This is a genomic window from Burkholderia sp. BCC0397 (assembly GCF_902832865.1).
In the GTDB taxonomy this organism is placed as follows: domain Bacteria; phylum Pseudomonadota; class Gammaproteobacteria; order Burkholderiales; family Burkholderiaceae; genus Burkholderia.
On the sequence record NZ_CADFDL010000001.1, the window covers coordinates 113,357 to 168,632 of the forward strand.

Here is a 55,276-nt window from a genome sequence, read left to right on the forward strand (position 1 = left end):
GGAAGCGCGCGACGGTCAGGTCCTGAAGCGCGAGGCCCGTCATGTCGAAGACGGTGATCTCGTGCGCGGCGCGGTCGACCGATGTCGCACCCGTGAGGATGTCACCGATTTCCGTGCGCGGCAAATCCGGCGCCCATTGGCACTCGCCGATGCTGCGCGCCTGGTCGTGATCGTCCACGACGATGCGCGCGCGTTCCAGCACGCCGGCCGGAAGTTCGCGCTTGCCCGCGGTATCGGCGCCCACGCAGGTCAGGTGGGTGCCCGGCTGAACCGCATCCGCGTCGAACAACGGGCCGCCGCCGGGCGTGGCCGTGATCACCACGTCGCTATTGGCCACCGCGTCGTTCCGGTCGCGCGCCACGCCGATCGTGCACCGTTCGACGAAGTGCGATTCGAACGCCGGGTCCGGCTCGCCGCTGACGTTCACGTACTGCACCGTGCAGCGCTGCGGCAGCAGCCTGAGCGCGTAGTCGAGCTGCACGCGCGCCTGCACGCCCGTGCCGAACACGCAGAGCCGCGTGCTGTCGCGGCGCGCGAGCTGTTGCAGCCCGAGGCCGCCGGCGGCGCCGGTTCGCGCGGTGGTGATCGCGTTGCCGTCCATGATGCATAGCGGCCTGCCCGTCGCCGGATCGAACAAGGCGACGGTGGCCTGATGCGGCTCGCCGCCGCGCGCCCGGTTGCCCGGCCAGAACCCGGCCGCCTTGAAGCCGAGCAGATCCTGGCCGGCGACGTCGCCCGACTTGATGCCGAACACGCCGCCGGTATGCAGCTTCTCGCGCACCACCGGGAATACGCGTCCGGCCCTTTGACTGTGCAGCACGAAGGCTTCGCGGACGGCCGCCATCACTTGCTCGGCCTGCAGGGCGGGCGCGATGGCATCGCGGTCGAGGAGAAGGAGGCGGGCGTCGGTCGGCATGGTCGGGGGGTGCCTGGTCGGCACGAGACGAATCGAGAATGTTTAAAGTTTGTCCAGATATGGACAAATAGTCAATGCGTGGATGACACGGCAGGAATGCCGAACGCCGCTCACCACCCGTAGAAGCGCGGCCACGTCTGCGCGGCGCCGTCATCAGTGATGGCCTGGTACTCGGGATGTTGCGCGCCGGTGGCGCATGCATGATTCGGCAGGATGCGCAGCCGCGTGCCGATCGGAAACCGTTGCGCGATGCCGGTATCCGGCGTACCCGCGCGCGACACGATCCCGTGTTCCTGGTTGGCGGCGCTCATCAGGTAGTCGCCGAGCACGTCGCCGGCTTCGGTGCAGACCTGCCCGTAGCCGAAATCGCGCGCCTGGCGCTGCGTGCCGCGGTCGCGGCTCATCGCCATCCAGCCCGCGTCGACGATCGCCCAGCCTTTCTCTTCCTGGTGGCCGATGACGGTGGTCAGCACCGACAGCGCGATGTCGGACGGTTCGCATACGCCGATGTTGTGCATCACGAGGTCGAACATCACGTACACGCCGGCCCGTACTTCGGTCACGCCGTCGAGCCGTTCCGCCGCCAGCGCGGTGGGCGTCGATCCGATACTCACGACCGGGCAGGACAGCCCGGCGACCCTCAGGCGTTCCGCGGCCCGCACGGTGCGGCTGCGCTCCTGTTCGGCGATCGCGACCAGCGCATCGTGCGTGTCGTATTCGTAGCTGGAGCCCGCGTGAGCCAGCACGCCGCCGAGCAGCATGCCGCCGTCGGCCAGCGCGCGGCCGACGTCGATCAGCAGGTCGGATTCGGGCGGGATGCCCGAGCGGTGGCCGTCGACGTCGACCTCGATCCATACGTCGAAACGTTCGCCGTGCTCGCGCCCGAACGCGGCGATCGCATGCGCGGCCGGCAGGCTGTCGGCGACGATCTTCAGGTCGCAGCCTTGCCGGCGCAGCGCAAGCGCCTGGCCGAGCTTGGCGGGCACCATGCCGACCGCATAGACGATGTCGCGGATGCCGTGCGCGAAGAACTGCTCGGCTTCCTTGAGCGTCGACACCGTGATGCCCTGCGCGCCCGCCGCGATCTGCGCGTCGACGACGTGCCGGCATTTGGTGGTCTTGACGTGCGGCCGGAACCGGACGCCGAGTGCGTCCAGATGCGTCTGCATGCGCGCGATGTTGCGCTGCATGCGGCCGACATCGATCAAGGCGGCCGGGGTGTTGAGGGTGCGAAGGTCCACGATGCGTCCGATTGCGGGGTTGCCGATGCGGACACTGTACGGCGCTTGGCCTGCATCATGTTTAATGCGGGACTAATCTGCCATTAAGTTGCATTTAAGGCTCATGCCTTGCCGCGCCACGGCGGCGGATCGAGAAACTGCCGCGTGGCGTCGAGAAAAACCCGCTGCCGCGCGGAGCGGCCGGTACGCGACGGCAACAGCGCCGTCACCGGCGCGGGCGGCAGGCGCCAGCCGGGCAGCAACCGGACGAGCTTGCCGTTCGCGAGCAGCGGCGCGACGTCCCACTCCGAGCGTTCGACGATGCCGAGCCCGGCGAGCGCCCATTCGGTGATGACGGTGCCGTCGTTGGACGACAGCGCGCCGGTCACGCGGATGACGGTAGCCCGCCGCGATTCGCCCTTGACGCCGCTCGCGGGCGAGAAGCGCCAGCGCGGGATGTCTTCGTCGTTCTCGCGCAGGCACAGGCAGTCGTATCGGGTCAGGTCGGACGGATGGTTCAGGTCCTTGATGCGGCGCGCGTAGCCGGGGCTCGCACACAGGAAGCGCTCGTTGGGCGCGAGCGGATAGCCGATCCACGAAGACGACTTGAGGCCGCCGACATGGACGACCACGTCGGCCCCCGACGCGCTGGTCAGCGGGCTTTCCGACAGGTGGAGCGAGATTTCGAGCTTCGGATGCGCGCGCTGCACGTCGCGCACGATCCGCGCGACGTATTTGCGGCCGAAGCCGAGCGGGGCGACGACGCGCAGCGTGCCCTGCACGTCGCCGTGGTCGCCCGCGATGCTGACCGGTAGCGCCTCCACGCGCTCGAGAATGCCGATGGCTTCCTGGTACAGCCGCTGCCCTTCGTCGGTCAGCGCAATCCCTTTCGGCTGCCGCACGGCGAGCCTCGCGTTCAGGCGCGCCTCCATCCGCTGCAGGCGGATCGTGACCGCGGGCGGCGTGAGGTCGAGCAGCCGGGCCGCCGCGGCCAGGGAGCGCGACGTGCCGATCGCGCGGACGAGTCGAAGGTCGTCGAGGTCGAGCATTTCGTGGCTCTTAATGCGGGTGGTGGCGAGCATTAAACCGCACATCGCGACGCGAATCCATCGGCGCGGCGACGTGCCCGTGCCGCTGGCTTAAGGAACGGCCACATCGTGCCGATATAGAGGCGATGTCCGGTTCTTTGCGCGCCCTGTCCAGACCAGCGAGGCGCGCATGACCGAGGGCCGCGATCATGCCAACGAAAACAAAGGAGGGTCTCACCGTATGAAGTCCATCTTGTCCCGTCCCCTTGCAGGTCGTATCGCGATTGTCGTCGCGGCCGCTTCGCTCGCTGCATGCGGCACGTCGAATCCGCTGCAACAGGCTGGCCAGGGGATCATGGGCGCACTGACGTCCGACGCCGGTCGGACCGACGTGTCGAGCCTGAAGCCGATCGTCCTGAAGATTCCGAACGATACCGGCATCCAGCCGCGCAAGGTCGCGCCCTATTCGACGGTCATCGTCCGCGACGTCGGCTACGACAGCCGCAGCGTGCAGGTCATCGCGAACGCGAAGTACTACCGGCTCCGGTTCGAGAACCTGACGCCCGGCTCGTTCGTCGTGCATGCCCGCACGGACAATGGCGTTGCCGGTTCCGGCGTGAAGTACGACGTCAACTTCAATGTGCAGGAATCGCCGAAGGGCTATCAGGTCACCTTTCAGCCGACGACGCGCAATGCCTATCAGCAGGGGCTGATCGGCAAGTTTCCGGTGCCGAACTTCAACGATGCAGACCTGCGTACGCAACTGACGTCGCTGCAGATCGTCTATCGCTTCGAGGTCGATTCGCCGTACAACTCCGAATCGGTGACCGCGAACTTCATGCGTCTCGCGCGACCGATGACCGCGCAGCAGGGCTGGGCCGATCCCGTGACGGGCAAGATCTACAGCAGCTACTTCGTGTCGACGCTGCACGGCCGCGACATGACGTACGTCACGCAGGTGTACCCGTATCACAACGGGTCGAAGGCCGTGATTACCGCGGTGATCACCGGTGTCGAAACCGCGCCGGATATGGTCGATTTCAGCGTGCTGATCAACGACGCACGCCGCATGCTCGAAGGCATCGCAAAGTCCTGATCGCGTGACGGGACGCTGCACGCGTTGTTACGCGTGCAGCCCCCAGATCAGCGACCGGTGCGCGGCGACCCCGGCCATCACGCCGGACGCCGATGCGAGCGTTGCGTTGCTCATCGGCGTCGACGCGTCCCCTGCTGCGAATACGCCGGCGATGCTCGCCTGCTTCAACGCATCGACGCGAACGACAGGGCCGAGCGGCCCTTCGTCGAACGCGCAGCCGAGCTGCTGCGCGAGGTCGCTCGCCATGCCGGTGCGCGCGCCGATGAACAACGCGTCGATCGGCACGACCTGACCGTCGGCGAGCCGCAGCGCGTCGATACGCGGCGCATCGCCGACGATCTCGACGACCGGCGAGCGCTCGATACGCACGCCGCGCGCCGCGAGCAACGCGGCTTCTTCCTCGTTCGCGTCGACCACGCCCTGCGTGAACCACGTCGTCGGGCCCCAGTCCGGAATCAGGATCGCCTGATGGACCGACAACGGATGCGTGGCGAGCACGCCGAGCCGCTGGCCGCTGACCTCGTACCCGTGGCAGTACGGACAATGCAGCACGCTGATGCCCCAGCGTTCGGCGAGCCCCGGCAGCGCGGGCAGTTCGTCGCGGATGCCGGTCGCGAGAATCAGCCGGTCGGCGCTTGCGCGGCTGCCGTCGGCCAGCGTCACGTGAAAGTGCCCGTCCGCGTCGCGTTCGGCGGTGTGCGCCTCGCCTTCGATGCGCTGTACCGTGGGATACACGGCAAGCTGTGCGCTCGCTTCGGCGACGATCTGCGCGGGCGGTTTGCCGTCCTGCCCGAAGAAGCCATGCGCGTGTTCGGCAAAGCGGTTGCGCGGTCGGCCGGCATCGATCACGAGCACGCGGCGGCGTGCCCGCGCCAGCTGCATCGCGGCCGACAGCCCCGCGAAGCTGCCGCCGATCACGATCACTTCATGATGGGAATGCATGCATCAACTCCTTTCTGAACCTGCGTGAATGACCCACGTGCTCCGCTGGCGGCCAACTCATGAAACACGAGAAGTTGCATGATAGGGCGATGGTATCATTCATGCAACTTCAGAAGTTTCGAGAGAGGGGAGCACCGCCTGTGAGAACCGACAGCCGTTTGTCGCGCATGCTGCATGCGCTGATCCACATGGACCAGGCCGACGGCCCGCTGACGTCGGAGACGATCGCGACGATGCTGGCCACGAATCCGGTCGTCGTGCGGCGCCTGCTCGGCGGCTTGCGCGATTGCGGCTACGTGCAGTCGGAGAAGGGGCATGGCGGCGGCTGGGTGCTGAGCGTCGCGCTCGACGACATCACGCTGCTCGACGTCTATCGCGCAGTGGGCGAGCCGCCGCTGTTTTCCGATCTGGTGCCCGAGGACGAGCCCGAATGCCTGGTCGAACAGGCGGTCAACGCGCATCTGTCGGCGACGCTGAAGGAGGCCGAAGCGTCGCTGCTGGCACGCTTCGGCGAAGTCACGCTCGGCATGCTGTCGCGCGATTTCGAAGCGAAGGCTGCGCTGCGGGGTTACACGCGCTGACGCGGCGCAGCATCCCGATCGAGCGCGCCTGACGTGCAATCCGGCACGATCCGGCGCGGCCGAAACCGTCGCGCCGCCATGTTCTGTCCCCCAACTTCTGCCCGGTTTGCCCGCCACAGGGCAAAATACGGGTTTTCCGCACCCGCGAGGGCGCGTTCGAATCACGCGCCGGGCGGCGCCAGTGCGCATGCCGCACGCTGCCGCCGGGCGCCCAGGCAAGATCGCTCGCCACGCTGCGAGCCCACAGGAGTCCAGACCCCATGCCCGAATCCAACCTGTCCTTCTTCGGCCGGCTGTCGCTGGCCGTCGGCACGTTCTTCTCCGTGCTCGGCAATCGCGAGTTCGCAGCCGGCGTGCTGCGCGTACGCGACGGCGCCCCGGTCCCGGTCGCGCCGACCCCGGCGCCGGCTGCCGCGCCCGTCGCACCCGCGCCGGTGAAGGCGCCGGCGCCCGAACTGCGCGAAGCGAGCCCGCAGGCCGCACTGCAACTGCTCGGCCTGCTGCAACGCGACGCACGCTTCATCGATTTCGTCGAGGAAGACATCGCCGGCTACGCGGACGCCGACATCGGCGCGGCCGCGCGCCTCGTGCACGACGGCTGCCGCGCCGCGCTGCGCGAACACTTCACGATCGTGCCGGTGCGCGACGAAGCCGAAGGCAGCCGCGTGACGCTGCCGGCCGGCTTCGACGCGACGGCCGTGCGCGTGACCGGCAACGTGGTCGGCTCCGCGCCGTTCACGGGCACCGTCAGCCATCGCGGCTGGCGCGTGGCCGACGTGCGCCTGCCGAAGCTGACGGGCAGCCACGACGCATCGGTGGTCGCACCGGCGGAGGTGGAACTGTGAGCGATCCGCGCTATTCGATCGGTATCGACCTCGGGACGACCCATTGCGCGCTGTCGTACGTCGACAGCAGCACGAGCGACGGCGAAAAGATCGTGCAGCAGGTGCTGCCGATCGCGCAGCTCACCGCGCCCGGCGCGCTGGAATCGCGCGACCTGCTGCCGTCGTTCCTCTACCTGCCGCATGAAAGCGAACTGACGCAGGGCGACCTGACGCTGCCGTGGACAGACGCGCGCGGCTTCGCGGTCGGCGAGATGGCGCGCACGCGCGGCGCCGGCACGCCGATCCGCCTCGTGTCGAGCGCGAAGAGCTGGCTGTGCCATCCGGGCGTCGACCGCCGCGCGGCGATCCTGCCGAGCGATGCGCCGCCGGAAGTGGCGCGCGTGTCGCCGCTGGAAAGCTCGATCCGCTACCTGACGCACCTGCGCGAAGCGTGGGACCACGCGCACCCCGACGCGCCGTTCGCCGACCAGGACGTGACGGTCACGATCCCCGCGTCGTTCGATCCGGCCGCGCGCGAATTGACGGCGGAAGCCGCGCGAGCCGCCGGCTACACGCGGATGACGCTGCTGGAAGAGCCGCAGGCCGCGCTGTACAGCTGGATCCAGAAGAGCGAAGGCGGCTGGCGCAAGCAGGTGCAGGTCGGCGACCTGATCCTGTGCGTCGACGTCGGCGGCGGCACGACCGACCTGTCGCTGATCGCGGTGGTCGAGCGCGACGGCAATCTCGAACTGCATCGCGTGGCCGTCGGCGAGCACATCCTGCTCGGCGGCGACAACATGGACCTCGCGCTCGCGCACGTGGTCGCGCGCAAGCTCGCGCAGCAGGGCACGCAGGCCGATCCGTGGCAACTGCGCGCGCTGACCTATGCGTGCCGCTCGGCCAAGGAAACGCTGCTGTCCGACCCGACCACCGACGCGGTGCCGCTCGTCGTGCCGAGCCGCGGCTCGAAGCTGATCGGCGGCTCGATCCGCACCGAGCTGACGCGCGCGGAACTCACGCAGACGATCCTCGAAGGCTTCTTCCCGCAAGTCGATGCCGCCGCGCGCCCGGTGAGCCGCGCACGTGTCGGCCTGACGCAGCTTGGCCTGCCGTATGCACAGGACGCAGGCATCACGCGCCATCTCGCGGCGTTCCTCGGCCGCCAGGTCGCGGCACTCGACACGCTCGAAGGCGTGCAGCGCACGCTGCCGCAGGGCGCGACGTTCCTGCATCCGACCGCCGTGCTGTTCAACGGCGGCGTGTTCAAGTCGACGCTGCTCACGCAGCGCGTGCTCGACACGCTCAACAGCTGGCTCGCCGCCGAAGGCGCGCCGCCCGCCCGACTGCTCGAAGGCGCCGATCTCGATCTCGCGGTCGCGCGCGGCGCGGCGTATTACGGCTACGTGAAGCGCGGCCGTGGCGTGCGCATTCGCGGCGGCACGGCGCGTGCGTACTACGTCGCGATCGAATCGGCGATGCCCGCGGTGCCGGGGCTGGAGCCGCCGGTGCAGGCGCTGTGCGTCGCGCCGTTCGGGATGGAAGAAGGCTCGGACGCGGCGCTGCCGCCGCAGGAGTTCGGCCTCGTCGTCGGCGAACCGGTGCAGTTCCGCTTCTTCGGTTCGTCGGTGCGCCGCCAGGACCAGGTCGGCACGCTGCTCGACTACTGGTCGCCGGAAGAGCTGCAGGAACTGGAAGAAATCCAGGCGACGCTGCCCGCCGAAGGGCGCACGGTCGGCGAAGTCGTGCCGGTGAAGCTGCATGCGCGCGTGACCGAAGCCGGCACGCTCGAGCTCGAGGCGATCCCGAGCGGCACGGACGAGCGCTGGAAGGTCGAGTTCGACGTGCGCGGCGCCGCCTGAGCGCGATGAAGCGTTATACGGTCGGCATCGACCTCGGCACCAGCAACACGGTCGTCGCGTACGTCGAGGTCGGCTCCGACGCGATCCGCGTGTTCGACGTCGAGCAACTGGTCGGCCCCAGCGCGGTGGCCGCGCAGCCGCTGTTGCCGTCGGTGCGCTATCACCCGGCGGCGGGCGAACTGCCGCCGGACGCGCTGCGGCTGCCGTGGGCGACCGATGCGAAAGCGAACGCGGCCGGTGCGCCGCCGGCCGTGATCGGCCGCTACGCGCGCACGCTCGGCGCGCAGGTGCCGGGCCGGCTCGTGTCGAGCGCGAAGAGCTGGCTGTCGCACGCGTCGGTCGACCGGCTCGCGGCGATCCTGCCGTGGGGCGCGGCCGACGGCGTCGACAAGGTGTCGCCGGTCGATGCGAGCGCGAGCTATCTCGCGCATGTGCGCGACGCGTGGGACGCGCGCTTTCCCGATGCGCCGCTCGCGAAACAGGATGTGATCCTGACGGTGCCCGCGTCGTTCGACGACGGCGCACGCGCGTTGACGGTCGAGGCCGCGCGACGCGCGAAGCTGCCGGCGCTGCGATTGCTGGAAGAGCCGCAAGCCGCGTTCTACGACTGGCTGTACGGCCAGCGCGACACGTTGCGCGAGACGTTCGCCGCGGCGCGGCGCGTGCTGATCTGCGACGTCGGCGGCGGCACGACCGACCTCACGCTCGTCGACGTCGCGCCAGGCGACGACGGCGAGCCGACCTTTACGCGCGTCGGCGTCGGCAACCACCTGATGCTCGGCGGCGACAACATGGACCTCGCGCTCGCGCGGCTGGTCGAGTCGCGGCTGACCGAGCCCGGTACGCGGCTGTCGGCCGCGAGCCTGTCGCAACTCGTCGAGCGCTGTCGCGCGGCGAAGGAGCGGCTGCTCGGCGACGACGCGCCGGCGTCCGTCACCGTCACGCTGCTCGGCGCGGGCAGCAAGCTCGTCGGCGGCGCGCGCTCGGCCGAGCTGACACGGCAGGAAGTCGAGCAGATCGTCGTCGACGGGTTCTTTCCGCAGGTCGATGCCGGTGAACTGCCGCGCCGTGCGCGCGCGGCGATCGTCGAATTCGGCTTGCCGTATGCGAACGACGCGGCCGTCACGCGCCACGTCGCCGCGTTCCTGAAGCGTCATGCGGAAGGCCCGCTGCCGGACACGCTGCTGCTCAACGGCGGCGTGTTCCGCGCGGGCGCGCTCGCCGGCCGTCTCGCGCAGACGCTCGGCGCGTGGCGCGGCGCACCGCTCGACGTGCTGCACAACGCGCATCCCGATGTGGCCGTCGCGCGCGGCGCGGTGGCCTACGGGCTCGCTCGCGCCGGGCATGCACCGCGCATCGGCGGCGGCTCCGCGCGCAGTTATTTCCTCGTGCTCGACGATGGCGCCGATGACGCAGCCGCACGCGGCGTCTGCCTGCTGCCGCGCGGCTCGGAAGAGGGCCATGAGATCCGGCTCGACGATCGCACGTTCGCGCTGCAGCTCGGGCAGCCGGTGCGTTTCCACCTCGTATCGACGGTGGCCGACACGACGTACCAGCCCGGCGATCTCGTCGATCTCGACGGCGACGATTTCGTGCGGCTGCCGCCGATCGCGACGGTCGTCGATGCGAAGGCGGGCGGCGACGCACGCGAAACGCCGGTGAAGCTCACCGCGTCGCTGACCGAAGTCGGCACGCTCGAAATGCATTGCATCGCGATCGACGACGCGGCGCGCCGCTGGCGGCTCGAATTCCAGTTGCGCGGCGACGCGCCGGTTCACGGCGACGATGCCGCGCCCACGCGGCATCCGCGGCTCGACCAGGCGATCGAGCTGATCGAGCGTTCGTTCGGCAGCAAGGCCGCGGGCATTACGCCGAAAGACACGCGCCGGTTGCGCGCGCAACTCGAACAGGTGCTCGGCGCGCGCGAAGACTGGGACGTCGCGCTCGCGCGCGAACTGTTCGACGCGTTGCTCGCACGGGCGCGGCGACGCCGTCGCTCGGCCGATCACGAGCGCGCGTGGCTGAATCTCGCCGGGTATTGCCTGCGTCCGGGTTTCGGTCATCCGCTCGACGCGTGGCGCATCGAGCAGCTGTGGCCGCTGTTCGACGACGGCATTCAATACGTGACCGACGCGCAGGTGTGGTCCGAGTGGTGGACGCTGTGGCGGCGCGTGGCCGGCGGCCTCGACGACGCTGCGCAGACGCAGGTGCGCGACGCGATCGCGTTCCTCGAACCGTCCGACGACAAGCGGCGCAAGCTGCCGTTCGATCCGGCCAAGGTCGGGCCGGCCGACATGACGCGGTTGTCCGCATCGCTCGAACGGTTGCCCGTCGAGCGCAAGGTGGAACTGGCCGAGCGTTTGATCGTGCAATTGCAGAAGCCGGCCGAACGCGCGTTGTGTGCGTGGGCGCTCGGGCGGATCGGCGCAAGGCGGCCGTTCTACGGCAGCGCGCACAGCGTCGTGCCGGCGGAAATCGTCAACGGCTGGCTCGATGCGCTGTTCGCGCTCGACTGGAAACAGGTCGAGCCGGCTGCGTTCGCGGCTGCGCAGATTGCGCGGATGACGGGCGACCGCTCACGCGACCTGCCGGACGACACGCGCGAGGCCGTCATCAAGCGCCTGTCGGCCGCGAATGCATCGGCCGCGTGGATCGACATGGTCCGTGAAGCGATTGCGTTCGACGAAGCCGATACGGTGCGCGTGTTCGGCGAAACGCTGCCGGCCGGGTTGAAGCTGCTGGCGGGGTGAGCAGCGCGGTCCGCTCCGGCATCGTTCGGATACCGGAGCATTCCGCGGCGTTGCCGATTCAATACCCTTCGAACACGAGAACGGCTGCCGGTGCATTGCATCGGCAGCCGTTTGCGCTTTGCCAGCCTGCCGGTCAGATCTGCGGCGTCGTTTCGCGTGGCGATGCGGCCGATTCCACGGTGATCGCATCCGGCGCGGTTGCCCGCCGCGCGAGATGAATCCCCGCGAGCATGCAGCGCACCGACCCGCCGGCCAGTTCGATCGTCGGCACGTCGAGCGGCAGCAGCCGCGCGGAGCGCTCGATCACGGTGCGCTGGTCGTGCGTGAGGCAGTCGAACGCGCGCCGCGACAGCGCGAGCACGCGGCCATCCTTCCCCGACAATTCCAGCGTATTCCCCGCGAAATTCGCGATTTGAGACGGATCGAGCGCGATCACCGCGCGCCCGGCTTCGGTCAGCCGTTGCGCAATGTCGCCGCGGCGGCGTCTGTCGGCGATCAAATCGAGGCCGACCATCGCGAACTCGGTCGCGACGCTCATCATCACGTTCGTGTGATAGATCGGCTTGCCGTTCGCGTCGGCCGTGTCGAAGCAGATCGGCTCGAAGTTGAAGTGCGTGCAGAAGCGTTCGAGCGCGACCGGATCGGCACGGCGCGAGCGCGCGGTGTACGCGATCCGCGCGACGTGGTCGAGCACCATCGCGCCGGTGCCCTCCAGGAACACGTCGTCGTATTCGAGGCCCGAGTAGTCGATCACGTCCTGCACGCGATACTCGGCCTTCAGCATCTCGATCACATCCGCACGCCGCTCGCGGCGGCGGTTTGGGCTGTGCATCGGATACAGCGCGATATGGCCGCCCGGATGCGTCGAGAACCAGTTGTTCGGGAACACGGAGTCGGGCGTGTCGCGCTCGCCGTGGTCGTCGAACACGTGCACGTGCACGCCCGCATCGGCGAGCGTTTGCGCGGCGGCCGTGACTTCGTTGCGCGCGGTGGCCGACACCGACCGCGTGTCGTTTGCGCCGCTGCCGGCCGTGCGCTGGAACGCGTTGTCGGCCGCGGTCTGCGGGTTCGGCAGGAAGCGGTGCGGCCGGATCATCACGACGGCGGACGGCGCCTGGATCGATACGAGATTCATGAACGGTGGAGGTAAAGGCGGGAAACCGGGCGGCGCGCATGCCGCCCCGGGGGACGATCAGCGCGCGAACGCGGCGACGGCTTCGGTCACGAACGCCGCGTGGCCGTGCGCGATCGCGGCCGGATCGTCGATCAGCGCGAACAGGTTCTTCGGATCGACGGCCGGCGGAATCAGCGCGATCTCGACGCCCGCGTTGTGCTGCTGCGCGAGTGCGTACAGGTAGCGCAGCGCCGAGTAATCCTCGAGTGCGAAGCCGACCGAGTCGAACACCGTGACTTCGTCCGCGCGTTCGCGGCCGGTCGTCTCGCGCTGCAGCACGCGCCACAGTTCGGTCACGGGGAAGTCGGCCGGCATCTGCTGGATCTCGCCCTCGATGCGCGACTGCGGCTCGAATTCGACGAACACACGGCCCGCGTTCAGCACGCCCGCGTCGAGTTCGGTCTTGCCCGGGCAATCGCCGCCGACGGCGTTCAGATGCATGCCGGGCTCGATCATGTCGGCCGTGACGATCGTCGCGTACGCCTTGTCGGCGGTGACGGTCGTCACGATGTCGGCGCCGCGCACGGCGTCGGCCGTCGACGCGGCGCGCACGACGCGCAAGCCGGGGTACGCGGCGAGGTTCCGCACGAGCTTGTCGGTCGCGCGCGGATCGACGTCGAACACGCGGATTTCGTCGATGCCGAGCAGCGTGTGGAACGCGATCGCCTGGAATTCGCTTTGCGCGCCGTTGCCGATCAGCGCCATCGTGCGCGAATCGGGCCGCGCGAGCGCCTGCGCGGCGAGGACCGACGTCGCGGCCGTGCGCAGCGCGGTGGTGAGCGTGAGTTCGGCGAGCAGCAGCGGGTAGCCGGTATCGACTTCGGCGAGCGCGCCGAACGCCATCACCGTGTGCATGCCGCGCGCCGCATTGACGGGGTGGCCGTTCACGTACTTGAACGCGAACAACGACGCGTTCGCGACGGGCATCAGCTCGATCACGCCGTCGCGCGAGTGGCACGCGACGCGCGGCGACTTGTCGAAATCGGCCCAGTGCAGGTAGTCGGCGCGCAGCGTGTCGACGAGTTCGCGCAGGAACGTCGTGACGCCGGTTTGGGCGATCAGGCGGGCGGTGGCGGGAACGTCGAGGAAGCGAGTCATCGGTCTGTCTCCATATTCAGTGCCGGTACGGGTGTCCGGGTGTTCTGGTCGACCGGGCGGGGCTTCGGCGCGAATCCGGGCTTCCTGAAAAAGCAGCGGCGCGGCGGGTCGGCCGGTCGATGGAGTCATTATTTCCGTGAGTCGAGCCAACAAAAAGACGGCAAAAGTGGCAGATTTATCGATAGACTGAGCAAATTGCCAGCTAATTCCGGCAGTTTGCTCGGTACGCGCTGGCCGGAATGCGCAGCCTCCGGCACGCTGGCGGCCGGTTCACGCTCAACAGGAAGACCCGTTCATGATCACGCTCGACGACGTCGACCGTCAGCTCATCGCGCTGCTGCGCGACAACGCGCGACTGCCGGTCGTCGCCTTGGCGAAGGCATTGCGTGTGGCGCGCGCGACCGTGCAGAACCGGCTGACGCGGCTCGAGAAAAACGGCGTGATCGTCGGCTATACGGTGCGGCTCAAGCCGGCCGCCGAGCGGCACCGGATCCGCGCGCTGATGTCGATCGCGGTGCAGGGCAATCGCGGCGCGGAGGTGGTGAAGGTGTTGCGCGGGCATCCGAACGTCGCGTCGATCCACAGCACGAACGGGCGCTGGGATCTCGTCGCCGAGCTGCATGCCGATTCGCTCGAACACTTCGATCGCGTGCTCGGCGCGATCCGGTTGATCGACGGGATCGCCAATACCGAGACGAGCATCTTGTTGTCGACGCACAAGGCGTGACGCGGGCGCGGCCCGCGCCACGCTTTTCCGTGCGGTCAGGCGCTGGCCGTCGGCGCCGGGAACACCGGCTCACCGAGCGTCAGCATCAACCGGTTCGCCCACGCGAAGATCGCGATGGCGTGCGACAGGTCGAGCATCTCCTCATGCGTGAGTCCTTCGGCTTCGAGCGCGGCGATGTCGTTTTCGTCGATCGAGTCGGGCCGTTCGGTCAACGCGATCGCATAGCGGAGGATCGCGCGTTCGCGCGCCGTGGTGCCGGCCGTCGCCGGATCGTCGAACACCTGTTCGATCGCATCGGTGCGTTTCGCGAGCTGCGCGAAGCGCTGCGCATGCACCGACGCGCAATACACGCAGCCGTTCACGCGCGATACCGCCGTGCTCGCCAGTTCGCGCTCGGCGCGCGACAGCCCGCCGGGGCCGTACATGATTGCGTTGAACACGCCCGAGCGCTGCCGCAGGATCTCGGGAAGATGGACGAGCAGCAGGTAATAGTCGGATGTTTTCGCTTGTGGGTGGCTCGCTTCGAGCACCGCGAGCTGATCGGGCGTCGCCGCGTCGAGCGCTACCGTGTCGAGCCACGCGCGCCAGCCGAGCGTGTCGAATGTGAAGCCGTGAGCGGCAGTCGTCATGCGGCCTCCTTGGCGGCGCGTGCCTGAAGTGCCCGTGCGGCCGCGGCGACGCGCAACTGATACGCGACGAACGCGACGAGCTGCGACAGCGCGACGATCGCGGGCGTCGTGAGCCCGGCCGATTTCAACGCGTCGAGATCGGATGCGCGTGCGTCGACCGGAGCGTGCGTCAGGCGCTTCGCGTGCAGCAGGACCGCGCCGAGGCGTCGGGGCAGCGTGTCGAATGCGTCGGCATCCACGCGTTCGATGTCGTCGGGCGTGCCGCCTGCGTCGAGCAGCCGGGCGCGATAGATGTCGGCCAGCGCGTGCGCATTCGACTGCCGTGCGACATACCGCGCCGCATGCAGCCGCTCGATCAGCGAAAGATCGGGCAACGCGGGATCGAACTGCGCGGCTTCGCTCAGTTGCGTATGCAACAGCACCTTGTCGCGTGCGCGGCGCAGCGCGGCGACGGCGTCGCCTTCCCGCAGGCCGGCTGCCGCGTCGATCGTATCCGGCACGACGGCCGGCGTGATGGAGTCAGTCATCGTTTTGGTTTTCCTTGGTCGTCAAAGTGATCGATGGCGTCGGCGTCGCGCCATTCGTCGCCTTGCAGTTCGGCATTCGCGTACGCGACGAGCGCGTCGTAGTGGCGGTCGCGATCGGCATCGAACAGCCGGCTCGCAATGCCGCGCGCCAGCCGCTTCGCGCCTGCGCTGATGGCCGGGATGTCGCCGGACAGCTTGCCGTGGCTCAGGCTCGCCGCATGGTTGAAGCAATGGATGCGCGTGACGGCCGGGCAGGCGTCGCGCTCGCGTTCCTGGAATGCGAACGCGGGGCCGAGGTCGGGCGACTCGGCAAGCTCGTCGAGCCACAGCGCCGGTTCAGGCCGATACCGATCCTTCCAGCGCCGCACGTGCGCGCCGAACGACGCGAATTCCTCGCGCGTCGTCCAGTCCGAATGAAAGCCCGTCGCGAAGATCAGGAAGTCGACCGTGTAGCGTCCGCGCGGCGTCGTCACGTCGAGGCCATCCGCATGGTCGGCGAGCGTCTCGATCAGGCTGCCCGCATGGAAATGCGCATGGTCGTGGTGCGATACGCGCAGCACGCTGTCGCGCGGCGGCGGCGTCTGCGACGTCAGCGCGTAGTGCATGAAGCGCCACTTCGTCGCGTCGTCGAGATCGGCGTAGCCGTGCACGAGGCCCGGGCTGCCGATGCCGGTCAGCTTGTTGATGCGCGGAATGTCCGCGCGGCGAAAGAACAAATCGACGCGTGCGGCGCCCGCTTCGAGCGCGGTGCCCGCGTTGTCGAACGCGGACGCACCCGCGCCGACCACGCCGACACGCTTGCCCGCGAGCGCGGCGAAATCGATCGGCTCGGACGAATGGGCCCAGCGCGTGCGCGGCGCGCGCTGGGCGACGGGCGGCACGTACGGGCCGCCGAGCCCGTCGCGGCCGGTCGCGAGCACGACGTGCCGCGCGAGCAGCGTCTGCGCTTCGCCGTTGCCGCGCACGTCGAGCGCGAGCAGCCCGTCGTCGCGCGGGCGCAGCGCGACGAGCGTCGTGTCGTTGCGCACCTGCAGGTCGAGCACGCGCCGATACCAGCGCAGGTAGTCCATCCATTGCGGGCGCGGGATCTTGTACAGCGCGTCCCACGCGTCGCGGCCGTATTGCGCCTCGAACCACGCGCGGAACGTCAGCGCGGGCAGGCCGAGCGCGGGGCCGGCAAGCTGCTTCGGCGAACGCAGCGTCTCCATCCGCGCGAACGTGACCCAGGGGCCTTCGTAGCCGGCCGGCGCGCGGTCGATCACGCACTGGTTGTCGATGCCGAGCAGGCGCAGTTCGGCGGACGCCGCGAGCCCGGCCATGCCGCCGCCGACGATCGCGACGTCGAGCACGCGCGCGCCGTCCACTTCGCGCGGCGGCACCCACGACGGCGCGGGCAGGTCGAGCCAGCGCAGATCTTGCGCGAGCCGTGCTTCGAGTGCATCGAGCGGGGTCGTCATGCGGCCTCCGGGCGCGCACGGCGGGCACGGGTCGGGCGAGGCGGGCGCGCCGCGCGGTCGGTGCGCAGCCGGTCGCCGCGCAGCAGCGCGTCGTGCGCGGCGGCGTCGTGAAAGATCACGTCGTCGAGCAGCGTGCGCGTCGTGCGATGCAGCGCGTCGAGCAGCGCATCGACGGCCGCCGTGCGGGCCTTGCCGGCCGGCGTCGCGACGCCGAACGCGAACGGGATGTCGACGTCGAGCGCTCGCGCGACGACGCCGTCCACCGGCAGCGCGACGCCCGTGGCCGGATCGACGATGCCGATCCCGATGCCCGCGCGCGCGGCCATCACCGCATTCAGCGACGCATTGGTTTCGATGAACACGCACGCATCGACCCGCGCGGCCGCGAACGCCGCGTCGATCCGCTGGCGCAGCCGGTGCCGGTTCGCGACCGTCACGATGCGGCGCCGCGCGAGGTCGCGCAGCGCGATGCGCGGCTTTGCCACAAGCGGATCGTCGGCAGGCAGCACGGCAACGCACGGCGTCTGCGCGATCCAGTGCACGTCGAGCCCGGCATGCGCCATCGGCAGCGTGACGACGCCGACATCGGCCGTGCCGGCCAGCACCTCGTGCACGACGTGCTCGGCCGATTCGCTGCGCAACTGGTAGTGCGGCGCATGCGCGTCGTCGGGCAGCGCGGCGAGCGCGGCCGGCACGAGCGTGGCCGCGAGCGACGGCGTGGCCGCGATGCGCACCGGTTCGGCGGTTTCGTCGCCGAGCGCGCGGGCCCGCGCCTCGATCGCGCGCAGGCCGACCAGCGAGCGCTCGACTTCCTCGTACAGCAGGAACGCGCGCCGCGTCGGCGTGACGCGCGGGCCATGCCGGTCGAACAGCGCGTAGCCGAGATCGGCTTCGAGTTCCTGGATCTGCCGCGTGACGGCAGGCTGCGAGCGGCCGAGCAGTTCGCCCGCGCCGGTCACGCTGCCAGCCGACATGACCGCGGAAAAGGCTTCGAGTTGATGCAGCTCCATGACGCGTTCCGATGATGCGATTTGCGCATTGTAGAAGTGCGAGCATGCGCGATTCATATAATGATTTTTGCTATCGACAGCGCGGAAACTGCGAAGCGCGCGATCGTCGCGGCGGCCGATCGTGCGCGCATGCACGCCGATTGCGCACGGTCATAAGAACGAAACGCCAATCGAATCAACGCGATGCGATGCGTGCCGGCACGTCGCTCGATGCAGGGCGTATGGATGACGTTCGCGAACGTCATCCGCTTCGCGCCGCGTGCGATATCGATATGCACAAAACTTCGTTGGATCGTCCGGAACCGGATGGTTACATGCCCTCACTCTTTTCGACTGACTGAAGCTGGGGGACGCATGAACGTTTCGGGGAACGACGCGCGCGGCGCATGGCGGCGCGTGCTGGGCACGGTGGCGGCACTGGCTGCCGCATGGGGCTTGTCGACGGGCGGCGCGCTTGCGGCCGGCGTGTCGGGCGAACCGGTGGTGATCGGCGTGAGCGGGCCGCTCACCGGCCAGGACGCGCAATACGGCGAGCAATGGAAGCGCGGTTTCGATCTCGCGCTCGACGAGATCAACGGCAGCGGCGGCATTCACGGCCGGCCGCTCGCGATCGACTTCCAGGACAGCCGCAGCGACCCGCGCCAGGCCGTGGCGATCGCGCAGAAATTCGTCGCCGATCCGCGCATCGCGATCGAGCTCGGCGATTTCTCGAGCGCGACGTCGATGGCCGCGTCGCCGATCTACCAGCGCGGCCAACTGATCCAGTTCGGCTTCACGAATTCGCATCCGGATTTCACGAAGGGCGGCGACTACCTGTGGAGTACCGCGCTGAGCCAGGCCGAGGAGCAGCCGCTGCTCGCGCGCTATGCGGTGAAGGAACTCGGCTTCAAGCGCATCGCGGTGCTGTACCTGAATACCGACTGGGGCCGCACCAGCAAGGACATCTTCGCGAAGGCGGTGACGGGGCTTGGCGCGCAGGTCGTCGCGGCCGAAGGTTACCAGCCGGCGGAGAAGGATTTCCGCTCGACGCTCGTGCGGATCGGCGCATCGAAGCCCGATTCGATCGTGCTGATCTCGTACTACGCGGACGGCGCGCAGATCGTGCGCCAGGCGCGCACGTCGGGCGTCGCGCTGCCGATCGCGGCGGTGGGCTCCGTGTATTCGCCGAAGTTCCTCGAGCTAGGCGGCACGGCCGTCGAAGGCGTCTATACGGAATCGAACTTCTTCCCGGCCGAACCGCGCCCCGAGGTGCAGGCGTTCGTGCAGCGCTATCGCGCGAAATTCCACGCCGATCCCGATTCGTTCGTCGCGCGCGCGTACGATGCGCTGATCCTGTCGGCGGAAGTGCTGCGCCGCTACGGCACGACGCGCCAGGCCGCGCACGACGGTTTCGCGAAGGTGAGCGACGTGCCGAGCGTGATCTTCGGCAAGGTGCGCTTCGATCCGCAGACGCGCCGCGTTGCGGGCGCACGCACCGTCTATCTGGTCGTGAAGCAGGGGCAGTGGGCGCTGTGGGACGGCGCGAAGCCGCAGCTCGCCGCGCGCTGAATCTGACATGAACCGCATGCAAGTGACGGACGCATCGTGATGGCTTCCTGGCTCGACTACACGCTCAACGGCCTCATCGTCGGCAACATCTACGCGCTGCTCGCGGTCGGGCTCGCGCTGATCTTCGGCGTGTCGCACCTGATCAACTTCGCGCACGGCTCGGTGTACATGGTCGGCGCCTTCATCGGCTGGCTGTGCCTGACGCGCTTCGGGCTGCCGCTGCCGGTCGCGCTCGCGGCGGTCGTCGTCGGCTGCGGCGCGCTCGGCATCGCGATCGAGCGGATCGGGCTGCGGCCGCTGCGCCATGCCGCGCGCATCGCGCCGCTGCTCGCGACGATCGGCATCAGCTTCATCCTCGACCAGCTCGCGCAGCTCGCGTTCGGCGCGGACCCGCGCGCGGTGCCGACGCCGCTGCCCGACTGGCACGTGCGGATCGCCGGCGCGACGCTCGGCTCGCTCGACCTGCTGATCGCGGGCATCGGCATCGCGGCGGCCGCGCTGCTGTACGGCTTCCTGCGCTTCACGCGGCTCGGCTGGGCCGTGCGCGCGACCGCGCAGGATCGCGACGCGGCGCTGCAGATGGGCGTCGACGTCGACCGCGTGAACCAGACCGTGTTCGCGATCGCGTGCGCGCTCGGCGGCGTGAGTGGCCTGCTGGTCGGCATGTACTACAACAGCATCGATCCGGCGATGGGCTTCCAGGCGACGCTGAAGGGCGTCGTCGCGCTGCTGATCGGCGGGCTCGGCAACGTGCCGGGCGCGATCGCGGGCAGCCTGCTGCTCGGTCTCGTCGAAAGCTACGGCGTCGCGCTGTTCGGCACGAGCTATCGCGACCTGTTCGCGTTCGGACTGCTGATCGTGTTCCTCGTGTGGCGGCCGAACGGCTTGTTCAGCGCGAACCGCGCATTGCCGCCCGAGCCGATGACGGGCACCTTCCTCGCGGCTGCGAAAGCCGTGCGCGTACCGCGCCCGGTGCTCGTCGTGCTGATCGCGGCGGCGGCCGTGCTGCCGTGGCTCGGTGCATCGCCCTACGTGTTGCAGACGCTGACCAACGCGTGGCTGTACGGATTGCTCGCGCTGAGCCTCACGCTCGTCGCGGGCACGGTCGGGCAGATCTCGCTCGGCCATGCCGCGCTGCTCGTGATCGGCGCGTATGCGTCGGCGCTGCTGTCGTCGGATCTCGGCTGGTCGCCGGCCGTGACGATTCCGTGCGCGGGCGCGATCACGGCCGTGCTCGGCACGCTGCTCGTCTATCCGGCGTTCCGGCTGCGCGGGCATTACGTGTCGATCGCGACGCTCGGCATCGGTGAAGTGGTGAGCCTCGTGATCCTGAACTGGGACGGCTTGACGCGCGGCCCGCTCGGCATCACCGGCATCGCACCGCTGCCGTGGGCGACGACCGCACGCGCCGCGTACTGGTTCACGTTCGCGGTGCTCGTCGTGTTTGCGCTAGTGCAGGTGCGGCTGCTGCGTTCGCATCTGGGCCGCACGCTGCGCGCGGTGCGCGAGGACGACGTCGCCGCGCGTGCGCATGGCATCGCGCCGAACCGCTACAAGGCGATCGCGTTCGCGGTCGGCGGCGTCGCGGCGGGCGTGAGCGGCGGCATCGCCGCGCATCTGTACAGCTACATCAATCACCAGACCTTCGACTCGCAGGTGTCGATCCTCGCGCTGACGATGGTGATCCTCGGCGGGCTCGGCAACGTGCTCGGCGGCATCGTCGGCGCGATCGCGCTGATCGGGCTGCCGGAGCTGTTCCGCTGGGCGGCCGATTACCGGATGCTGATCTACGGCCTCGTGCTGCTGCTGCTCGTTCGGTTCCGGCCGCAGGGCCTGCTCGGCACGGTGTGAGGAGGAATGCGATGACGACCACTCGACCCCTGCTCGACGTGCAGGGCCTCACGCGCCGCTTCGACGGCGTGACCGCGCTCGACGGCGCGAGCCTGACGCTGGCGGACGGCGAGTTGCTGAGCGTGATCGGCCCGAACGGCGCGGGCAAGTCGACGCTGTTCAACCTGATCGCGGGCGCCGACCGGCCCGATGCCGGCCGCGTGACGTTCGACGGCCGCGACATCACCGGCTCCGCGCCCGAACGGCTCGCGGCGCTCGGCATCGCGCGCACGTTCCAGCACGGCCGCGTGTTCGGCAACCTGAGCGTGCTCGACAACGTGCTGATCGGCGCGCATGCGCGGCTGCGCGCGGCACGGACCGGCTGGCCTGCGCTCGGTGCGGCGGCCGAGGTGTGGCGTGCGCTCGTGCGGCCCGCGTCGGTGCGGCGCGAGGAAGCCGCGTTGCGCGAAGAGGCGCGCACGATCGTCGCCGGGTTCGGCGAACGGCTCACGCCGCGCATCGATCATCCGGCGCACAGCCTGTCGTATGCGAACCGGCGGCGCGTGGAGATCGGCCGCGCGCTCGCGCTGCATCCGCGCCTGCTGCTGCTCGACGAGCCGACGGCCGGGATGAACGAGACCGAGACCGCCGAGATGCTGCAACTGATCCAGTCGCTGAAGGCGCGCGGCCTGACGATCCTGCTGATCGAGCACAAGCTCGAACTCGTGATGCGCGTGTCCGACCGCGTGATGGTGCTCGACAACGGCGTGAAGATCGCCGAAGGCGCGCCGAGCGACGTGCGGCACGATCCGCGCGTGATCGAGGCCTATCTCGGCCGCCGCCACGCGGGCGGCGCCGCGGCGGCGCGCACCGTGCAGGCGGCCGCATGACCGTACGTTCTTCCGGACCCGAGTCAACTATGACCGACGCGCTGCTGAAACTCGAACACCTCGACACGTTCTACGGGCCGGTGCAGGTGCATTTCGACGTGAACTTCGAAGTCGGCCGCGGGCAGATCGTCAGCCTGCTCGGCGGCAACGCGAGCGGCAAGTCGACGACGATGAAGCTGATTCTGGGGCTGATGCGGCCGAAGCGTGGTGTCGTGCGTTTCGATGGCGACGACGTGACGGCGCTCGCGACGCCGCAGCGCGTGCGGCGCGGGATCGCGGCCGTGCCCGAGGCGCGGCGGCTGTTCGGCGACATGAGCGTGCGCGAGAACCTGCTGATGGGCGCGTACACGCGCGGCGATCGTGCGGCGGTGACCGAAGACTACGAACGCGTGCTCGACCTGTTTCCGCGCGTACGCGAGCGGCTCGCGCAGCGCGCGGGCACGCTGTCGGGCGGCGAGCAGCAGATGCTCGCGATGGCGCGTGCGCTGATGGCGCGGCCGAAACTGATCTGCATGGACGAGCCGACGATGGGGCTGTCGCCGCTGTACGTCGACAAGGTGCTGGAGCTGATCGACGCGATCAACAAGCAAGGGGTGACGGTGTTCATGGTCGAGCAGAACGCGAGCCTCGCGCTGGAGATCGCGCACTACGGCTACGTGCTGCAGACGGGGCGTGTCGTGCTGGAAGGGCCGGCGAAAACATTGCTCGACGATGAACGTGTGCGCGATGCGTATCTCGGTGGGGAGGCGGTGGCGGTGTAGCGGGCGTGGCGTGCGTCATCGCCCGGCATTCGCCGAGTTCGCGTCTCCGATCTCGCCTTGAAGCCTGCGCTCGGGCTCCGTCCGATGCAAGTGAACGGCGTAAGTGTCCCAAGGGAGCTCGATATCCTGTGCCGAACGCGCGGCCGCCTGAATCATCAGTCTGCCCGCTTCGCCGCGATGATAGCCGCCGTGCGTGACGACATGGGTCAGCATCTCTTCGCGCGTCATGTATCCGTTGTCGCCATCGGTAAACGCAAAGGGAATCGATTCCGACAGCATGTCGGGTGTCGCGGCCTCCACATAGTCGAGATACCAGCGATCGAGCGTGGCGAATGCCGCGCGCAGGGCTTCCGGCTCCGGCGTGTCAGGCGTGTTGTCGGACACGAAGCCGTGACGCGCGCCGGTCAGATGCGACGCGAATATCCGGTTCACCACGAGGCAATGGTTCATCAGCCGCAGCGCGAGATGACGTGCTTGCGCATGCTGCACCGCGTCGAGTCCCGACATCGCCTTCAGCATTTCGTCATTGGCCCATGCCTGGTAGCGCAGCATGCGGGACAGGAGTGCGTTCGCGCTCATGGTCGTTTCCTTGTCGGGTTCGCCTAATATGTGAGCTTCGCCACCATTATTTTCAGTGGGAGCCCGCATGTCCACTCGCGTTTCCAATGCAGCCGCCACGATGCGCAAAGCCCCGCGGCAGGCCCGTTCACGCGCGACGGTGGACGTGATCGTCACGGCCGGGGCTCGCGTTCTGGACAAGCACGGGTGGGCCGGATTCACGACCAACGAGGTCGCGCAGGTCGCCGGCGTGAGCATCGGCTCCGTGTATCAGTATTTCCCGAACAAGCTCGCGTTGGTCGATGCGATCCGGCGCCGCCATTTCGATGACGTGCTCGCGGTGCTGCAGCGCGCGCACGATCGTCGGGCGAGTACGGGGCGTCTGGTCGAAGGCCTGATCGGCGACCTGATCGCCGCGCATCGCGATTACCCTGCGCTGCACCGGGCGCTGCTCGATCTTCCCGATCCGGGCGGGGCGAAGGATGCGTATGACACGTTTCAGAAGGAATATCTGCGCCGGTATGCGCTGATCGTTGCCGCGTGTCGCGGGCGTGCGCCGGTCAAGGCCGATACGTTGACCGCGCAGGTGCTGTCGTCCGCGCTCGAAGGCGTCGTGCACAACGCGGCCCGGCGCGGGGTGCTGGCGAATCCGAAACTGAAGCGCGAGCTCGTCAGGCTGGCCTGCGGTTACCTCGAAGATCACGGCGCCGCGACGGCGAATGCGTGTTCATGAGCCGCGCGGAATAAATCGTCATGGACACCGAAATTCACGGTAGATTGACGATCTCCTGATCTCGAACACCACGAGGTTGCCGCGCCATGTTGACCTATTCCATCCAGCAAGTCGGCTACGATTTCAATCGGCTCGATCAGCAGGGCGCGACCGACTACGCGTCGTTCGTTCATGCCTTCGATGCGTTCCCTTGGGCGGCCCAGCACGTCGAATGGAACGAGACGCAGGACGGCCCGCTACCGGCGCTCGTGCTGCAGCATGCCGACGATCAGCGCGAGCTGTGGGTGACTGCGTTGACGGATGCGCATTCGGACGGCTTCCAGCTGAACGCGGTGTCCATGCGGATCAAGAAGGGGTGGTTCGGGATCGGGAACGGAAAACTGGAGCAGCAGGTCGATACGATCGATGGCGACAAGCGTGCAGACGTCGATACGCTGTGCCGGCTGTTCTGCGATCGCCAGTACGACGAACTGGACCAGCGGGGTGGCGCGGCAGGCGGAGCGCAACCGGTTCGACAACGACGATTGAGTGGCTGTCGCGCATCATCCGGTGCGAATTCGCCGGATTACGCCTTTTCTGCGTCGATCCCCACCGCTCGCGGAAACGTCAACACCACCGCGAACCCGCCCGCATCGGGAAACGCAAACCCGACGCATCCGCCGTGCGCCTTCATCACTTCCTGCACGATCGCGAGCCCGAGCCCCGACCCCGTGCGCCGCTCGCTGCTGTCCGGCGCGATCCGCACGAACGGCTGCAAGGCCGCGTCCCAATGCTCGCGCGGCATCCCGCACCCGTTGTCGGTGACGGTCAGCGTCACCGCTTGATCCGCGTTGCCGGTGGTCGCGACCGACACGACGATGTCGTCCGCATGGCCGTGCAGCAGCGCGTTGTGCAGTACGTTCGACAACGCTTCCTGAAGACTGATCGCATCGCCGTCGATCCATGCCTGCGGCGCATCGCTCGCGAACGCGACGGCCACGTCGCGCTCGCCGGCGAGCGGAATCGTGCGGCCCAGGACCTCTTTCGCGAGCGCGACGAGTTCGACCGGTTGCAGCGGCACGGCCTCGGTGCGATGAATCACCATCGCATGATTGAGCAGCTGGCCGGTGAGCCGGCCGACGTCCGCGCTGGTCGCGCGCAGCGCATCGAGCCGCGCCGCGTGACGCGCGGGGTCGGATTCGCCGTCGAGCAGCTCGATCTGCGCGTCGAGCCGCGCGAGCGGCGTGCGCATCTGGTGCGCGGCGTCGGCGATGAAGCGCTGCATCGCGTTGATCCGCTCGGCGAGGCGGTGCATCAAGCCATTGATCGACCCGATGATCGCGTCGATCTCGCTCGGCGTATCGACGGCCACCGGCCGCAGGTCGGCCGGGTCGCGCGCGGCGATGATCGTGCCGATCTGCGCGAGCGGGCGCAGGCCGCGCCGGATCGCGAGGCCGCTTGCGCCGATCGCGAGCACGCTCATCAGCAGGATCAGCGTCCACACCTTGATGCTCATGTCGTTCGTCAGCTGCTGGCGCGCATTGGTTGTCTGCGCAACCGTCACGAGCGCCCAGCCCGGCGTGCTTTCCTCGGGCATGTAGCGTGCGATGGTCGCGGTGCGGATCCGGTGCCCCTGGTAGACGGCATTCGCGAACGCGGGGCCCTGCTTCGCGGCGGCGAGCGTCGCGGGGCTCGCGAGATCGTGGTAGCCGGCCACGACCACGCCGCGCGAATCGACCACCTTGTAGTAGACGAGGTCGTAGCGCGACAGCGTCGACAGCGCGGCGACCGGCGGATTCAGCGCGAGCACGCCGCCTTGCACGTACAGGTTTTCCGCGACCTGGATCGAGGCGCCCGCCAGCAACTGGTCGTATGCGCGTTCGGCCGCGACGCCCGCGTAGTAGCGCGCGATCGCCGCGAGCGCGAGCGCGCCGGTCGCGACGACGAGCGCGATGAACAGCAGCGTGCGCCCGAACAGCGTCTTCGGGAACCAGTCAATGCGCGGCAATCTGATACCCCATCCCGCGTGCGGTGCGGATCTCGACCGAGCTGCCCTGCAGCTTCCGGCGCACGCGCGTCACGTATTGCTCGACCGCATTCGCGGTCGGCTCGTTGCCGAAGCTGAACAACTGGTTCAGCAGTTCTTCCTTAGAGAAGATGCGCTGCGGGCGGCTCGCGAGGATTTCGAGCAGCGCGAATTCCTGGCGCGACAGCGACAGCGGCTGGCCGTCGAGTTCCGCGAGGCGGCTGCTGCGGTCGATCACGAGGCCGCCGAGCGTCAGCACGTCGTTCGCGTGGCCGCTGTTGCGGCGCAGGAGCGCCTGCACGCGCGCGTCGAGTTCGCGATAGTCGAACGGCTTCACGAGGTAGTCGTCGGCGCCGAGGCCGAGGCCGCTCACGCGGTCGTCGATCGCCGAGCGCGCGGTGACGAGCAGCACCGGCGTCGTGCTGCCCGACGCGCGCAGGTTGCGCAGTACCGTGAAGCCGTCCATGCCGGGCAGGTTCACATCGAGCACGACGAGATCGAAGCGCTCGACGCGCAGCAGCCCGTTCGCGGTCGCGCCGTCGGTTTCGAGATCGACGGCGTGGCCGAGCCGGGCGAGGCGGCTGCGGATCGCCGCGCCGATTTCGGCATCGTCCTCCACGACGAGAATGCGCATGGTGCCGTTTGCAGGTAGGTGGATTAGGGGTTTTCCCGGGGCCGGGATGTCAGCATTTTCTCAGACTCGGTCGATAACCTGTGTCGAGCCGGAAGCAGTACGCAAGGACGGCATTAATACCAGAAATATTCAAGGAGACGGCAACATGCAGCATGTCATGGGCACGACGAACGCGCGTCGCGGCGCCACGCCGGCCTGCGCGTGGCCGCTGGCCGTCCGCCGCACGGCGGCGCGCGCATGACGACGTCGCCACGCCGCCGCGCGTTGATCGCCGCCGGGCTCGGCGTGCTGGGCGTACTCGCCGCGCCGGCGCTGGTGCGCGCGAAGCCGCGCACGGTGCGGATCTCGAAAGGCTATGGCGTGCTGTACCTGCCGCTGCTCGTGATGGAGAGGCAGCGGCTGTTCGAGCGACATGCGGCGCGCCACGGCGTGCGCGACGTCGCGGTCGAATGGGTGCTGCTCGACGGCGGCAATTCCGTCAACGACGCGATGATGGCCGGCACGCTCGATTTCGCGGGCGCCGGCGCGCCGGGTTTCATCGAACTGTGGGCGCGGGCGCGCGGCATTCCGAATGTCGAGGTGATCGGCATCAGCGGGCTGTCGACCACGTCGCTGTCGCTGAACGCGAACCGTCTTGCCCTCGTGTCGCTGCGCGACTTCACGCCGTCCGACCGGATCGCGGTGCCGGGCATCCGCACGTCGCTGTCGGCGGTCGTGCTGCAGATGGTCGCGAGCCGGCAGCTCGGCGCGAAGCATTTCGCGCAGCTCGATTCGATCACCGTGAACCTGCCGCATCCGCAGGCGATGCAGGCGCTGATCCGCCGCGAGAACGGCGTGACCGCGCACTTCACGTCGCCGCCGTTCTCGACGCTCGAATTGCGGCAGCCGGGCATCCATCGCGTGGTGAGCTCGGTCGACGTGCTCGGCCCGCTGACGCTCGACGTCGTGTTCGCGCCGAAGCGGCTCGTCGATGCGGAGCCCGCGCTGGCCGCCGCGTTTCTCGGCGCGCTCGACGAAGCGAACCGCCTGATCGCGCAGGACCCGCGCGCTGCGGCTGCGCTGTATGCGGCGTCGTCGGGCGTCGGCGTGTCGCACGACGACGTGATACGGATGCTCGCCGCGCCCGACACGCGCTTCTCGGTGCTGCCGAACCAGCTGATGGACTACGTCGAATTCCTGTATCTCGCCGGCACGATCAAGGCGAAGCCGCGCGCGTGGCACGAGATGTTCGCGCCGATGCTCGACGACTACCGCTCGGGTTGAGCCACGCGGGCCGCGATCCGATTCCATTCATCGAACCACCTGACGCCGGCGCGTTCGTCACGCGCGGCGCCGTTTCAACCGATTCACGCAAGGAGCCTGAAGTGAACGCTACCGACACCCTGGACCCCGCGTCCACCGAAGAACAGCGCATCATGTCGAAGATGGCGCGGCGCCTGCTGCCCATCCTCGTCGTGATGTTCCTGATCGCGTTCATCGACCGGCAGAACGTCGGTTTCGCGAAACTGCAGATGGTGCACAGCCTCGGGATGACGGAAGCCGCGTTCGGGCTCGCGTCGTCGCTGTTCTTCATCGGCTACCTGCTGTTCGAGGTGCCGAGCACGCTCGCGCTGCATCGTTACGGCGCCCGCGTATGGCTCGCGCGGATCATGCTGACGTGGGGGCTCATCACGGTGCTGATGGGCTTCACGACGTCGATGCCCGCGTTCTGCTCGTTGCGCTTCCTGCTCGGCATCGCCGAGGCCGGCTTCTATCCGGGCGTGATCTATTACCTGACGCTGTGGTTCCCGCAGAGCTACCGCGCGAAGGTGCTCGGCATCTTCACGCTCGGCAGCGCGCTCGCGAACATGCTCGGCTCGCTGGTCGGTGGTGTATTGCTGAGCCTGAACGGCGTGTGGGGGCTCGCGGGCTGGCAGTGGGTGTTCATCGCAACGGGCATCCCGGCCGTGATCGTCGCGATCGTCGTGTTCCGCGTGCTGCCCGCGTCGTTCCGCGAAGCGCGGTTCCTCGACGAGCGCGAGAAGCAGATCGTCGCGGCCGCGCTGGAGCGCGAGAAACCCGCGCAAGCCGAGCATGGTCAGCCGTGGAAGGCGCTGCTCGATCCGCGCGTGATGCTGTTCGCGGCGACCTACATGCTGATGTCGACGTCGCTGTACGGCGTCACGTACTGGCTGCCGACGCTCGTGAAATCGTTCGGCGTGTCGAGCAGCACGAACGGCTTCCTGAGCATGCTGCCGTGGGCGCTCGCGGTGGTGCTGCTGGTGTGGCTGCCGTCGAAGCTGCGCCGCGCGAAGAGCATCCTGCGCACGATCGCGATCGTCGCGGCGCTCGGCGCGCTCGGCTTCCTGCTGAGCCTCGTGCTGCCGTCGACGCCGCTGCGCTTCATCGCGCTCGTGCTCGGCGGCGCGTGCATCCCGCTGCTGTATCCGTGCTTCTGGTCGATGCCGCCGCGTTACTTTACCGGCGCGCGGGCGGCCGCGAGCGTCGCGGCGATCAACTCGATCGGCAACCTCGGCGGCTTCTTCAGCCAGAACCTGATGCCGTTCGCGGGCAAGGTGACGGGCAGCGCGTTCGGGCCGATGATCGTGCCGATCGTGTGCCTCGCGCTGCTCGGCGTCGGCGCGCTGGTCGCGTGGACGCGGTCGGAGCGGGGGATGGTGGCGGCGCGGGCGTGAGGGGGCGCGGCGCTATCGCCGCGTCGCCCGGTTTCCGATGATCTTGAAACTGCGCGACGCATGCCGGTTCGACGGCAAGTACTCGAGCGCGCTACCATGCGGTGCAAATGCGACGAGTGGAGCGTGCAATGAAGAAACTGACGACGATGAAGATGTCTCGTGATGGCGTTGTTCCCCCCAGTGTGCAGCGCGAGTTTGTCGCACGTGGACTGGCATCGCGCGACGACGCGCGGCGGACCGGCGAATACATCGATGCGGCGAACGTCCACGCGGAACTCGAGCGCATGCTGAAAGCGGTGCGCTCGACGAAGGCGGCCGACTAGACCATCGTTGTTCGGCGTCGTCCGCTTCCCCCGATCTACCCCCGCGCAACCCCGCCCCCGCCATGCGCGACCGCGACGGGCGCCGGCGACAGCGGAATCTCGACCTCGACCGTCGTGCCTTCGCCGAGCGTCGTCGCGATCCGCAGCGTGCCGCCGACCAGATACGCACGCTCGCGCAACCCCACCAGCCCGAACGAACCCGACTTGCGCGGCACCGCGGGATCGAAGCCCGCGCCGTCGTCGCGTATCGTCAGCGCGATCGCTTCGCCGCCGCACACGAGCTCGACGTCCGCATGCGACGCGGCCGCGTGCCGGGCGACATTCGCGAGCGCTTCCTGCGCGATGCGGAACACGGCGGTCGCATACGGCTCGTCGAGTTGCAGCTCGGGCGGCTCGACATGCAGCGCGCACGCAATCCCGTGACGGTGCCGGAAATCCTCCACGAGCCATTGCATCGCCGCCGCGAAGCCTAGATCGTCGAGCATCAGCGGGCGCAGGTCCGACGCGATGCGGCGTGTCGCGGCCACCGCGCCGCGCGCGAGCGCATGCATCGCCGCGATCTTGCGTGCGAGCGCCGCGTCGTCCTGCGGCACGTGGTCGATCAGCCATTCGAGATCGTTCTTCAACGTCGCGAGCGTCTGCGCCAGTTCGTCGTGCAGTTCGCGCGCGATGCGGCGCTGCTCGGCTTCGCGTGCGCTGGCGCTGATCGCGGCAATCTCGCGTAACGCCTCGCGCGACGTCTGCAATGCGCGCTCCGCGCGCACGCGCTCCTCGACTTCGCGCCGCAGGTCGCGGTTCGACGCACTCAGTTGTGCGGTGCGCGCGGCGACGCGCTGTTCGAGCCGTTCGTTCGCATCGTTCAACTGCGCACTTTTCTGCACGACGAGCAGGTGCTGGTAGCGTGCGCCGGCCAGCGCGCGCACCGTCTGCGCATGCAGTCGGCCGTTCTCGAACAGCATCGCGAACAGTACGACGCCCGACGCGACGAGGCCGTACGCGCGCCCCGCATAGAAGCCGAGATCGAAGCGCCCGTGATTCAGCATCGCCGACAGCGCGATGTCGAACAGCCACGCGACGAGTACCGTCATCACCCATAAGTCGAGCACGGAATGGCGCCGCCGCTGCCGCCACATCAGCATCAGTGCGACGAGGTTCAACCCCCAGACGACCGTGATCGCGTTCGTCATCGTCGCGGTCATCCGGTTGCCGCTCATGATGCGCGGCAGCAGGTCGTGGCCGGCGGTCGCGAGCAGCGCGAGCGCGACCGTCGCGCCGACCGCGGCCGCGATGCAGAGGACGACCGGAATCGCCGCACGGCGCTGCGGGGCAGGGGCAGGGCGCCTGCGCGACGTCGCGCGTAGCAGCGCGTACGCGGCGACCGACAGCGGAAAGCCGCCATGCCAGAACAGGTACAGCCATGCGGTGGTCTGTTCGCCGGCGCCGAGCAGGCCGGTCGGCGCGAACAGGCCGGGGAAGGTCAGCATGTGCGTGCCGGCCATGAACGCCGTGAACAGATAGCCGCCGGCCAGCACGAGCAGCGGCTTCTCGCGCAGGATCGCGTACTGGCCGAACAGCAGGCCGGCCGTCACCATGTCGTTGACGACGATCGCCGACTGGTACACGGGAATGAACGCCCAGCCCGGCGCGAGCGGCATGGCCGCGAACGGCGCGAGCGCGGCGAAGATCACGGCCGATACGAGTACCGTCGCGAGCGCGAGCCGCCGCTCGCGCCGGCCCGGCGGCAGCGACGACATGAACAGGCGCGACGTGTCCGGATCGTCGTCATCCGGCGGCGCGGGCGGGAAGCGGAAGGCGGCCATCATGCGTCGTCGGCTCCGAGGTCGAGATCGTGGCGCACCGTGTAGCGGACCAGTGCGGCTTCGTGCGGCAGCTCCATCTTCTCGAGGATCCGCGTCTTGTACGTGCTGACCGTCTTCGCGCTCAGCGCGAGTTCGGACGCGATCTGCGTGACGGTCTGACCCGCGACGATGCGGCGCATCACGTCGAGCTCGCGCGCGGACAGCCGCTCGTGCGGCAGGGCCTGAGCCGGCGCGCGCAGCGTGTGAGCGAGGCTTTCGGCCGCGGACGGGCTCACGTAGACGCCGCCCGCCGCCACCTTGCCGACCGCTTCGACGAGCTCGGCGGTCGCACTGTCCTTCGTCAGGTAGCCGGTCGCGCCGGCCTTGAACGCACGTGCCGCGTACTGCGCTTCCGCGTGCATCGTCAACACCAGCGTGCGCAGCGACGGCGCATGGCGCTTGACCAGCCGGATCAGCTCGATGCCGGTCGGCGCGGGCATCGACAGGTCGAGCAGCAGCACGTCGGCGGCCGCGCGCTCGGCCAGCGCGAGCGTGCCCGAGCCGTCGCTCGCCTCGCCGACGATCTCGAAACCGCCGGCCCTCTCCAGGATGTGACGCAGTCCGTCCCGCATGACTGCGTGATCGTCAGCCAGAATTACCCTGATCATCTTCCAGCGATCCTCTTCGGGATGACGCCGCGAGTTGCTGTCGTTGCTGTCCGGGTTGTCGCCGCGGCCGTTCTTCTGATCAATATATGCCCCCGAACCCGAAAACGGTACGCGTTCGCGAAATTTTCGGGATGGTTGATCGCGGAATGCGCACTGAAACGAAATAATTTCAGGGACAGGGTACGGGGCGGAGCGCATGCGAATCAGGGTATTCCCGGATGGGCGTTGCAGCCGGTGCGGCATCACCGGAACCACCCCGCGAACCGTTCCGATTCGGGACTAAACTGGTGCCTGATGCCATCTACGCGAACCGAGGAGCCCCGCAATGATCGACCTTGCCGATATCCTGCCGTCCGCACTGCCCGCCGCCGTCGCCTGGGCCGAAGCCGAGGCGGCGCGCGGAATCGCGCAGGGCGCGCCGCTGACGCCCGGGCAAGCCGACGACGCGCGCACGGTGGGCGTCGCGCAGCCGGAGCGGATCCGCGTGGTGGCGGTCGACCGCATGCCGTTTCCCGAGACGCCAACGCTTGCCGCGATCGCGCGCGATACGGGGCTGCTGTCGCCCGGGACGATCGGCCTCACGCTTGGTCACGCGGTGTACGTGCTGCGCGGGCAGGACACACGCCGCCTGCTGACCCACGAATTCCGTCATGTGCATCAATACGAGGCCGCCGGCTCGATCGGCGCGTTTCTTGCTCGCTATCTGCACGAGATCGCGACGGTCGGCTACCACGACGCGCCGCTGGAGGCCGACGCGCGGCAACACGAGTTCGATTGACACCAGCCCCCTGACCCAGACGCCGGCGCGAGCGTGCGCATGTCGCGATGAACGTATCCAATGCCCCTGCCGGCCCGGTGTTCGCGCACCGGACCGCACCGTTCGGGAGTGTGCGATGAGCGACACGATCCATGCGTGGATCGGTGCGATCGGCGCGCATCCGCTGCTCGTGCTGGCGATCGTGTTCGTGGCCGCCTGCGCCGAGGCGATCGCGCTGATCGGCACGATCGTGCCGGCCGGCGCCGTGATGTTCGCGGCCGGTGCGCTGATCGGCGCGGGCGCGCTCGACGCGTGGGCGACGATCGGCATCGCGGCCGTCGGCGCGGTGATCGGCGACGGGATCAGCTACGAACTCGGGCGGCATTACCGCGGGATGATCCGCAACGCGTGGACGCGCTTCGGCTATGGGAGCGCCTACGCGCGCGGCGAGGAATTCGTGCTGCGTCATGGCATGAAGAGCATCGTGCTCGCGCGCTTTCTCGCGCCGGTGCGGGCGGTCGTGCCGGTCGTCGTCGGCTGCGCGACGCTGCCGCGCCGGTCGTTCTATCCGGTCAACGTGATCTCGGCGCTCGTGTGGGCGCCTGTCCATATTGCGCCCGGCATCCTGTTCGGCGCGTCGGCCGCGCTGGCCGCGGCGATCAGCGTGCGGGTCGCCGCGATCCTGCTGGTCGTGGCCGCGCTGGTCGCACTCGTGTGGATCGGCGTGCGCGTCGCGCTGCGGCGCGGCTGGCCGTTGTTGTGCCGTGCGCTCGCCGAAGCCGTGCATGCATGCACGCGCCGCTGGCCGCGGTTGGGCGCGCGGCTGCACGACGGGATCGCCTACCTGCGCGGGTTGCCGGGCGCGGTGCCCGTGCTCGCGCTGTTGTTCATCGGCTGCGTGTGGCTGTTCGCGAGGATCGTGCAGGACGTCGTCGCGAACGATCCGCTGATGCATGCGGACATCGCGCTATACGCGTTCCTGCAGAACCTGCGCACGCCGCCCGTCGACGCCGCGATGAGCGCGCTCGCCGTGCTGCACGGACACGACACGGGGCTGATCGTCGCGGCCGCGTTTCTCGTCTGGCTGATGATCCATCGCTGCTGGCTGACGGCTGCATGGTGGCTCGCGACGGTCGGCGTCGCCGTCGCGCTCGTGCTGGTGTTCGGCGCGGGCGTGCCCGGCGCGACGCCCGCGAGCCTGCCGCCCGGCGCGCTGCACGTGCCGCTGCCCGACGCCGATGCCGCCTTCGCGATCCTCGCGAGCAGCGGCCTCGGCTGGGCGCTGACGCGCGACCGGCCCGCGCTGTGGCGCATTCCGGTCGTGACGGCGGTCGTGCTGTGGATCGTGCTCGGCGGCTTTGCGCGGCTGTACGCCGGCGATACCTGGCTGTCGGGTTTGCTGGGCGGATGGAGCCTCGGGCTCGCGTGGTTCGCGTTGCTTGCCGGCGCCTATGCGTACTGGCGCGTGCGTGAGCATGTGCAGCCGCGAGGCGCGCTCGTCGCGGTCGTCGTCGTGCTCGCGACGGCCGGCGTATGGACGGTGCCCGCGCAATGGCAGCTCGATCGCGCGGCGCGTCCGCATGTCGGCGATGTGGTCGCGATGACCGTCGACCAGTGGCTGCGCGGCGGGTGGCAGCGCGTGCCGACGCGGCGCACCGAGATCGGCGGCGACCGCGAGGAATATCTGCCGCTGCAATGGAGCGCGACGTCGGACACGCTCGACCGCCATCTCGCGCAGGCCGGCTGGCAGCGCGCGACGCCGTGGTCGCCGGCCACCGCGCTGCGCTGGCTGTTGCCGCAAGCGCCGGCCGACACGCTGCCGGTGCTGCCGCGCTACACGCATGGCGAAAGCACGCGGCGCGTGTTCGTCCGCGTCGATCCGGCCCGCCCGGAAAGCCGCTTCGTGCTGCGGTTGTGGCGTTATCCGTACGTGCTGCAGGATGCGCTCGGCATGCGGCCGCTGTGGTACGGCGCGCTGTATCGCGAAACACTGCGCCGGCCGGTGCGGCTGATGACGATCGTGCACACGACGACGATCGACGATGCGGCGGCGATTGCGCAGGCGCTCGCGGTCGAGCCGACGATCGCGCATCCGCCGGCGGGGACGACGGCCGCGCCGGACGCGATGCTGCTGGTCTGGATGGTCACGCCGTGAGGGGGCCGGCGCGTGGTGCGCCGCTTACGCGTGCGACGGCTGCGCGGGAACGACGGACAGGCGCAGGCCGACCGTCTTGAGCACCGCGAGCAGGGTTTTCAGCGTCGGGTTGCCGTTCGGGGACAGCGTGCGATACAGCGATTCGCGGCTGATGCCGGCTTCGGCCGCGACCGCGCCGAGCCCGCCGTACGCTTCCGCGACCGTGCGCAGCGCGAGCAGGCCGGCCGCGCGGTTGTCGGGATCGTCGAGCGATTCCATCGCGACGCGCAGATAGGCGACCGCGAGTTCGCGGTCGGCGCCGAGTTCGGCGACTTCCGCATCGTGGTGCGATACCGCGCCTTTGAGCTTGTTCATGTTTGCCTCCGTTTCCAGTTCGACCAGTGTTCCTTGGCGCGCCTGATGTCGTCGGACTGACTGGCCTTGTCGCCGCCGAACAGCAGCAGCACCAAGGCGCCGCCGTGCCGGCCGAAGTACACGCGGTAGCCGGCGCCGACATGGACGCGCAGTTCGATCACACCTTCGCCGACCGGCTCGCAATCGCCGAAGTTGCCGGTCTGCACGCGGCGCAGGCGTTCGCGAATCCGTGCCTGCGCGACCTTGTCGCGCACGGCGTTGAGCCATTCCGTGAAAGGCTCGCGACCGTCGTCGCGCTGATAGCGAAGCAGTTCGAACTTGGAGAGCGTTGTAACTTATAAACTACAAAAAGGGTAACTGGAACGAAACGGTTCGCATCGCAATGGCCGGGTGGCCGACGCGCATGCGGCGTCTTCTTGGTTCGGGATTTGACGGCGGGAGCGCTGGCTTCCCGGACGACGATCATTCTTTCATCCGGGATGGCGCATGACGATTCGGCCAAATGGCCGGTATCGATGGAGTGATGAGGGGAGACGTACGCCGAGACGGGGAGCGCGAGGGAATGAAGGATGGGGCGGAAAATCTGCCGGTACGCCGCGCGTGCTGCGAGCCGGCAGATGGTGTGAATTACTGCTGCGCCGGCGCGGCCGTCGCGACCTTGTCGAGCGCGGCCGGGATGTACGTGTCGAGTTGCGCGGTCACCGATTCGTAGAAGTCGATCGGCTTGCCCCATGCGTCGGGCACGTCGAGGTGTTTCCCGGTCGCATACTCGGCCAGCGTGAACACCTTGCCGGCGGCCGACGGATAGAGCGCGAGCACCTTTTCCCGGTGCTTGTCGGTCATCGTGAGGATGACGTCCGAATGCTTGACGTCGTTCGCGTTCAACTGCACCGAGCGGTGCGCGGACGTGTCGATCCCGCGCTGCTTCATCAGGATCACGCCGTTCTCCTCCGGCTTTTCGTCGTACGGATCCTCATCGACCGCGCGCGAGATCACCGCGACATGCGCGTGGCGCTGCGCGATCAACTGGCCGGCAATCGCTTCGGCCATCACGCTGCGCCCGGTGTTGCCGGTATCGACGAACGCGACCTTCTTCGGTTCGTCGGCGAATGCCGACGCAGCAGAGCAGTGCAAGCGCGTTGAGGGTGTGCCTTCTTTTCATGATGTCTCCGCCAGGGTGGGATGGTTGTCGCCCCGGCGGCGCGCCGGGGTTTGCGGGAGATCATGGCGGCCGCATGCGGCGGAAAAAAATAAACGACCGGTTTTCGCAAGTCGGTGTCGCTTCGTTGCAAGCGGGTACGACGATCGGACATGCGCTGATCGTCGTGCGTCCTCGTTTCATCGTCATGCCGTCGTGGCGACGCGTTCCGACGCAAACTTCGCCAACGTACGCAACGCATTCCGCGCCGAGTGCAAGTAAAACGCCTGCAGATGAAACACATGCCAGCGCGCCGCATGAATCTCCAGCCGGCACGGCACGCCGCACGCGTGTGCATGCTCCGCGAGCCGCTGCGCATCGGACAGCAGCACTTCCTGGTCGCCGGCCTGGATCAGCATCGGCGGCAGGCCGCGCAGGTCGGTGTCGAGCGGCCCGCGCGCCGCGCTGGAGCCCGTGCCGTGATACCAGCGCAGTCCCTGTTCGAGCCAGCCGCGCCGGATCATCGGATCGTCGTGGCGGCGCGAGGCCAGCGTCGCGCCGCTGAGCGCCGGGTCGGTCACGGGCGAGATCAGCAGCAGTGCGGCGGCAGCCGGCTCGCCGCGCTCGCGCAGCGCGATGGCGAGCGCCAGCGCCAGCGCGCCGCCGGCCGAGTCGCCGGCGATCACGATCCGGTGCGGCGCATAACCCTGCGTGCGCATCGCGTCGTATGCGGCCAGCGCGTCGTCGAGCGCGGCTGGGCTCGGATGCTCGGGCGCGAGCCGGTAATCGGGCACCCACACCGGCAGGCCCGCATCGTTCGCGAGGCGCGTCGTCACGCCGCGATGCGTATGCGGCCCGCCGAGACAAAACGCGCCGCCGTGCAGATAGAGGATCGCGCCACCCGTATCGCCGCGTTTCGGCGCGACGACTTCGACCGGCACACGCTGCGCCGACGTGCGGTAGCGCAGCGTGCCGCCCGCGCCGGGCATCAGCGGCGACAGCAGCGCGACGACGCGGCGCTGCATGCGCGCGCCGAACGGCGGCCCGATCAGCGGCCGGAACGCGACGCGCAGGAAACCGCGTAGCGAAGCGGCCGTGACGGCTTCGAGTCCGCCGGCGGGCGGCGCGACCACCGTGCCGTGCATCGGCGCGACCGACCCGGGCAGCGGCTGCGACAAGCGGTACGCGGACATGCCGGTGAAGCGCGTGATCCACCGGTAGGTCAGCGTGAAGCCCGGCCAGTTCGTGCTGTTGTGCCCCGACGCATCGACGTACCAACTCTTGCAACGGCTCCACACCGACCCTTCGAGCCGCTGCTGCACGTGCACGTTGAAACGCCGGTAGCGGTGCGCGTCGACGTCGATCTCGCGCGCGCCGTCGCGACGCATCGCCTGCACGCAGCGCATCACGTGCGCGATCTGGCTTTCGAGCATGTAGACGATCGAGTTGTGACCGAGGTTGGTGTTCGGGCCGTACAGCATGAAGAAGTTCGGAAAGCCGGGTACGGTGAGCCCGAGATACGCCTGCGCGCCGCGTCGCCATGCATCGTTCAGGTCGATGCCGCCGCGGCCCGTGATGCGCATCGGCGACAGGAATTCGGTCGCCGCGAACCCCGTGCCGTAGACGATCGCGTCGACGGGATGATGCACGCCGTCGACGGTCTCGATTCCGTCCTCGGTCACGCGCCGGATCGGCTGCGTGACGAGTTCCACATGGTCGCGGCTCATCGCGGCGAGATAGTCGCTCGACAGCAGGATGCGTTTGCAGCCGACCGGATAATCGGGCGTGAGCCGTGCGCGTAGCGCGAGGTCCGGCACGTCGCGCGCGAGCAGCTTGCGAAATGGCCGGCCGACCGCAACCTTCATCAACCCGTGCAGGCGCGTGAACGCGATCGCACGCGCTTCGTAGCGCAGGTAGATCGATGCGCGATGCAGTTTCATCGCCGTCGGCAGCCGGCGAAACAGCGTCTTTTCCCACGGGCGATACGCGCGGTCGGGGCGCGGCATCACATAGGCCGGCGAGCGCTGGAATACGGTCAGGCGCTGCACGTCACCGGCGATCGCCGGAACGAACTGGATCGCCGAGGCACCGGTGCCGACCACGGCCACACGTTTGCCGGCGAGCGCGTAATCGTGATCCCAGTGTGCGGAGTGGAACGCACGGCCGCGAAACGTGTCGATGCCGGGCAGGTTCGGCATGGCGGGGCGGCTCAACTGGCCGGTGCCGCTGACGAGCAGCGCGGCGCTCAGCGTCGTGCCGTCGCGCAGCGTGACGTGCCACAGCGCACCGGCTTCGTCGTAGCGTGCGTGTTCGACTTCGGCGCCGAAGCGCAGATAGCGTGCGAGACCGTACTTGCGCGCGCAGTGTTGCAGGTACGCAAGAATTTCAGGCTGCGGCGCGAACACGTGCGACCACGCGGGATTGGGTTCGAACGAGAACGAGTACAGGTGCGAAGGCACGTCGCACGCGGCGCCCGGGTAGCGGTTGTCGCGCCACACGCCGCCGACGTCGTGCGAGCGTTCGACGATCACGAAATCGTGAATGCCGGCGCGCTGCAGCGCAACCGCCATGCCGATGCCGGCGAAGCCGGCGCCGATGATGATCGCCGCAAGCGGTGTGGTGGAGCCGGCGGAACGGGAAGGATCAGGCGACAGCATGGCGGGTTTCCTCGGGCTGGTCGGCATCGTGCGCGGCGTGGGTTGCAAGGGTAGGGTCGCAATCCGTCGATGTCCTGACGGTTTCTTCCGTATGCCGTCGCGCCGGCACGCGGCACACGCCGCGCATCAGGTCGACGGCCTTCTCGGCGATCATGATCGTCGGCGCGTTGGTGTTGCCGCCGATGAGCGTCGGCATCACCGATGCATCGACGATGCGCAGCCCTTGCAGGCCATGCACGCGCAGTTGCGGATCGACGACGGCGAGCGCGTCGTGCCCCATCCGGCAGGTGCCGACCGGGTGATAGACGGTGTCGGTGCGTCGCCGTAGCACGTCGCGGATCTCGTCGTCGGTCGTCACGTTCGCGGTGAACAGGTCGCGCGTGGCCCAGCTGGCGAGCGCCGGTGCATCCATCAAGCGACGCGTGATGCGGAAGCCCGCGACCAGGTCGTCGAGATCGCGCGGATCGTCGAAGAACGCGGGATCGATGCGCGGCGCCGCGAGCGGATCGGCGCTGTTCAGCGTGACCGAGCCGCGGCTGCGCGGCCGCAACAGGCACACGTGGCACGACAGTCCGTGGCCGGCATGCCGCTTGCGCGCATGGTCGTCGACGAGCGCGACGACGAAATGCAGCTGGATGTCCGGCACGGCAAGATCGGCACGCGTTTTCAGGAAACCGCCGCCTTCCGCGAAGTTCGACGTCAGCATCCCGCGTCGTTCGCGGCGAAAGCGGGCGAATTCGCGCAGCATGCGCAGTCCGCCGCGAACGGACACGCCCATCGTGTCGACGCTGCGCGTGCGGTAGCCGAAGATGAAATCCGGATGATCCTGCAGGTTGCGGCCGACGCCCGGCAGATCGGCCTGTACGGCGATGCCGAGCTGCTGGAGTTCGCGGCCTGGGCCGACGCCCGACAGCATCAGCAACTGTGGCGTCTGCAACGCGCCGGCCGCGAGCACGACTTCGCGCCGCGCGCGCAGCGTGCGGACTTCACCGTGCTGCCGCACTTCGATGCCGGTTGCACGCGTGCCGTCGAACAGGATGCGCAGCACCTGCGCATGCGTCTCGACCTTCAGGTTGTCGCGGCGCCCGACGTGCGGCAGCAGGTACGCGCGCGCCGCGCTCCATCGTTCGCCGTGCTTCTGCGTGACCTGGTAGATCCCGATGCCTTCCTGCTGCGCGCCGTTGAAATCGTCGGTGAGCGGCAGGCCGGCCTGTTGTGCGGCTTCCAGATAGCGCGCGTGAAACGGGTTGCCGGTGCGCAGGTCGCTGACCCACAGCGGGCCGTCGCGGCCGTGCCAGGCATCGTCGAAGCGCTCGTTGTGCTCGCTCAGGCGGAAGTACGGCAGCACGTCGTCGTACGCCCAGCCTTCGTTGCCGAGCGCGGCCCACCCGTCGTAGTCGGCGCGATGGCCGCGGATATAGACCATCGCGTTGATCGCCGACGAACCGCCAAGCGTCCTGCCGCGCGGCTGATAGCCGATGCGCCCGCCGAGCCCCGGCTGCGGCACCGTGTCGAACGCCCAGTTGTTCAGGCGGGTCGGCATCATCGCGACCGCGCCGATCGGCACGTTGACGACCGCGCTGTCGCCGCGGCCGCCGGCCTCGAGCACGCAGACGGTCACGGCCGGGTCCTCGGTCAGCCGGCCTGCGACGACGCAACCGCCCGACCCGCCACCGACCACGATGTAGTCGAAAGTCTTGCTCATGGAATCGTCTCCTTTCTTTGGTAATCGGTGGGTCACGCGATGCGTGTCGGCATGCGGGCACAGGCGGCGCGCCGGCGGGCGAAGCGGGCGGCGGGATCGGTCGGGCGACTCGGTCGCATGGTGTCTCCTCCTGGGGCGATGGCGTCGTTCGGGCGACGGCTGGATGACGCCGATGGTGCGGGCCGCATGGGAAAACACCAATGCTGCTTGGGGACAATTGTTTTAGTATTTGGGCCAAATCGGCGCTTCGAGGGTTTCTCCGCATGAGCTTCTGGGATTTCACCCGGAGTCCGGCCAGCGCCCGGTTGCTGGTCGATTTCGGCGACGAACGCGGCGTGCCGCATGCCACGCTGCTGGCCGGCACGGGCCTCGCGAGCGCGCAGCTCGACGACCCGAAAGTCGAGGTGACGGCCGCGCAGGAGCTGCGGCTGACCGCCAACCTGCTCCGCGCGCTCGGCCGGGCACAGGGCCTCGGGTTCGAGGTCGGTCAGCGTTACCACTTCTCCGCGTACGGCGTGTGGGGCTACGGGCTGATCGCGAGTGCGACCGGGCGCGATGCGCTCGCGCTGGCGATGCGCTTTTTGCCGCTCACGTATGCGTACACCGTCATTACGTACCGTGAGGCCGCTGACACCGGCGTGCTCAACTTCGGCGCGCCGGAACTCGACGCCGACCTGAGCCGGTTCCTCGTCGAGCGAGACATGACGGCCGCGGCCGTGCTGCTGCAGGAAATCGCCAGCGGCGATTTCGCGTTGTCGCGCTTCACGCTGCAGGCCGCGCGTTCGCCGGCGCTCGCCGCGCCGCGCATCGCCGGCATCGAGCCGACGTTCTCGGCGCGTGCGAACAGCCTCGCGTTCGATCGCGCGTTCCTCGACCTGCCGCTGCCGCATGCGAATCCGCTGACGGTGTCGATGTGCGAGCAGATGTGCGGGCAACTCGTCGAAGCGCGGCGTGCACGCGTGGGCACGTCGGAGATGGTGCGCCAGTACCTGAACTCGACACCCGGCAGCGCGCCGTTCTCGCTCGAGGACATGGCACGGCTGATGAACACGAGTCCGCGCACGCTCAAGCGGCGGTTGCAGGAGGAGGGCACGACGTTTCGCGCGCTGCTCGCGCAGACGCGCGGGGCGATGGCCGAGACGCTGCTCGGCGATGCGCGGCTGTCGCTCGCGGACGTGGCCGAGCGGCTCGGCTTCAGCGATCTCTCCAGTTTCTCGCAGGCGTTCAAGCGCTGGTACGGCGTGCCGCCGGGCGCGTATCGCAGCACGGCGCGGCGAGAAGGCGACCCGCGATGAATCGCGGTACGATCGCTCGCTCGCTTGCTTGCCTTGCCTGTCGACATCACCCTCACGAGAGACCCCGCATGATCACGATCCGCCCGATGACCGACGACGATTTCGCACGCTTCTGGCCGACCTACCACGCCATCGTTTCTGCTCAGGAAACCTACGCATTCGATCCCGAACCGACGCCGGAAGCGGCACGCGCCCTGTGGCTCGACGCGCCGCTCTGCACGTGGATCGCCGAGGAGGACGGCGTGGTGCTCGGCTCGTACTTTCTGAAGGCGAACGCGGCCGGGCCCGGCAAGCATGTGAGCAACTGCGGCTACATGGTGAGCGAGGCCGCGCGCGGACGCGGCGTCGCGCGCCTGATGTGCGAGCACTCGCAGCAGGTGGCGCGCGAGCGCGGTTTCCTCGCGATGCAGTTCAATTCGGTGGTCGCGACGAACGAGGTCGCGGTCGCGCTGTGGCAGAAGCTGGGATTCGAGATCGTCGGCCGGCTGCCGCGCGCATACCGTCACGCGCGGCTCGGCTTCGTCGACTGCTTCGTGATGTTCAAGTGGCTCGGCGACGCGGCCGCCGCCGAAGCCTGAGCAGCCCGCCGCTGCGTCAGACGGCGAACGCGCCGTCGAACACGATCCGTTCGTCGAGCGCGAGCGTGCCGCGCGCGAAGATCAGGTCGAGATGGTGGCTGCCGTTTTCGCCGCCGCCGAGCCCGAGATGCAGCCCAGGGTGGCGTTCCTCGAACCCCGCGTTGCGGCCGTACAGGCCGCGGATGCCGAGGTTCGTGCCGATGCCGAATTCCTCGATCCGCCGATGATTCGCGTGCCGGTCGAGATAGGTCGAGAAATCGCGCCGGAAGCCCGCATCGTCGGTGTCGAAATCGACGATCGTGCTGTGCTCGACATGCAGCGTCGCGAGCCGCTCGGCCACCTTGTACTTGATCGCGAACGGCACGGTGCCGAGAAACGTGCCGCTGAACACGACGGTGCCGTTCAGGTCGGTCACGTGCGTCGCGATCTCGCCGGGCACGACGTCGAGGTTGCCCATGCCGTCCACGCTCGTCCATTTCTGGTCCGGCGCGAGCGAGCCCGCGAGCGTGTTGCCGGCTTCGTCGATGAAGCGGATCTGCGACGCGCGTGCGGCGGCCTCGATCAGCCGGCCGTTGCGCGCGGCGATGTCGTCGAGCGATTCGGCGAACGCCTCGTCGAGGTGCGGGCCGTAATCCTTGAATAAAACCGACTTGCTCCAGTGCTCGACGATCGCGGGGCGAATCGCAGCGAGGAACGGCGGCCCGCTCGGCGATGGCGTCGGCAGGCACGACGAGTCGTACAGCAGCACGAACAGGTCGGCGTCGTTGAGCGCGGCGGCAATGTCGGCGGGCGGGGTGCTTTCGAGGCAGAGGGTGGTCGCGTCGAGCGAATCGGGCAGGGCGGAAAAGGCGCGCAACGCGATGTCGCGGTTGCGGGTGTCGTAGCCGACCAGCAGTTTTCCCGATTCGCCGCGTGCCAGCTTGTCGCGCAGCGCCGGGTGAAAACCGAGCGCGCGGTGCAGGTTCAGCATGCGTATCTCCGGAAGCGGCGGAAGGGCCGCGGCCCTTCCGCGAGAACGGGTGGCCCGCTCAGACCGGCCAGAGCGCGGTGCCGAACGGCACCACGGCGTCCTCGACCATCATGTCGACGGCCTCGGGGTGCGTGTCTTCCTGCATCCAGTCAAGCAATTCGATTTGCTGGGTTTCCTGCATGTCAATTCTCCTGTGGTGAACATGAGTGATTCAACATGAAAGCGCGGCAAAAATAGTGCCGCTCCTCGTTCCGCATTTTGTGAATGCCGGACGAGTGGCGTCGATATTAGTCTGATGAATTTGCGAATGCAATGCGTTGCAGGATTTTTAGCAGAAGCGTGCTAAACACGGAGAGTTTGCGATTTTCAGATCGAAAGAGCCGAATAAAACGAGTGAAGATCGCGCATCATTTTTTTTAGCAAATGGAATCAGGATCGACGAAAGGGATGCGATTATTTTTAATTAAAATTCAATTGCCCGGATTGATGCGATTTATGTCATTCACGAAAGCCGCATGCGCGATCGTCAGGCGCTCGAACCGCTCCGCTGATTTCACGCGCCACGCAGTCGGTCCGCGTGCGCTCGTCAACCGAGCAGCGCCTTTCCGATCGCCTTGGTCGGTTCGGAGTGCAGCACCAGCGAAGTCGTGACCGCGCCGAAGCGGGCAATCGCGTCGATGAGGGTTTCGAGCTGGCCCGGTGTCGGCACCAGCACCTTCAGCAGAAAGCAGTCCTCGCCGGTCATGCGGTGGACTTCGATGACATGCGGCATCTCGGCGAACGTGTGCAGCGCCGGTTTGATGTGCTCGTGAGTCGTTTTGAGCCGGATGATGGCCATCATGCCCAACCCCAGCGCCGCCGGATCGATCCGCGCGCCATAGCCGGCGATGATGCCCCGTTCTTCCAGCCGCTTGACGCGCTCCGAGGTGGCGGGCTGCGACAGCCCGATGCGCCTGCCCACTTCCGACAGCGGCGTTCGCGCGTTGTCCTGCAGCGCTTCGAGGATCGCAAGATCCAGGCGATCGAGTGCTTCGTCCGGCATGACGGTCCTCCAGTACCGTTGATTCATCGGCATTTTGTCTCAATAACCGATGACTTGCCATTCCATGCCGATCGGCGCCCCGTCACACTGCGGGCTTCCGTTGATGGAGGAGAGTGATGGATCAAGCGATCGTGATCGTGCCGGGTATCGGCAATTCGGGACCGGATCATTGGCAGAGTCATTGGGAGACGGCATTTCCCCGCGCCGCACGCATCGCGCCGGCTTCGTGGGATGCGCCCGACCTGGCCGACTGGACGGCGGCGCTGGACGCGGCCGTCGCGAACGCCGGGGCGCCTCCGCTCGTGATTTGTCATTCGTTGGGCTGTCTGTTGTTCGCGCATTGGCATGCCGTGTCGGCGCGCGCGGTGCGTGGCGCGTTCCTCGTGGCCGTGCCCGACCCGGAAGGGCCGCGTTTTCCGGTTGCCGCCGCCACGTTCGCGAACCTGCCGAGCAGTCGGTTCGATCGCTTGCCGGTGCTTGCGATCGCGAGCGCGGACGATCCGTACGACCCGTTGGGGCGCGCGCTCGAATGGGTAACGGAACAGGGCGCGACGCCGCTTCTGCTCGGCGCATACGGCCATTTGAACGCGGCGTCTGGGCTGGCCGGATGGGCCGAAGGGCGCGCGTTGCTTGCGGCGTTTGCGGCCGGACTCGGGCGGTAGTGCGTGCCGGCGCCGGCCGGTATTCCGCGTTTTCCGGCCGTCGCGCCCGTCGCGCCGGAGAGCGGGAACCGGGCACACCGGCCGTCGGCTTTTTGCCGCCTGCGCGCGCCGGTTTCACGGCGGCTCCAGTATGATCGACCGACGGCGGCGGAAGCCCCGGAATCAAACAACGATGGAGACACCCCCGATGCGCGCAGTGCCGCAACCGGAGCGTGGCGGCCGCTCGCGGCCGGACGCCGGCGCAACCGATCCCGGCCGCATGGCCGCGTGGCGGCTCGCGATCTGCCTGTCGCTCGGCAGTGCGATCGCGCTCGGCCTCGCGCGCTTTTCGTATGCGCTGCTGCTGCCGCCGATGAAGGCCGATCTCGGCTGGACATTCGCGCAGGCCGGCGCGCTGAATACGGCGAACGCGGCCGGCTACCTGATCGGCGCGCTCGCATTCCCGCTGTTGTCGCGGCGCTGGCGCGCGGGCACGCTGCTCGCGGCCGGCTGCGGGCTGACCGCCGGGCTGATGGCCGCGGGCGGGTTCACTTCGGACATGCACGCGCTGCTCGCGCAGCGGCTGGCGACGGGTATCGGCAGCGCGTTGATCTTCATCAGCGGCGGCGTGCTGGCCGCGCGGCTCGCATCCGCATCGCCGCGCGATGCGGGGCTGCTGCTCGGCCTCTATTACGGCGGCACCGGATGGGGCATCGTCGCGTCGTCGCTGCTCGTGCCGGCCACGCTCGTGCCACGCGTGCACGGCTGGCAGCCCGCGTGGTTCGCACTCGCAACGGCGTGCGCGCTGTTCTCGGCGGCGGCCGTGGCGGCCGCGTTTCGCATCGAGCGCGTGCATGCGGCGCCGGCGAGACAGGCCGGCGGCGCGACACCGGCGGCGACCGCGAGCCCGGCCCGCTTCGCGCTCGCGCTGGCCGGCTACGGCCTGTTCGGCGTCGGCTATATCGGCTACATGACGTTCATCGTCGCGCTGCTGCGCGGCGCGGGGATGAGCGGCACGGTGGTCGCCGCGTTCTACGTGATGCTCGGGATCGCGACCGTCGTGTCGGCGCGGCTGTGGTCGGGGCTGCTCGACCGGATGCGCGGCGGCCAGGCGCTCGCGGTGCTCAACGCGCTGCTCGGCGTCGCGACGCTGATGCCCGCGCTGTTCGTGCATCCGGCTGCCGCGTTCGCATCGGGCTTGCTGTTCGGCGCGACGTTCCTGTCGGCGGTTGCGTCGACGACGGCCTTCGTGCGGCACAACCTGCCGGCCGATGGCTGGGCGAAGGGGATCAGCGCATTCACGACGGTCTTCGCGTTCGGGCAGATCGCGGGGCCGGTCGCGATCGGCTGGGTGTCGGACAGTGCGGGGCTGGCGCGCGGGCTCGTGTACTCGGCGCTGACGCTGTTCGCGGGCGCGGCATTCGCGGCCGGGCAGCGCGCGCTGCGTCCGTCCGCGTAGTCAGGTGCCGGTCACCGTACGCATGCGGTGCGCGACACGCGATGAAATGCGCGGCTGAAGTAGATGAGGCTGTCGCCATCGTCGCGCACGCGAATCGACGTCGCCTCGATGAACATCACCGAATGCGAGCCGACTTCCTTCATCTCGGCAATCGTGCCCTGCAGGCTCGCGAGCGCATCGCGCAGCACCGGCACGTCCTGTTCGCCGCGATCCCACACGGGCAACTCGAAGCGTTGTTCCATCGGCAGGTCGGTGAGCCCTGCGAAGTGTCGTGCGAGCAACTCGTGCTCGGCCGGCAGCACGTTGATGCAGACATGACGGTTGCGCTCGAAGGTTGCGCGCATCGCGCTCGACCGGTTCAGGCACACGAGCAGCGTCGGCGGCGCATCGGTGACGGAGCACACGGCGCTCGCGGTGATTCCGCAGCGGCCGTGCGGCCCCGCGGTGGTGATCACGTTGACGGCCGCGCCGAGGTGGGCCATCGCCTGGCGGAAGGCCTTCTGCGCGTCGGTCGGTTCGACGCGCGCCGGTCGCTGGATATCGGACGTGGAAGACATGGGCGCTCCTGGTTGGACGAAAGCGGCGAACCGCGCGGCGCTGCCGGTGCAGCGCCGGATCGCCGACGATGACCCAAGCGTACGTCGCGAAAATGCGGCCGACCATTCGCACGATTGGCGATCAAGATGGCGTTCCTGCCGACGCATCTAAAGGTTCTACCTAGATGCGCGCCATCGCGTGCGAAAAAAACCGCGATTGTGCGTTCGTGCGGCACGTGAAGGGGTATTCAGCGGGTTTTCGGCTCGTTATGATGTGCCGCACACCCCCAGCGAACGACGCTCGCGACAGGCCGGCCACCGGCCTTGCGCGGCGCGTGCGATACCGATACCCATACCGATATTCAGCGAGACAGCCGCGATGACGTCACCCGCACCGATCGTATACATCGTCGACGACGACAGCGGCATGCGGACGTCGCTCGCGTGGTTGCTCGAATCGGTCGGCATCGCGTCCGAAGGGTTCGCGAACGCCGCCGACTTTCTCGCCCGCTTCGACGTGAGCCTGCCCGCGTGCCTCGTGCTCGACGTGCGGATGCCGGAGAAAAGCGGCTTCGACGTGCAGGCCGAGCTGAATGCGCGCGGCGCGACGCTGCCGGTGATTTTCGTCAGCGGGCACGGCGACATTCCGATGTCGGTGCGCGCGCTGCAGAACGGCGCGATCGATTTCGTCGAGAAGCCGTACAACTCGCAGCAGATGCTCGAGCGCGTGCAGCGTGCGCTGCGGCTCGCGCAGCAGCGGCACGCGGTGAGCCAGCGCCACCGCGAGCTGCGCCAGCGGCTCGATGCGCTGACCGCGCGCGAGAAGGAAGTGCTGCGCGGCGTCGTGGACGGCAAGGGCAGCAAGCAGATCGCATCGGATCTGTCGATCAGCGTGAAGACCGTCGACGTGCATCGCGCGAGCATCAAGGAGAAGCTCGGCGCGACGTCGATCGCCGCGCTGGTGCGCGACGTGATGGTCGTGTGGGGCGACGACGGGGCGTCGTCGCGATAGGGCCCGGCGCGTTCAGCGCATGTACAGCCCGCCGTTGATGTCCCAGCATGCGCCGTTCGCGAAATGCGCGTCGCCAGACGCGAGCAATATGGCTGCATCCGCAACGAATGCGGCCGACCCGAGCTTGCCGCCCGGCAGGCTCGCGAGCACCTGACGCAGTTTTTCGGGCGCGACGCTTTCGTACACGATCGGCAGATCAAGCGGCCCCGGCGAGATCGCGTTGACGGTGACGCCCTGCGCGGCGAGATCGCGTGCGAACACCTTGGTCAGCGTCAGCGTGCCGCCTTTCGCGGCCGCATAGTGCGCGCCCGTCGCCGAGCCGCCGTTCTGCCCGGCGAGCGACGCGATGTTGACGATGCGGCCCGCGCCGCGCTGCGCGAAGTACTGGCCGAACACCTGGCAGCCGAACAGCACGCTGCGCAGGTTCACGTCGATCACTTGGTCGAACTGCTCGGCCGTGATCTCCATCGCCGGCACGACCTTCGATGCGCCCGCGTTGTTGACGAGCACGTCGATCGTGCCCCAGCGCGCAACGAGCGCATCGCGCGCGGCTTCGAAATCGCGTTTCGACGTGACGTCGAGCGGCAGCGCGATCGCGCGTTCGCCGCTCGGGTCGAGCTCACGTGCATGTGCGTGAACGGCGTCGGCGGCGATGTCGGCCAGCGCGACGCGATAGCCGGCCGCATGGAAGCGTTCGGCGATGACGGCGCCGAGCCCGCGCGCGGCGCCGGTGACGAGGACGACTCGGTCTGACATGGTGTGGGGTTCCGTGGTTCGCGGGCGCACGCCGGTGGCAGCGGCGCCCGCATCGTGGTTCATGCGGCGAGTGCCGCTTCGAAGTGCGCCGCGATCGCGCAGACACGTTCGTCCGCGCCCTTGCGTCCGACGATCTGCAAGCCGGCCTTCAGCGGCGAACCGGCGAGCGGCAGCGGCAGGCTGAGCGCCGGATGGCCGCTCAGGTTGAACGGCCGGATCAGCGACGACATCGCGATCACCGATACGCCGTCGCGGGCCTGCTGCAGCGTGATCGGTAACGCGGGCAGCGTCGGCAGCACCAGCACGTCAGCATGTTCGAGCGCGGCATCGACCTGCGCGGTGAAGCGTGCACGCACGGCCTCGGCTTCCGCGAGCGCGGCCGGCGTCGTGGTCGCGGCCGTGCGCAGCCGCGCATCGAGATCGGCGCCGAGCCGGCCCGTTTCGACCAGGTGACCGAACGCGCGCGACGTTTCCGCGTTGATCACGGTGAGCCCTGCCGCGAACGCGGCCGGCATTGCATCGAGCACGACCGTGTGCGAACGCAGGCCCGACGCGCGAACGGCTGCGTCGAGCGCGCCGGCGATCGCCGGATCGGCTTCGACGGCGAGTTGCGCGACCGTGCAGCCCGCCGCGGAAGCCGCCGCTTGCGCGCGGTCGAAGCCCGGCGCGATCGCGGCCATCACCGCGACGAGCGTGCGGATCTCGCGGGCGAACGGCCCGACGCAATCGAGCGTCGTGTCGGCGGGCGCGACGCCGCGCCGCGACACGCGGCCGAACGTCGGTTTCAGCCCGGCCACGCCGCAGCATGCGGCCGGCCCGCGAATCGAGCCGCCGGTATCGGTGCCGAGCGCTGCGTCGACGGCGCCGAGCCCGACGAGCGACGCGGAGCCGCTCGACGAGCCGCCCGGAATGCGCGCGGCATCCTGCGGATTGACGGGCGTGCCCGTGTAGTCGTTGATGCCGGTCATGCCGAACGCGAGCTCGTGCATGTTCGCCTTGCCGGCGATCTGCCAGCCGGCGTCGAGCAGCAGGCGGACCACGTCCGCGTGTTGGATGGCCGGCGGCGCATCGGCGAGCGCGCGGCTCGCCGCGCGGGTCGGATGGCCCGCGATGTCGATCGTGTCCTTGATCGCGATCGTCGGGCCGGGGCCGCCGAGCGTGAAGGTGTCGATGAAGCCTGTCATGGTCGGTATCGTGCGAAAGCAGCGGGAAACATCAGGACCGGGGCGCGGCGGCGAGCGGCCACGGGCCGTCGAGCACGCGTTCGGTGCGGAAGTGGTGGATCAGCCAGGTGCAGCCGTCGTCGGCCGGCGCGAAATCGACGGTCAGCCGCGCGGCGATCAGCTCGGCCGAGCCATCTGCATAGCGCGACGCCTGCAGCATGATCCAGCAGCCGCGCGCGCTGGCGTGGCCGGCGCCGATCTCGATCGACTCCGACGTCAGGAAGTGCAGGTTCGCCGAGAAATGCGGATCGGGCGGCAGATAGCGGCCGAGCATCGCGACGATCGCGGCGGTGCCTTCGAGGCGGCCGAACTTCTGCGCGTACTGCGGGCCGACGCCTTCCCACACGGCGTCGGCCGTGAACAGGTCGGCCAGCGACGGGCCGGCGCCGGCGTCTTCGGGTACGTCGCACAGCGCCATGTAGCGCGTGAGCGTCGCACGCACCGCGCGCTCGGCGTCCAGCGCCGCGACACGCTGCGCGAGCGCGTCGATCGCAGCGGGTGACGGATCGGTCATCGCGCGCCTCACGCCGCGGGCTTAGCGGCCGGCGGCACGGTCAGTGCGCGGCCCACGCGTGCCTCGATCTTGCCGTAGCGCCACAGGTTGTATTCGCCGACGGGTGTCGTGCGGTACAGGTTGCACACGGCGACCGTCGTGTCGAAATCGGCGACGTCGGCCATGATGTAGAAGGTCCACGGCGCGCCGTCGGCCTGGCCGACCACGAGGCGGTCGTCGTCCATCACGCCGAGCACGCGCACGCCGGCCATCGCTTCGACGGCCGCGAGCATCGCGCCGTACGCCTGCCACACTTCGCCGATCTGCTCGCGCGGCAGGTCGAAGAAATTCTGCGACACGCCGCAGCAGAACAGGACGCGCAGCGGCAGCGGATTCGAATCGGACATATCGGGTTCTCCAGAGGAATCGGTCGGGCGCATGAGCCAGCCGGCGACGGTGCGACGGGTCCGGCTTCATGCGCGTTCGTCAAAAGCGTCGGTCGATGCCGGTTACAGATAGCCGGGAAAGGGCGTGACGCCGGTGAACACCGCGCCCGCGCCATCGAAGTTGCCTTCGGCCAGGAACGCGTGCTGCGTGACGACCATCGCATCGCGCAGCAGTCGCTGCAGCGGATGCGTGCGATAGATCGCCGCCGTGCCGCCGAGGCGGTACGCGCGCTCGACGACGCTCGCGCCTTCGCGGGCGATCTGCGTGGCCGCGAGCCGCAGCAGGCTGACCTGGTCGGGCGTCACCGGATTGCCGACAAGGATCGATTGCCAGACCGAGTCGGTCGCATCGTAGAAGAACGCGCGCGCCGAACGCAGTTGCGCCTCGGCCTTCGCGAGCTCGATGCGGAAATACGCGCGATCGGCGAGACGCGGTGCGCCGGTCGTCGTCTGGCGGCCGCCCGACATGCGGTTCACGACGTCGAGCGCCGCGCGCGCGAGGCCGAGGTTGACGACGGCCAGCACCTGCGCCGCATACGCGACGGTCGGGTAGCGGTACAGCGGCTCGTCGACGGTCGGTTCGCCGCCGCGCACGAAGGTCCACGCCTCGGGCACGAAGCGGTCGTTCACGCGCAGGTCGTGGCTGCCGGTGCCCTGCATGCCGACCACGCTCCAGTTCTCGACGATCTCGACGTCGGCGGCGCGGAACACGGCCGTGCGCGGCTTGTTCGGCGCGGCGTCGTGCGGGCCCGGCACGGCGATGCCGACGCCGAGCCAGTCGGCGCCCTTGCAGCCGCTCGCGAATTTCCACGTGCCGTTCACGCGCCAGCCGCCCGGCGCGTCCTGCGCGGGCTGCACCGGGAACAGGCCGCCCGCGAACACCTGATCGGGGCCGCTCGCATACAGATCGGCCTGGGTGTCGAGCGGCAGCGCGGCGAGGTAGACGTTCGCGGAGCCGAAGCTCGCGACCCATGCGGCCGAGCCGTCGGCGGTCGCGATCCGTTCGATCATGTCGAGGAACGCGGTCGGCGCGAGCGCATCGCCGCCGAAGCGGCGCGGCGTGCCCGCGCGATAGATGCCGGCCTGCTTGAACAGCGCGATCACATCGCGCGGCACGTGCGACAGGCGCTCGAATTCCTCGCGACGCGCGGCGACGGTTTCGATCACCGCGTCGAGCGGCGACAACTGCCCGGCCGCGGCACCTGCCGCGGGCGGCGAGGTCGGTGCGGATTCGATGGCGAGGGCGGCTTGCGGCATGAAAGTCTCCTGGGGATGGGGGCGGATGTCGGGGGCGGTTGCGGGGGCAAGACAATGCAAACAGACCCTAGTCTAGAAACGCCGAAAACACGCAGCAATTGGTGCGTTGGGCCGCGCGACTGGTGACGTTCCGTGCCGGTCTAAAGAAATCTTCAGATGCGATCGGCGCGCGCCGGTGCTATGTTGGGTTTCCGGCCGCGCGATGCCGCGCGCCTTCCTCCGAATCCGATCATGAGTTTTCCCGACGAAGACGATTTCCACCGGCTGCTCGACGCGCTGACCACCTGCGTGCTGCTGCACGACGCGCGCACCCGGGCGATCGTGTGGGCGAATCGCGCCGCGTGCATCGCGCTCGGCTTTTCCGTCGAGGAACTGCTGCCGCTGAAGGCGCCAGACATGACGCGCCCCGAGCCGAAGTACCGGCGCGAGATCGCGGTGAGCGCATGGGATCGTGCGCTCGTCGACGGGCCGCAGGTGTACGAATGGTGCTATCGATCGCGTACCGGCGTCGACATGCTGTCCGAGGCCACCGCGACCTACGTGCCGCTGCGCGGGCGCGACGTCGTGATGGTGCAGTTCCGCGACATCAGCGCGGAAGAGGCGGTGCGCCAGCAGTTGCGCCGCTACGAGGCGCGGCTGCGCGAATTCATGCAGGATCTCGACGAAGGCATCGCGGTCGTGACGCCGCACGGCGGCGTGCAGTTCATCAGCGAGTCGGGCCGCCGCGTGCTCGGGCTCGCGCCCGACGAACCGCTCGGCGAGGTGCTCGACTATTGCTCCGCGGCCGATCGCGACCGGCTCGTCGCGCAGTTGCGCGACGCACCGTCGGCGTGCCCGTCCGCGCCGCAGCGCTACCGGATCGTGCGGCGCGACGGCTCGGCATGCTGGCTGCGCCTCCTGTGCCGGCAGGTCGAGATCGAAGGCGATCTCGACGGGCTGCTCGTGCAGTTCCGCGACGTGAGCGACGAAGTCGCGATCGAGGACGCGCGGCGCGCCGAGGCGCGGATGCTCGAATACGCGGGCCGCTACAACGCGATGGGCGAGATGGCGACCGTGATCGCGCACGAGCTGAGCCAGCCGCTCGCGGCCGTGCGCAATTTCATCGAAGGCGCGGTGCGGCGGCTGAACGGCAACGGCGCCGTCGACGACGCGATCTGGGGGCTGCGCAGCGCGGACCGGCAGGCCGAGCATGCGGCGCTGATCATCAAGAGCGTGCGCGAATTCATCGTGAAGCGCGAGCCGGCTGTCGCGCGGGCCGACTTGCGCGACATCCTCGCGGACGTCGCGTACTTCATCGAGCTGCGCGCGAAGGAGGCCGGCGTGACGGTCGCGATCGTGCAGGCCGACGCGCCGCTGCCGATCCGCTGCGAGCGCGTGTTGCTCGGGCAGGTGATCCTGAATCTCGCGTTCAATGCGATCGAGGCGTTCGCCAGTTGCGAGCGCGTGCCGCGCACGCTGACGCTCGGCACCGCGAACGTGGCCGGCCACGCGGAGTTGCGGGCGATCGACAATGGCCCGGGCATCGAGGCCGGCGCGCACGACCGGCTGTTCGACGGCTTCTCGTCGTCGAAGGTGGGCGGCAACGGGATCGGGTTGTCGCTGTGCAAGAGCATCGTCACGCGCCACGGCGGGCGGATCGCCGCGAGCCCGGCCGCGGGCGGCGGGCTCGACTGCCGCGTGACGCTGCCGCTCGCCGACGTTTGAGCGCAACCGCGTCGGCGCGTCACCGTCACGGCAGGGCGGCGACGCGCGGCGCATGGTCAGCGCCCCAGCGCCCGGGCGGTCTGGCCGCCGATGCCGAAGTCCGTGTTCGGGATGTCCTTGATGATCACGCGGGTCGCCTGCAGCGGTGCGTCGAGCACGTTCGCGCCCGCGTCGGACAGCGCGGCGATCAACGCGCGCTTCTGTTCGTCGGTGCGGCCGGCGATCAGGATCGCGACGATCACCGGCAGCGACGGCGGTGCGCCATCCGCCGCGCTGCGGCCGCCGAGGCCGATATGCGTCGCGGGCAGTTCAGTGAGCAGCACGCGCACCGATTCGATCGGTGCGCCGATCGCGTCGACGGTCGCACCGGTCAGCCGGGCGATCAGCTCGGCCTTGCGCGCGTCGTCGTGGCCGGCCGGCAGGAAAACTTCGAGGGTGGGCATGGTCGTCCGGAAAGGTGAAGGTAACTGGCTCACCGTTGCGTGGGCGACGGCGAACCGGTGGGCCGCTCAAAGGTGAAGGTGACTGGCTCACCTTTGCGTTGGCGATGGCGAACCGGCAGCCGCTCACAGGTGAAGGTGTCCGGTTCACCATTGCGTTGGCGACGGTGAACCGGCCACGGCTTACAGCAGGAAGCCGATCGCGCTGAGCGCTTCGGTCGAGTCGATCAGGCGCACGACTTTCTCGGCAATCCGCATCTCGCCGTCGGCATCGACGTGCAGCTTATGCGTGACGTCGGCCGCGAACAGCGTCGCGACGCCGCGCTTGTACGCGACGACGACCTGCGCCGATTTCAGCTCGATGGTGTCGGCGCTGCCGCTTTCGATCGTGAAACG

At 68.8% G+C, this 55,276-nt stretch carries 54 protein-coding genes and 1 pseudogene (2 of these 55 cut by a window edge); 23 read left to right on the top strand and 32 right to left on the bottom strand.

Annotation, left to right across the window (positions count from 1 at the left end):
• The 3 genes from HWX03_RS00535 to HWX03_RS00545 form a co-directional block, all read right to left on the bottom strand.
• Window positions 1-916, bottom strand: the 5' portion of a protein-coding gene (locus HWX03_RS00535) for an ornithine cyclodeaminase family protein (protein WP_175869863.1). 56 nt of this gene lie to the left of the window's left edge; 916 of the gene's 972 nt are visible here — the first part of the coding sequence; its start codon is at window positions 914-916; its stop codon lies off the left edge, out of view.
• Window positions 917-1,026: 110 nt separating this feature from the next.
• Window positions 1,027-2,157: a DSD1 family PLP-dependent enzyme gene (locus tag HWX03_RS00540; protein ID WP_175869864.1), complete on the bottom strand. Its 1,131-nt coding sequence runs from the start codon at window positions 2,155-2,157 to the stop codon at window positions 1,027-1,029.
• Window positions 2,158-2,258: 101 nt separating this feature from the next.
• The gene (locus HWX03_RS00545; protein ID WP_175869865.1) at window positions 2,259-3,218 is read right to left on the bottom strand and encodes a LysR substrate-binding domain-containing protein; all 960 of its coding nucleotides are present in this window, start codon (window positions 3,216-3,218) and stop codon (window positions 2,259-2,261) included.
• Window positions 3,219-3,405: 187 nt separating this feature from the next.
• Here HWX03_RS00545 and HWX03_RS00550 point away from each other — a divergent pair, with 187 nt between their 5' ends.
• On the top strand, window positions 3,406-4,260 hold the full coding sequence (locus tag HWX03_RS00550; RefSeq protein ID WP_175869866.1) for a hypothetical protein: 855 nt from the start codon (window positions 3,406-3,408) through the stop codon (window positions 4,258-4,260).
• Between the two features lie 27 nt (window positions 4,261-4,287).
• Here HWX03_RS00550 and HWX03_RS00555 read toward each other — a convergent pair whose 3' ends face one another.
• On the bottom strand, window positions 4,288-5,202 hold the full coding sequence (locus HWX03_RS00555; protein ID WP_175869867.1) for an NAD(P)/FAD-dependent oxidoreductase: 915 nt from the start codon (window positions 5,200-5,202) through the stop codon (window positions 4,288-4,290).
• Between the two features lie 140 nt (window positions 5,203-5,342).
• On the opposite strand from HWX03_RS00555, the gene HWX03_RS00560 reads away from it, so the two are divergent.
• The 4 genes from HWX03_RS00560 to HWX03_RS00575 all read left to right on the top strand — a co-directional run bounded on the left by HWX03_RS00560 (window position 5,343) and on the right by HWX03_RS00575 (window position 11,216).
• The gene (locus HWX03_RS00560) at window positions 5,343-5,783 is read left to right on the top strand and encodes an Rrf2 family transcriptional regulator (RefSeq protein WP_174388908.1); all 441 of its coding nucleotides are present in this window, start codon (window positions 5,343-5,345) and stop codon (window positions 5,781-5,783) included.
• 260 nt (window positions 5,784-6,043) lie between these two features.
• A complete protein-coding gene (locus tag HWX03_RS00565; RefSeq protein ID WP_175869868.1) occupies window positions 6,044-6,628 on the top strand; it encodes a DUF2760 domain-containing protein in 585 nt (194 codons plus the stop codon).
• Complete coding sequence (locus tag HWX03_RS00570; protein WP_175869869.1) at window positions 6,625-8,466, top strand: Hsp70 family protein; 1,842 nt, start codon at window positions 6,625-6,627, stop codon at window positions 8,464-8,466. Before HWX03_RS00565 ends, HWX03_RS00570 begins: the two co-directional genes overlap by 4 nt.
• Window positions 8,467-8,471: 5 nt before the next feature.
• Window positions 8,472-11,216 carry an Hsp70 family protein gene (locus HWX03_RS00575; RefSeq protein ID WP_175869870.1) on the top strand — a complete coding sequence of 915 codons (2,745 nt, stop codon included), beginning with the start codon at window positions 8,472-8,474 and terminating at the stop codon, window positions 11,214-11,216.
• 133 nt (window positions 11,217-11,349) lie between these two features.
• Here the strand turns inward: HWX03_RS00575 and HWX03_RS00580 are convergent, their stop codons facing one another.
• A complete protein-coding gene (locus HWX03_RS00580; RefSeq protein ID WP_175869871.1) occupies window positions 11,350-12,351 on the bottom strand; it encodes an arginine deiminase-related protein in 1,002 nt (333 codons plus the stop codon).
• A gap of 57 nt (window positions 12,352-12,408) precedes the next feature.
• Entirely contained in the window at window positions 12,409-13,488 is a 1,080-nt protein-coding gene (locus tag HWX03_RS00585) for an ornithine cyclodeaminase (RefSeq protein ID WP_175869872.1), read from the bottom strand.
• 295 nt (window positions 13,489-13,783) lie between these two features.
• On the opposite strand from HWX03_RS00585, the gene HWX03_RS00590 reads away from it, so the two are divergent.
• Window positions 13,784-14,215: an Lrp/AsnC family transcriptional regulator gene (locus HWX03_RS00590; RefSeq protein WP_059237585.1), complete on the top strand. Its 432-nt coding sequence runs from the start codon at window positions 13,784-13,786 to the stop codon at window positions 14,213-14,215.
• 35 nt (window positions 14,216-14,250) lie between these two features.
• On the opposite strand, the gene HWX03_RS00595 is transcribed toward HWX03_RS00590, so the two are convergent.
• From HWX03_RS00595 to HWX03_RS00615, 5 genes are read right to left on the bottom strand one after another with little or no spacing between them, the layout of a single operon-like run.
• Entirely contained in the window at window positions 14,251-14,844 is a 594-nt protein-coding gene (locus HWX03_RS00595; RefSeq protein ID WP_175869873.1) for a peroxidase-related enzyme, read from the bottom strand.
• Window positions 14,841-15,371: a hypothetical protein gene (locus tag HWX03_RS00600; RefSeq protein WP_175869874.1), complete on the bottom strand. Its 531-nt coding sequence runs from the start codon at window positions 15,369-15,371 to the stop codon at window positions 14,841-14,843. Before HWX03_RS00600 ends, HWX03_RS00595 begins: the two co-directional genes overlap by 4 nt.
• A complete protein-coding gene (locus tag HWX03_RS00605) occupies window positions 15,368-16,828 on the bottom strand; it encodes an NAD(P)/FAD-dependent oxidoreductase (protein WP_175869875.1) in 1,461 nt (486 codons plus the stop codon). Before HWX03_RS00605 ends, HWX03_RS00600 begins: the two co-directional genes overlap by 4 nt.
• On the bottom strand, window positions 16,825-17,838 hold the full coding sequence (locus HWX03_RS00610; protein ID WP_175869876.1) for a LysR family transcriptional regulator: 1,014 nt from the start codon (window positions 17,836-17,838) through the stop codon (window positions 16,825-16,827). Before HWX03_RS00610 ends, HWX03_RS00605 begins: the two co-directional genes overlap by 4 nt.
• A 53-nt stretch (window positions 17,839-17,891) precedes the next feature.
• The gene (locus HWX03_RS00615; RefSeq protein ID WP_175869877.1) at window positions 17,892-18,083 is read right to left on the bottom strand and encodes a hypothetical protein; all 192 of its coding nucleotides are present in this window, start codon (window positions 18,081-18,083) and stop codon (window positions 17,892-17,894) included.
• Window positions 18,084-18,192: 109 nt separating this feature from the next.
• On the opposite strand from HWX03_RS00615, the gene HWX03_RS00620 reads away from it, so the two are divergent.
• From HWX03_RS00620 to HWX03_RS00635, 4 genes are read left to right on the top strand one after another with little or no spacing between them, the layout of a single operon-like run.
• Window positions 18,193-19,386: an ABC transporter substrate-binding protein gene (locus tag HWX03_RS00620; protein ID WP_060212769.1), complete on the top strand. Its 1,194-nt coding sequence runs from the start codon at window positions 18,193-18,195 to the stop codon at window positions 19,384-19,386.
• 39 nt (window positions 19,387-19,425) lie between these two features.
• Window positions 19,426-21,237, top strand: coding sequence for an ABC transporter permease (locus HWX03_RS00625; RefSeq protein ID WP_006495668.1), 1,812 nt, complete (start codon window positions 19,426-19,428; stop codon window positions 21,235-21,237).
• Window positions 21,238-21,248: 11 nt separating this feature from the next.
• Complete coding sequence (locus tag HWX03_RS00630) at window positions 21,249-22,106, top strand: ABC transporter ATP-binding protein (protein ID WP_175869878.1); 858 nt, start codon at window positions 21,249-21,251, stop codon at window positions 22,104-22,106.
• Complete coding sequence (locus HWX03_RS00635; RefSeq protein ID WP_175869879.1) at window positions 22,103-22,867, top strand: ABC transporter ATP-binding protein; 765 nt, start codon at window positions 22,103-22,105, stop codon at window positions 22,865-22,867. The genes HWX03_RS00630 and HWX03_RS00635 overlap by 4 nt, the downstream gene beginning before the upstream one ends.
• Window positions 22,868-22,882: 15 nt before the next feature.
• Here HWX03_RS00635 and HWX03_RS00640 read toward each other — a convergent pair whose 3' ends face one another.
• A complete protein-coding gene (locus HWX03_RS00640; RefSeq protein ID WP_175869880.1) occupies window positions 22,883-23,446 on the bottom strand; it encodes a DinB family protein in 564 nt (187 codons plus the stop codon).
• Window positions 23,447-23,546: 100 nt separating this feature from the next.
• Here HWX03_RS00640 and HWX03_RS00645 point away from each other — a divergent pair, with 100 nt between their 5' ends.
• Together HWX03_RS00645 and HWX03_RS36795 are read left to right on the top strand one after the other, a co-directional pair.
• On the top strand, window positions 23,547-24,158 hold the full coding sequence (locus HWX03_RS00645) for a TetR/AcrR family transcriptional regulator (protein ID WP_244132548.1): 612 nt from the start codon (window positions 23,547-23,549) through the stop codon (window positions 24,156-24,158).
• Between the two features lie 86 nt (window positions 24,159-24,244).
• A pseudogene (locus tag HWX03_RS36795) lies at window positions 24,245-24,686 on the top strand (hypothetical protein).
• Window positions 24,687-24,723: 37 nt separating this feature from the next.
• Here the strand turns inward: HWX03_RS36795 and HWX03_RS00655 are convergent.
• Together HWX03_RS00655 and HWX03_RS00660 are read right to left on the bottom strand one after the other, a co-directional pair.
• The gene (locus HWX03_RS00655) at window positions 24,724-26,145 is read right to left on the bottom strand and encodes a sensor histidine kinase (RefSeq protein WP_175869883.1); all 1,422 of its coding nucleotides are present in this window, start codon (window positions 26,143-26,145) and stop codon (window positions 24,724-24,726) included.
• Complete coding sequence (locus tag HWX03_RS00660) at window positions 26,132-26,797, bottom strand: response regulator transcription factor (protein ID WP_174429308.1); 666 nt, start codon at window positions 26,795-26,797, stop codon at window positions 26,132-26,134. The genes HWX03_RS00655 and HWX03_RS00660 overlap by 14 nt, the downstream gene beginning before the upstream one ends.
• 237 nt (window positions 26,798-27,034) lie before the next feature.
• Here HWX03_RS00660 and HWX03_RS00665 point away from each other — a divergent pair, with 237 nt between their 5' ends.
• The 3 genes from HWX03_RS00665 to HWX03_RS00675 all read left to right on the top strand — a co-directional run bounded on the left by HWX03_RS00665 (window position 27,035) and on the right by HWX03_RS00675 (window position 29,795).
• A complete protein-coding gene (locus tag HWX03_RS00665; protein ID WP_175869884.1) occupies window positions 27,035-28,060 on the top strand; it encodes an ABC transporter substrate-binding protein in 1,026 nt (341 codons plus the stop codon).
• 101 nt (window positions 28,061-28,161) lie between these two features.
• Window positions 28,162-29,472 (top strand): MFS transporter, encoded by a 1,311-nt coding sequence (locus HWX03_RS00670; protein WP_175869885.1) that lies wholly within the window; start codon window positions 28,162-28,164, stop codon window positions 29,470-29,472.
• A 128-nt stretch (window positions 29,473-29,600) separates the two neighbouring features.
• Window positions 29,601-29,795 carry a hypothetical protein gene (locus HWX03_RS00675; protein ID WP_244132549.1) on the top strand — a complete coding sequence of 65 codons (195 nt, stop codon included), beginning with the start codon at window positions 29,601-29,603 and terminating at the stop codon, window positions 29,793-29,795.
• A gap of 35 nt (window positions 29,796-29,830) precedes the next feature.
• Here the strand turns inward: HWX03_RS00675 and HWX03_RS00680 are convergent, their stop codons facing one another.
• Window positions 29,831-31,618: a sensor histidine kinase gene (locus HWX03_RS00680; protein WP_175869886.1), complete on the bottom strand. Its 1,788-nt coding sequence runs from the start codon at window positions 31,616-31,618 to the stop codon at window positions 29,831-29,833.
• A complete protein-coding gene (locus HWX03_RS00685) occupies window positions 31,615-32,262 on the bottom strand; it encodes a response regulator transcription factor (protein WP_174388928.1) in 648 nt (215 codons plus the stop codon). Before HWX03_RS00685 ends, HWX03_RS00680 begins: the two co-directional genes overlap by 4 nt.
• A 325-nt stretch (window positions 32,263-32,587) precedes the next feature.
• On the opposite strand from HWX03_RS00685, the gene HWX03_RS00690 reads away from it, so the two are divergent.
• Window positions 32,588-33,040 carry a hypothetical protein gene (locus HWX03_RS00690; RefSeq protein WP_174388929.1) on the top strand — a complete coding sequence of 151 codons (453 nt, stop codon included), beginning with the start codon at window positions 32,588-32,590 and terminating at the stop codon, window positions 33,038-33,040.
• A 115-nt stretch (window positions 33,041-33,155) separates the two neighbouring features.
• Entirely contained in the window at window positions 33,156-35,174 is a 2,019-nt protein-coding gene (locus HWX03_RS00695) for an LssY C-terminal domain-containing protein (protein ID WP_175869887.1), read from the top strand.
• Between the two features lie 24 nt (window positions 35,175-35,198).
• On the opposite strand, the gene HWX03_RS00700 is transcribed toward HWX03_RS00695, so the two are convergent.
• The 5 genes from HWX03_RS00700 to HWX03_RS00720 form a co-directional block, all read right to left on the bottom strand.
• A complete protein-coding gene (locus HWX03_RS00700) occupies window positions 35,199-35,528 on the bottom strand; it encodes a transcriptional regulator (protein ID WP_006479699.1) in 330 nt (109 codons plus the stop codon).
• A complete protein-coding gene (locus HWX03_RS00705) occupies window positions 35,525-35,839 on the bottom strand; it encodes a type II toxin-antitoxin system RelE/ParE family toxin (RefSeq protein WP_175870488.1) in 315 nt (104 codons plus the stop codon). The genes HWX03_RS00700 and HWX03_RS00705 overlap by 4 nt, the downstream gene beginning before the upstream one ends.
• A 316-nt stretch (window positions 35,840-36,155) precedes the next feature.
• Window positions 36,156-36,662, bottom strand: coding sequence for a protein tyrosine phosphatase (locus tag HWX03_RS00710; RefSeq protein WP_244132550.1), 507 nt, complete (start codon window positions 36,660-36,662; stop codon window positions 36,156-36,158).
• A 210-nt stretch (window positions 36,663-36,872) separates the two neighbouring features.
• Window positions 36,873-39,323, bottom strand: a complete 2,451-nt coding sequence (locus tag HWX03_RS00715; protein ID WP_175869888.1) for an alpha/beta hydrolase fold domain-containing protein — start codon at window positions 39,321-39,323, stop codon at window positions 36,873-36,875.
• Window positions 39,310-41,028 (bottom strand): GMC family oxidoreductase N-terminal domain-containing protein, encoded by a 1,719-nt coding sequence (locus HWX03_RS00720; RefSeq protein WP_175869889.1) that lies wholly within the window; start codon window positions 41,026-41,028, stop codon window positions 39,310-39,312. Before HWX03_RS00720 ends, HWX03_RS00715 begins: the two co-directional genes overlap by 14 nt.
• Before the next feature lie 263 nt (window positions 41,029-41,291).
• Between HWX03_RS00720 and HWX03_RS00725 the strand changes: the two genes are divergently transcribed.
• Together HWX03_RS00725 and HWX03_RS00730 are read left to right on the top strand one after the other, a co-directional pair.
• Window positions 41,292-42,323 carry an AraC family transcriptional regulator gene (locus tag HWX03_RS00725; protein ID WP_174429297.1) on the top strand — a complete coding sequence of 344 codons (1,032 nt, stop codon included), beginning with the start codon at window positions 41,292-41,294 and terminating at the stop codon, window positions 42,321-42,323.
• Between the two features lie 68 nt (window positions 42,324-42,391).
• A complete protein-coding gene (locus tag HWX03_RS00730; RefSeq protein WP_174429296.1) occupies window positions 42,392-42,901 on the top strand; it encodes an N-acetyltransferase in 510 nt (169 codons plus the stop codon).
• Between the two features lie 16 nt (window positions 42,902-42,917).
• Here the strand turns inward: HWX03_RS00730 and HWX03_RS00735 are convergent, their stop codons facing one another.
• The 3 genes from HWX03_RS00735 to HWX03_RS00740 form a co-directional block, all read right to left on the bottom strand.
• A complete protein-coding gene (locus HWX03_RS00735; protein WP_175869890.1) occupies window positions 42,918-43,871 on the bottom strand; it encodes a leucyl aminopeptidase in 954 nt (317 codons plus the stop codon).
• A gap of 58 nt (window positions 43,872-43,929) precedes the next feature.
• Window positions 43,930-44,052, bottom strand: a complete 123-nt coding sequence (locus tag HWX03_RS37165; RefSeq protein ID WP_006479692.1) for a hypothetical protein — start codon at window positions 44,050-44,052, stop codon at window positions 43,930-43,932.
• Between the two features lie 405 nt (window positions 44,053-44,457).
• Window positions 44,458-44,913: an Lrp/AsnC family transcriptional regulator gene (locus HWX03_RS00740; protein WP_174429294.1), complete on the bottom strand. Its 456-nt coding sequence runs from the start codon at window positions 44,911-44,913 to the stop codon at window positions 44,458-44,460.
• Between the two features lie 116 nt (window positions 44,914-45,029).
• Between HWX03_RS00740 and HWX03_RS00745 the strand changes: the two genes are divergently transcribed.
• Complete coding sequence (locus HWX03_RS00745; protein ID WP_175869891.1) at window positions 45,030-45,575, top strand: alpha/beta hydrolase; 546 nt, start codon at window positions 45,030-45,032, stop codon at window positions 45,573-45,575.
• 187 nt (window positions 45,576-45,762) lie between these two features.
• Window positions 45,763-47,013 (top strand): YbfB/YjiJ family MFS transporter, encoded by a 1,251-nt coding sequence (locus HWX03_RS00750; protein ID WP_175870489.1) that lies wholly within the window; start codon window positions 45,763-45,765, stop codon window positions 47,011-47,013.
• An 11-nt stretch (window positions 47,014-47,024) separates the two neighbouring features.
• Here the strand turns inward: HWX03_RS00750 and hpaC are convergent, their stop codons facing one another.
• Window positions 47,025-47,570 (bottom strand): 4-hydroxyphenylacetate 3-monooxygenase, reductase component, encoded by a 546-nt coding sequence (gene hpaC / locus HWX03_RS00755; protein ID WP_175869892.1) that lies wholly within the window; start codon window positions 47,568-47,570, stop codon window positions 47,025-47,027.
• A 358-nt stretch (window positions 47,571-47,928) separates the two neighbouring features.
• On the opposite strand from hpaC, the gene HWX03_RS00760 reads away from it, so the two are divergent.
• Window positions 47,929-48,561, top strand: a complete 633-nt coding sequence (locus tag HWX03_RS00760) for a response regulator (RefSeq protein WP_174429291.1) — start codon at window positions 47,929-47,931, stop codon at window positions 48,559-48,561.
• Between the two features lie 12 nt (window positions 48,562-48,573).
• Here HWX03_RS00760 and HWX03_RS00765 read toward each other — a convergent pair whose 3' ends face one another.
• The 5 genes from HWX03_RS00765 to HWX03_RS00785 all read right to left on the bottom strand — a co-directional run bounded on the left by HWX03_RS00765 (window position 48,574) and on the right by HWX03_RS00785 (window position 52,736).
• On the bottom strand, window positions 48,574-49,317 hold the full coding sequence (locus HWX03_RS00765) for an SDR family NAD(P)-dependent oxidoreductase (protein ID WP_175869893.1): 744 nt from the start codon (window positions 49,315-49,317) through the stop codon (window positions 48,574-48,576).
• A 59-nt stretch (window positions 49,318-49,376) separates the two neighbouring features.
• Complete coding sequence (locus tag HWX03_RS00770) at window positions 49,377-50,501, bottom strand: amidase (protein WP_175869894.1); 1,125 nt, start codon at window positions 50,499-50,501, stop codon at window positions 49,377-49,379.
• Window positions 50,502-50,532: 31 nt separating this feature from the next.
• On the bottom strand, window positions 50,533-51,054 hold the full coding sequence (locus tag HWX03_RS00775; RefSeq protein ID WP_175869895.1) for a nuclear transport factor 2 family protein: 522 nt from the start codon (window positions 51,052-51,054) through the stop codon (window positions 50,533-50,535).
• 8 nt (window positions 51,055-51,062) lie between these two features.
• Entirely contained in the window at window positions 51,063-51,440 is a 378-nt protein-coding gene (locus tag HWX03_RS00780) for a hypothetical protein (protein ID WP_175869896.1), read from the bottom strand.
• A gap of 102 nt (window positions 51,441-51,542) precedes the next feature.
• Window positions 51,543-52,736, bottom strand: coding sequence for an acyl-CoA dehydrogenase family protein (locus HWX03_RS00785; RefSeq protein ID WP_175869897.1), 1,194 nt, complete (start codon window positions 52,734-52,736; stop codon window positions 51,543-51,545).
• A 156-nt stretch (window positions 52,737-52,892) separates the two neighbouring features.
• Between HWX03_RS00785 and HWX03_RS00790 the strand changes: the two genes are divergently transcribed.
• Window positions 52,893-54,440 (top strand): ATP-binding protein, encoded by a 1,548-nt coding sequence (locus tag HWX03_RS00790; protein ID WP_175869898.1) that lies wholly within the window; start codon window positions 52,893-52,895, stop codon window positions 54,438-54,440.
• A gap of 56 nt (window positions 54,441-54,496) precedes the next feature.
• Here HWX03_RS00790 and HWX03_RS00795 read toward each other — a convergent pair whose 3' ends face one another.
• Window positions 54,497-54,883, bottom strand: coding sequence for a 2-hydroxymuconate tautomerase family protein (locus HWX03_RS00795; RefSeq protein WP_174429285.1), 387 nt, complete (start codon window positions 54,881-54,883; stop codon window positions 54,497-54,499).
• 180 nt (window positions 54,884-55,063) lie between these two features.
• A protein-coding gene (locus HWX03_RS00800) for an aromatic-ring-hydroxylating dioxygenase subunit beta (protein ID WP_175869899.1) crosses the window boundary here: on the bottom strand, window positions 55,064-55,276 show its 3' end. It continues 291 nt past the right edge of the window; the window shows 213 of its 504 coding nt (coding positions 292-504); its start codon lies beyond the right edge, outside the window; its stop codon occupies window positions 55,064-55,066.

Excerpts from the sequence above, each read along its gene's own strand:
- HWX03_RS00545 (WP_175869865.1), bottom strand. The coding sequence starts at position 3,218 with ATGCTCGCCACCACCCGCATTAAGAGCCACGAAATGCTCGACCTCGAC.
- HWX03_RS00550 (WP_175869866.1), top strand. The coding sequence starts at position 3,406 with ATGAAGTCCATCTTGTCCCGTCCCCTTGCAGGTCGTATCGCGATTGTC.
- HWX03_RS00555 (WP_175869867.1), bottom strand. The coding sequence starts at position 5,202 with ATGCATTCCCATCATGAAGTGATCGTGATCGGCGGCAGCTTCGCGGGG.
- HWX03_RS00565 (WP_175869868.1), top strand. The coding sequence starts at position 6,044 with ATGCCCGAATCCAACCTGTCCTTCTTCGGCCGGCTGTCGCTGGCCGTC.
- HWX03_RS00575 (WP_175869870.1), top strand. The coding sequence starts at position 8,472 with ATGAAGCGTTATACGGTCGGCATCGACCTCGGCACCAGCAACACGGTC.
- HWX03_RS00580 (WP_175869871.1), bottom strand. The coding sequence starts at position 12,351 with ATGAATCTCGTATCGATCCAGGCGCCGTCCGCCGTCGTGATGATCCGG.
- HWX03_RS00585 (WP_175869872.1), bottom strand. The coding sequence starts at position 13,488 with ATGACTCGCTTCCTCGACGTTCCCGCCACCGCCCGCCTGATCGCCCAA.
- HWX03_RS00590 (WP_059237585.1), top strand. The coding sequence starts at position 13,784 with ATGATCACGCTCGACGACGTCGACCGTCAGCTCATCGCGCTGCTGCGC.
- HWX03_RS00595 (WP_175869873.1), bottom strand. The coding sequence starts at position 14,844 with ATGACGACTGCCGCTCACGGCTTCACATTCGACACGCTCGGCTGGCGC.
- HWX03_RS00600 (WP_175869874.1), bottom strand. The coding sequence starts at position 15,371 with ATGACTGACTCCATCACGCCGGCCGTCGTGCCGGATACGATCGACGCG.
- HWX03_RS00605 (WP_175869875.1), bottom strand. The coding sequence starts at position 16,828 with ATGACGACCCCGCTCGATGCACTCGAAGCACGGCTCGCGCAAGATCTG.
- HWX03_RS00610 (WP_175869876.1), bottom strand. The coding sequence starts at position 17,838 with ATGGAGCTGCATCAACTCGAAGCCTTTTCCGCGGTCATGTCGGCTGGC.
- HWX03_RS00615 (WP_175869877.1), bottom strand. The coding sequence starts at position 18,083 with ATGACGTTCGCGAACGTCATCCATACGCCCTGCATCGAGCGACGTGCC.
- HWX03_RS00620 (WP_060212769.1), top strand. The coding sequence starts at position 18,193 with ATGAACGTTTCGGGGAACGACGCGCGCGGCGCATGGCGGCGCGTGCTG.
- HWX03_RS00625 (WP_006495668.1), top strand. The coding sequence starts at position 19,426 with ATGGCTTCCTGGCTCGACTACACGCTCAACGGCCTCATCGTCGGCAAC.
- HWX03_RS00630 (WP_175869878.1), top strand. The coding sequence starts at position 21,249 with ATGACGACCACTCGACCCCTGCTCGACGTGCAGGGCCTCACGCGCCGC.
- HWX03_RS00635 (WP_175869879.1), top strand. The coding sequence starts at position 22,103 with ATGACCGTACGTTCTTCCGGACCCGAGTCAACTATGACCGACGCGCTG.
- HWX03_RS00640 (WP_175869880.1), bottom strand. The coding sequence starts at position 23,446 with ATGAGCGCGAACGCACTCCTGTCCCGCATGCTGCGCTACCAGGCATGG.
- HWX03_RS00645 (WP_244132548.1), top strand. The coding sequence starts at position 23,547 with ATGCGCAAAGCCCCGCGGCAGGCCCGTTCACGCGCGACGGTGGACGTG.
- HWX03_RS00660 (WP_174429308.1), bottom strand. The coding sequence starts at position 26,797 with ATGCGCATTCTCGTCGTGGAGGACGATGCCGAAATCGGCGCGGCGATC.
- HWX03_RS00665 (WP_175869884.1), top strand. The coding sequence starts at position 27,035 with ATGACGACGTCGCCACGCCGCCGCGCGTTGATCGCCGCCGGGCTCGGC.
- HWX03_RS00675 (WP_244132549.1), top strand. The coding sequence starts at position 29,601 with ATGAAGAAACTGACGACGATGAAGATGTCTCGTGATGGCGTTGTTCCC.
- HWX03_RS00680 (WP_175869886.1), bottom strand. The coding sequence starts at position 31,618 with ATGATGGCCGCCTTCCGCTTCCCGCCCGCGCCGCCGGATGACGACGAT.
- HWX03_RS00685 (WP_174388928.1), bottom strand. The coding sequence starts at position 32,262 with ATGATCAGGGTAATTCTGGCTGACGATCACGCAGTCATGCGGGACGGA.
- HWX03_RS00690 (WP_174388929.1), top strand. The coding sequence starts at position 32,588 with ATGATCGACCTTGCCGATATCCTGCCGTCCGCACTGCCCGCCGCCGTC.
- HWX03_RS00695 (WP_175869887.1), top strand. The coding sequence starts at position 33,156 with ATGAGCGACACGATCCATGCGTGGATCGGTGCGATCGGCGCGCATCCG.
- HWX03_RS00700 (WP_006479699.1), bottom strand. The coding sequence starts at position 35,528 with ATGAACAAGCTCAAAGGCGCGGTATCGCACCACGATGCGGAAGTCGCC.
- HWX03_RS00715 (WP_175869888.1), bottom strand. The coding sequence starts at position 39,323 with ATGCTGTCGCCTGATCCTTCCCGTTCCGCCGGCTCCACCACACCGCTT.
- HWX03_RS00720 (WP_175869889.1), bottom strand. The coding sequence starts at position 41,028 with ATGAGCAAGACTTTCGACTACATCGTGGTCGGTGGCGGGTCGGGCGGT.
- HWX03_RS00725 (WP_174429297.1), top strand. The coding sequence starts at position 41,292 with ATGAGCTTCTGGGATTTCACCCGGAGTCCGGCCAGCGCCCGGTTGCTG.
- HWX03_RS00730 (WP_174429296.1), top strand. The coding sequence starts at position 42,392 with ATGATCACGATCCGCCCGATGACCGACGACGATTTCGCACGCTTCTGG.
- HWX03_RS00735 (WP_175869890.1), bottom strand. The coding sequence starts at position 43,871 with ATGCTGAACCTGCACCGCGCGCTCGGTTTTCACCCGGCGCTGCGCGAC.
- HWX03_RS37165 (WP_006479692.1), bottom strand. The coding sequence starts at position 44,052 with ATGCAGGAAACCCAGCAAATCGAATTGCTTGACTGGATGCAGGAAGAC.
- HWX03_RS00740 (WP_174429294.1), bottom strand. The coding sequence starts at position 44,913 with ATGCCGGACGAAGCACTCGATCGCCTGGATCTTGCGATCCTCGAAGCG.
- HWX03_RS00745 (WP_175869891.1), top strand. The coding sequence starts at position 45,030 with ATGGATCAAGCGATCGTGATCGTGCCGGGTATCGGCAATTCGGGACCG.
- HWX03_RS00750 (WP_175870489.1), top strand. The coding sequence starts at position 45,763 with ATGCGCGCAGTGCCGCAACCGGAGCGTGGCGGCCGCTCGCGGCCGGAC.
- hpaC (WP_175869892.1), bottom strand. The coding sequence starts at position 47,570 with ATGTCTTCCACGTCCGATATCCAGCGACCGGCGCGCGTCGAACCGACC.
- HWX03_RS00760 (WP_174429291.1), top strand. The coding sequence starts at position 47,929 with ATGACGTCACCCGCACCGATCGTATACATCGTCGACGACGACAGCGGC.
- HWX03_RS00765 (WP_175869893.1), bottom strand. The coding sequence starts at position 49,317 with ATGTCAGACCGAGTCGTCCTCGTCACCGGCGCCGCGCGCGGGCTCGGC.
- HWX03_RS00770 (WP_175869894.1), bottom strand. The coding sequence starts at position 50,501 with ATGACAGGCTTCATCGACACCTTCACGCTCGGCGGCCCCGGCCCGACG.
- HWX03_RS00775 (WP_175869895.1), bottom strand. The coding sequence starts at position 51,054 with ATGACCGATCCGTCACCCGCTGCGATCGACGCGCTCGCGCAGCGTGTC.
- HWX03_RS00780 (WP_175869896.1), bottom strand. The coding sequence starts at position 51,440 with ATGTCCGATTCGAATCCGCTGCCGCTGCGCGTCCTGTTCTGCTGCGGC.
- HWX03_RS00785 (WP_175869897.1), bottom strand. The coding sequence starts at position 52,736 with ATGCCGCAAGCCGCCCTCGCCATCGAATCCGCACCGACCTCGCCGCCC.
- HWX03_RS00790 (WP_175869898.1), top strand. The coding sequence starts at position 52,893 with ATGCGATCGGCGCGCGCCGGTGCTATGTTGGGTTTCCGGCCGCGCGAT.
- HWX03_RS00795 (WP_174429285.1), bottom strand. The coding sequence starts at position 54,883 with ATGCCCACCCTCGAAGTTTTCCTGCCGGCCGGCCACGACGACGCGCGC.